Origin of the sequence: Pseudomonas asturiensis (assembly GCF_900143095.1) — a bacterium.
GTDB lineage: Bacteria > Pseudomonadota > Gammaproteobacteria > Pseudomonadales > Pseudomonadaceae > Aquipseudomonas > Aquipseudomonas asturiensis.
This window is the reverse complement of the sequence record NZ_FRDA01000007.1, coordinates 1-56,095: the sequence shown is the minus strand read 5'-3', so window position 1 is coordinate 56,095 and position 56,095 is coordinate 1. Positions and strand designations below refer to the sequence as shown.

The following is a 56,095-nucleotide window of genomic DNA, read 5'->3' as shown; positions in this document are numbered from 1 at the left end:
CTACCTGTGGCACTTCACCCGGCTTGACCGATGCAATGGCTTCTGTTTTCAGGGTGCTGTTGAGCTTGACCCGACCGACGCTGGCCGACAGACGCTGCGACAACGAACCCAGACGGGTGCCGACATCGCCCAGCCAGTTGTTCAGGTTGTCAGCGCGTGCGTAGAACAGCGCGCCTTTCTGGTTCGGGTCGGACAGGCGTGCCTGGTAGCGGCTCAGGGCATTGATACCCTCGGCGTATTGCGATTCGCTGGACGGCAATATCCAACTGCGGTTGTTGAAGTTGAACAGTGGCTCGGCACGGGCCAGATCGCCGTCTTCAGCCGATTGCGACTGTGAACGGGCGAAGTCCTTGCGCAGCGCACGGCTCAAGTCTCGCACCTGGACCAGCACGCCGTATTCCCAGCTCGGAATGTTGTCCAGCCAAAGGCCCGGCGGCATGCGGTCGTTGGAAAGGTAGCCTCCGCGCTTGTCCAGAAGGGTCTGGGTGACGCTTTTCAGGGTCTCGACGGTGGTGTAGCCGATGACCATCTGCTTGCCTTCGCGCTCGGCTGCCGCCTGGGCGTTTTGCTGCACGGGAAACAGTGCAGGCTCCTTGCTCCAGTACCAGCCGACCACCAGGCACACAATCAGGTAGATCAAGACCAAGGCACCCAGCGCGCGGCTGTAGAACAGGTTGCCCAGATAGCCGCGTCGTTTGACCGATGCAGTGTCAGCGGTACGCTCACCCGCGCTGCCTGCGCGGTTCTTCCAATCCAGCATGGTAGGGTCCTTTCGATCTTGAGTTGAATGCTTCACGAGGCGTTCGACCATAACCTTACCTCAAGGTGCAATGGACGAGCACATACGGGCGGTTTTTTACCGGGAACATAACGCCTGCGCGTCTCTGACACAGGGCGGGCGCACGGGAAATCCAGGATCGTGCAAGACGGATTGCCCGTAATAGCCTTTATTCTGTCCATTTCAGGCGCTGGAAAAGCCATCCCGTGGGTATGATATTTCCCGTAAAGTTAATTATTTCAACGGGTTACGAAATGATCAGGTGCGTGATAGCAATAAGCTATACATGCATAGTTATACGTAATGGCATAGCGCCATAGTTTTGTTGTCAAATAAGTGACTTACGGCACTCTGCTGTCGTATGGGAGGTGCTAGCATAGCGCCATTATTTGTACCGCTCAGCGACACTCACAGTAGCCTGAATATGACCGAGCCCGAAGATCCCAGCCGTGATCGCTTAAAGCAGCATTTTGCCCAACGGGTCATTCATCAAGCACGCCAGATACTGGAGACCTGGCAGCGGCTGCAAAAAGGCGAGTGGTCGGCCGGTGACATGGCGGAGCTGAAAGAGTCCACGCTGCGTCTGCTGCGCTTCGCGGAGCGGTTCGAGCAGGCCGAGCACGTTGCATTGGCGCAGGACATCGGTGAGGCACTGGAAGCTGTCGAGGCCAACCGGGGGCGGTTGAACAGCAGCGCCATCACTGAGCTCAACCGTCTGATGCAGCGCCTGTCCCGTACCGGCCTGCGTCAGGGTGACAGGCTGGAGCAGACCTCGCTGCCGCCGTTGCGCAAGCCTGTTTACATTGCGCTGCAGGACCATGAGCGTGCTGAGCGGCTGGCCAAGCAGCTGGAGTTTTTCGGGTTGTCGGCGATGTCCTTGCACAGCGTCCCGGAATTTCAGACGGCAATGACACAGCGTCATCCGGCCGCCATCGTCATGGATGTCGATTTCAGCGGACCGTCACAAGGGCTGAAACTCGCGTCTCAGGCGCAGGAAGGCCTTGAACAGAAGTTGCCGCTGTTGTTCTTCAGCCTTCACGAAACCGATACCCCGACCCGGCTGGCCGCGGTACGTGCCGGTGGGCAGGAGTTTCTGACCGGGACGCTGGAAGCCTCCAGCCTGCTGGAAAAAATCGAAGTGCTGACCTGTGTGGCGCAATACGAGCCTTACAAGGTACTGATCATCGACGACTCCCGCGCTCAGGCCACGCACACCGAACGGGTGCTCAATGCGGCCGGTATCGTCACGCGTACCTTGCTCGACCCGATTCAGGCGATGCCCGAGCTGGCTGAGTTCCAGCCTGATCTGATCATTCTCGACATGTACATGCCTGGCTGCACGGGAACCGAGCTTGCCAAGGTCATCCGCCACAATGATCGCTACGTCAGCGTGCCTATCATCTACCTGTCTGCCGAGGACGATCAGGACAAGCAACTGGACGCCATGAGCGAAGGCGGGGATGACTTCCTGACCAAGCCGATCAAGCCGCGCCACCTGATCACCACCGTACGCAACCGGGCCGCCAGGGCGCGCAACCTCAAGGCGCGCATGGTTCGCGACAGCCTGACCGGGCTGTACAACCACACGCATATTCTGCAGTTGCTGGAAGACTGCAGTTTTCGTTCGCGTCGCGAAGGCAAACCGTTGTGCTTTGCGATGCTCGATATTGACCATTTCAAGAAGGTCAACGACAGCCACGGGCATCCGATGGGCGACCGGGTGATCAAAAGCCTGGCGCTGTTTCTCAAGCAGCGGTTGCGCAAGACCGATTTCATCGGCCGTTACGGTGGCGAGGAATTTGCCATCGTGATGCCGGACACCGACATTCACAGCGCGCACAAGGTGCTGGAAGAAATCCGCCACCGCTTTGCAGAAATCCACTACCCCGCCCAGCCTGCGGATCTGTTCTGCACCTTCAGTGCGGGCGTGGTTTGTCTGGGCGCGCACGATGACAGCCTGACGCTGGCTTCCCAGGCCGATAACGCGCTGTACCGTGCCAAGCACGCGGGTCGTAATCAGGTGCATTCGGCGCTGGTCGAAGCGCCGTACCACGTCGTGCTGCCTGAAGTGCAGGTCTGACTTCAGTCCAGCGCTACGCGCTGCCTGGCGTGTTTGCCGGGTGAAAACGCCAGCGCCAGTTGCGTGCGGTTGTGCATGCGCGTCAGGCGCAGGACCTGCGAGACGTAAAGTTTGACGGTGTTTTCGGTGATGCCCAGTTCGCACGCGATCTGATAGTTGGTCTGCCCGGTGCTGACCAGCAACGCCACGTCGAGCTGGCGTGGAGAGAGCTTGGTGAAAGCGTCAGGCACCGGCTGATCCTTATCTGTTTCGACAGAGGCGCTTTGGTCGGGCGCTGCCGAGCCTCTTGCCTGATCCAGGTTCTGATACAGATCGTCGATGGACGCCGCCAGATACTGAAGCTTTTCGTTGAGCAGGCCCAGCTGTTGATGGTTCCTCTGCCGCTCGGCCAGCGCCTTGACCTGAGCCTGTACGCCTTCAAGCATCTCGTTCAGGTCGACAGGTTTCTGGTAGTAATCGGCGATGCCGGCTCGCAAGGCCTTGATCACGTCTTTCTTCTCGGCCTTGCCGGTCAGCATGATCGCTTCGAACAGGTGCTTCCTGCCCCCGAGGCGTTTCATCGTCTCGACCATCTCGATGCCGTCCATGCCAGGCATGTCCAGGTCGCACAGGACGATGCCGATGGCGTCATCCCGGGTGAAGTGTTCGATGGCTTCGCGGCTTGAGAAGCTGGGTATGCATGGGTATCCGCTGCTTTCAAGGAACTCGCTGAGTTCTTCGACGATGAGCGGCTGGTCATCGACGACCAGAATTTTTACCGGCGAAAAGGTATTCACGCGCAACTCCCTGTCAGTGGGCAATACGGTAAAGACGGAGGCCAGAGTCCATTCTCCAACTTCGAGGACACTGAGCGATGAGGGTTCAACTCATGTCGGCGCTGATATCGACTGTCGAAATTAAACGTAGTCGTACTTTGTGATTATGTACATGGCGCTAATGGCTTCTTCGATCAACGGATAAGTAAGCTCACCGTGGCGAGCCCGATAAACAGAAACGGCGAAAAAGGATATTTATTTGTCATTCCCGGGCGCATCAGCAAGTAACGGCGCGTAAGCCTCTGGTTTAAAAGCGACCATAGGTACTGGCCTGCCATTGCCCATGCGGCCAAGGCGATTGCGGCGCCGATAAACGTGCCTAGCAGGTACAGGGTGTCGCTTGCCAGCGCCAGCGCCAGCAGCAATTTCACGTCTGCAGCCCCCAGCTTTCGCAGCGCATGGCCCGGCAGGGTCAGGGCCAGTGCGATCACGGCAGCCAGTCCTGCGTCATTGGGATTCGCGCCGGTCCAGGTGTGCCCGGTGCACGCCAGAAACACCAATGCCAAGGCTGCAATCCCCACTGTCAGCCAGTTGGAAATTTCTTTCTTTCGAGCGTCCTGTTCAGCGCAGACGGCAAACCATGTGAGTAGGAAAAATAAATCCATCAGTTAAAAAACATCCTCATTCCTTGAAAGAAACTATGCTGACACTGAAGCAGTGACTGTCAGGGTAGACGTTGATATGGCAACAGCCCCGCCTCTTTCTTCGCCCCGCAGACAACGGGGCGCTGCCGCTATCGAGTTCGCGGCGGTATTCGTCATGTTCTTCGCCGTGTTCTACGGCGCTGTGAGTTACAGCCTGCCGCTGCTGATGCTGCAGTCGTTCAACGCCGCAGCGAGTGAAGCGGTGCGGCGCAGCGTGGCGCTGAGCCCCTCGGTGGCCAACTACAACCAGATGGTGGTGACTCAGGCCGAGACCGTGGTCATGAACCAGCTGTCCTGGATACCCGCATCGCTCGGGTTCAGCAGCGCTAATGTGCGTGTGACCTACACGGCCGGGGTGCTGACCGCCAACATCAGTTATCCCAAATCCCGACTGGCCCAGGTCCTGCCGTTTCTGACCTTGCCCGTTATCGGTGAAATACCGCGCCTGCCCACTCACCTCTCTGCCCAAGCGAGCCTGCAACTTGTCCCTTGATAAAAGCCGTTTGAGTCGCTGGCTGGGCCGTGCCGAAGCGCCCCCTGTTCAGCAGACCGTGTCCGTTGCAAAGGAACCAGACCCTATCGGTGCCGACCTGTACCTGCTTCTGGATGATGACGGGCGGGTTCAGAGCATCAGTCCTCACCTGGCTTTACGCCTTGGCATCGCGGCCCCGATGGTCGCCGCTCAGCGCTTGATGAGCCTGCTGTTACCCAACAGTGCGCTGGTGATCGAAGGCATTCCGCGTGACTGGTTGGGGCACATGCTCGATCTGGACTTCAAGAGTGCCGATGCTCATACCTTGCACGCGCGTGGCTGGGTGCAGGCGCGCGGCAAGGATTGGCTGCTGCAGTTGCTGGACATCAGCGATCTGATGGAGGAGGCCAGCGCAGCCCGTAGCCGTCAGCAGTGCCTGCGCGTGGCCGGGCAGATAGCCGAACGGGTGCGCGTGTGCCACGTCGATCGCCTCAAGGCCGTGGTGTCGGAACAGCTCGAAGAACTGGCGCAGCACTGGCGCATACCCTGTGTCGCGCTGGCCCTGCCTGCGCCCGGCGGTGTGGGCTGGCAGGTCTACTGCCAGTACAACGCTCACACGGCGCCGGAGTTGTGGCAGGCAGGTCAGCGTCTTGGCGCGGCGCTGGACACGCTCAACGCCAACACCACTCATCAACTGTCGTTCGGCTCGGGCTCGATGTCCGGGCCGTTGCAAAGCGCATTCGGCAACGCTGACGGTTTTCTGATGCCCCATAGCCGCGAAGGGGTAGCCAGGGCCTGGTTGCTGTTCGGTTTCTACGACGCTCGCCAGCATGCCCCTGACCTGGGGGAGCGGGAATGGCTGAACCTGTGTTCCGCGCTGGCGGGGCCAGTGCTGTTCAGGCTGTCGGAACAGCACAACCGTCACCATGTCGAGCGGCTGGCGGTGCTTCAGGATCTGCTCGGTACTGGCTGGTGGGAGCTGTTGCCTGGCAGTGACGAAATCCTGCTCGCGCCGCAACTGGCGCGCAGCCTGCGTCTGGCGGATCGGGTCGAGAGCCTGCCGCGACAGGACTGGCTGGCGTTGATCCATCCTGCCGACCGTCAGGAGCTGGCCAGTCGCCTGACGCAGTTGCGCGACAAAGGTACGCCGATGCTGTTCTGCGTGCGTCTGGCGCAGACCGATCCGGCGCAGGAAACGATCTGGTTCCGGATTCAGGGCCAGGCTCTGATCAGCGGTCAGGTGCAGCGCGTGCTGGGTTTCATGCTGGATGTCAGCGATATCAAGAATCAGGAAACGGATGCCGCCGCAGCGCATGCGCGGCTGGATAACCTGATCGCCAGCTCGCCTGCCGTGATCTATGTGCAGCGCTACGATCACGGCAATCTGGAGCCGACGTTTTTCAGTGACAGTCTTACGCCTTTGCTGGGCTGGACACTGGCTGAATGCGTCGAGGGCCAACTGGCTGAATACATTCACCCGCAGGACCGTGACATCTGGTTCGAGCGCAACCGGCAGTTGCTGCGCGAAGGCTTTGTCAGCCGCCGCTACCGACTGCGCGGCAAGGACGGCAGCTACCACTGGCTGCTTGATGAGGCCCGCCTGCTGCGCGACGACCTCGGCATGCCGGTGGAGGCCGTAGGTCTGTGGCTGGATGTGACCGAAGCCACGCTGGCGGCCGAGCAGGTGCGCAAGAGCGAGGAGCGCTACCGGATTCTGGTCGAGGATTCGCCGGCGATGATCTGCCGTTATACCCCGGACCTGGTGCTCAGCTTCGGCAATAAACCGCTGGCCAATTACATGGAGTGCACACCGGAGCAACTGACGGGCATCAATCTGGGCGACTGGCTATCGGATGAGCAACGTGACGCGTTCCTTCGCCGTATCAGCCAGCTCACACCCGAAGAACCGATGAGCACCGAAGAAATCTGCATCGAACTGCCCGGGCGCGAATACGCCTGGTGGGTCTGGGCAGACCGTGGCGTATTCGACGAACAGGGCACGCTGGTCGAGATCCAGGCGGTGGGCCGTGACAACACCGATGTGCGTCGCTCGCGGATGCAATTGAACCAGAGCGCTAAAATGGCGACGCTGGGCGAAATGTCGACCGGGTTGGCTCACGAGATCAATCAGCCGCTCAATGTCATGCGCATGGCGGTGGTCAATGTCCTCAAGCGGCTGGGCAGGGGCGATGTCGATATTGAATACCTCACCGAAAAGCTCAACCGCATCGACTCCCAGGTACAGCGTGCCGCGCGGGTGGTGGACCACATGCGGGTCTTCGGTCGTCGTTCCGAGATCGAGGAGCAACTGTTCAATCCGGCCCAGGCCGTGGAGGGCACGCTTTCGATGCTGTCCGAAGGCATGAGGGGCAAGGGTGTGCAACTGCGTATTGGCGAGATGGGCGAGCCGGTGCAGGTGCGCGGGCATATGGATCAGCTGGAACAAGTGCTGATCAACCTGATGGTCAACGCCCGCGATGCTCTTCTGTCACGCCGCGAGAAGGATCGCGATTTCGAGCCCTGGATTGGCGTCGAGGTCGAGCGTGACGAAAATATTATCCGCCTGAGTGTGCAGGACAACGGCGGCGGTATCGATCCACGTCTGCTGGAGCGGATTTTCGAGCCGTTTTTCACCACCAAGCCGATAGGCGTGGGCACCGGGCTGGGGTTGTCGGTCAGCTACGGCATCGTCGACCAGATGGGCGGTCAGTTGACGGTCAGCAACGTGGGTGAAGGCGCACGGTTTCGCATCGAACTGCCGATCTTCAACGCCAGCTAGATCACCAGGTGGGCCTGGCCGAAGTTGCAACTCAGATTGACCCCGACATCGGCGGGCGCCAGCGTAACGCCAAGGGCTGCCAGCAGAGGATCTACGACCGAGGTCAGCGCTTCTTTCAGAGTGCTCTCGACCACGGTGTCGAGTGCGTTGGTCAGCGTGGTCAGCAGCGTGGCCGTGCCCGTGATCAGGTTGCCCAGCGTTGTGCTGGTGGCGGGCTTGTAGACGTTGACCTTCACTGACGAAACGGTGTTGTTGAGCAGGCTGCCGGGCGTCACCGATGCGGTGCTTGCGAGGAAGTACGGCGCAGTGCTGATCTCCGGCAGGTTGGGCGAGCTGAACGTGGTGTTGGTCGCCGAGGCGCTGCCCAGCGGCGCCTGGCTGACGGTGTCGAACGTGAGGCCGATGCCGCCACCGCCGAAAGGTGTGCGGGGACCGCAACCATTCTGCAATGGCAGTCCCAGTAACCTTTTGCAGGTCTGAGTCCCTATATCAATGACAGGCAGCGGTACTGCTGTGACGGCCGATGGATCGGTGCTCGTCGGAAAGGCTGAGGCACCGGATATCTGTCCGAGTTTGGCAGTGACCAAGGCAGTCTCGGTGTGAACGCTTAGCGTCTTGTTGGTATTGCTCGCGCAGGTGTAGCCAGTGACATAGCTGTCGGCACTGGCCATTGACAGGCTGAGGTCGATTCTGGGGCCGGCCGTTGAAGAGTTATCCAGAAACCTGATGTCCGAGACTATACAGCCGGAAAGACCCAGCGCGCAGATCGATGAGTCCATGATTCCCGCCAGGTTCAGATTCAAGGCACTGTTGAGCAGCGGTGTCAGGCTGCCCACCACTGAACTTGCGGTGTTGACCAGTGACGTGATGGGCGCCAGTGCCGGCAGGTTGATCGACACCAGTGCGCGCATCTGTGCGGTACGCACGTAGATCCGGTTGGCACCGTTCCTGGGGTTGAGCGGATCGATTTTGCCGGGGTCTCCAATGGCTGACAGTTGAGGCGGCTCGATGACCTGGATGCGTGCCGTGACCTGCGCCAGGTTGCCGACATTGATTTGTGTCGCCGCCGAGACACCATTCTTGTAGTTGGCCAGTTGTGCCAGGCCCTGGATCAGGTCCGTCAGCCGCAACTGGGTGTTCAGTGCTGCGATGTCGGTACCGCCTTGCACGGCCAGCAGTTTCCCGAGCAGGACAGTGGTGGTGCCGGTGGCGGCCTTGATGGCTTGCAGACCCGCGAGGGTGGCGGTGCCGCTCAACGTGCCGTTGGCGTCCAGGACATTGATGGCGCTCTGGACCAGTTGGCTGACGGTTACCGTGGTGTTGAGCACTTCGGTGTACCCGACGGCAGTCAGGTTCAGATCGGTCTTCAGCCGGTTCAGATACGCCAGCAGGCTCAGGTCAGTGCTGGCCAGGGCCTGCCAGTTCGCAACGCTCAGGTTCAGCGTGCCGCCCAGCATTGTGCCCACGACGGGGTTGAGAATCGCGGCTTTGGCGCTGTCGATGGTGGTGGCTGAACTGCGGATGGTCAGCGCCGCCAATGGCGGTGTACCCGCTGCCACCGCTGTGGCGCTGAGCTCAATGGTGGGAGAAACCGGCCCGCTGCTGAAACGCGCGCCGATGCCCGCAGCCATGCTGCGCGGCACGGCGTGGGTGACCACCACCTGAATGACGTCGGATTGCGTAGCGTTGGCGGTGAAGACGCGTTGACTCTGGGGATTGGCAGCCAGCGTGCCGCAGCTTGCGACCAGCGTGCGTCCGTCCGTGCCCGGTGTGAAGCCGTTACGTATCGCGCTCTGATTGGCATAACTGCTGGCGCTCGCGCCTGCCGTGCAAGTGCCCTTGCGACCTGCGGCTTCCAGCGCGGCGATGTCGGCCACACGCTGCAAGGAGCGTTTTTCCAGGTACAGCCTGCCGCTGTCGATCACCACCAGCGCGAACAGCAATGCAAGACCAAGCGTCAGCGCAGCCATCAGTCCGATCGCACCGCGTTGCCGAGCCCGCTGGGCGGTGTAGTGAATCAGGGGAGACATCAGCACTCCTTCGGCATCGCCATCGCTTCCTCACCTGTTGTCCGGGAGTGTAGTCAAGGCGTTGGAGGTGTGCTGGTGTCGAGGGGCGCGATCAGGTGTGCATCATCGAGCTCAACGCGGCGGGTACTGCTCCAGGATTTTGGCCACTGTTGCGCGCATGGCGGTGTCCCGGTCGGCCGGGTTACCTGTGTTATCGCTGAGGATGCGCTCGGTGCTGCCGCGCCAGACCAGTTTGCCGTCCTTGCTGTCGAACAGGTCGATCTGCAGGGTCGACACCTTGTAGTCGACGCTGCGGGTTTCAGTGTTCATCGGAGCGCCCCAGTAACCGTAACCGCCCCACGGGCCCCAGCCGCCGCCATAGTTGGTGCTGACCAGTTGCTGGCGGTTTTCGACGATCAGCCAGGCCTGGACCCTCAGGTCGGCAGGCTTGCCGGCAGGTGCCATGCGCAGGCCGCGCTGATCCAGTTGATCGTTGATCGACTGGCGAATGCGCTGTTCGGTCAGGTCACTTTTAAGGCGCGGGTCATCAGGCTGATACTGCACGCCGGGCTCCTTCCAGCTCCAGGTGCGATAGCCGGCAAAGTCCCGCTGGGCGTCGAAGTCACGGTTGACCTGGCTGGTTTGACAGGCCGTGATCAGGAGCAGGCACGACAACAACACGAGGCGGCGGAACATGGCAGTTCTCCAAAAGAGTTACCGGGGAGGATAGGCGGTCAGCGCTTGTTGCACTGCCTGACGTAAAGCGTTGCTGCTGTCCGACTGATCGGTGCCGCTGCGAGTGTCGGCGCTGGCACTCCACACGGGTTGACCGGTACGGGCATCGAACAGGCTGATCTGCACCACCATGACTTTTTCCTGATAGGTCCGAACCACTGGCACGCTGGCATACCCGCCGTAGCCCGGACCGTAACCGCGCCCATAGCCGCCGTAACCCAGACCGCCGCCGTAATACGGCTCGTAGTCCTCGCGCACCTGGCGCAAGCGGGTTTCCTGCCGGGTTGCCGCGCTGACGTACAGGTCTGCTGGCTGATTGCGGGCAGGCCGCAGGCCTCGCTGGTCCAGTCCGTTGCTCACGGCTTCAGCGACCTGCGCCGCGTCCATCCAGGCTGTGCCGGGCGGCAGTTGGCCATTGAGCCACGCCCAGCTTCGATAACGCCCGTAATCCCGTGGCGGGGCGGGGTAGGCGCTCAGGTCCAGCGTCTGCGCTGCCTGAGGCGGTGCAGGCGCAATGGGCATCGAGCTGGCGACGTACGGATTGTTGCTCTGGCAGGCGCTGGTCGCCAGAAACAGAACGATCAAAGCGAGGCGGTGCTTCATGATGATCTCCGAAGGTGTCAAACCGGCCGGCAAATCCAGTGCAGGTACCGACCCAGGCCCGCAAAAGCCGGATGACGCCGGTGCGCCAACTCCATTTCCAGAAGGCCTGTCAGCTCGGCCCGGGCCTGGAACTCCACCGGCATGTAATCGTGGAACACGCGCACGCCGCTCTGGGTTTCGACTCGCCACTGTCCTTCAAGTTGCGTCGCCAGTTCCCGAGGGTCGAGTGGCTGTTGGGGCGTCAGGCTCTGCTTTTCACCGGCCATGTCGTTCTTGCGCATCTTGCGAAAGTGACCCTTGAGCAAGTTGCGATAGATCAGTGCGTCGCGGTTGTAAAACGCCAGCGACAGCCAGCCGTCGGGCTTGGTGAGCTGGTGCAGTACCGGCAGGATGGTGTGCGGTTCGGCCAGCCATTCCAGCACGGCATGACAGATCACCAGGTCGTAAGTATCGGTCAGCAGGTCGGGCAGCGCCTGCCAGGGGGCCTGAATGAAGGTCGCCGTCTGTCCGGCGTCGCCGAAGCGCTGGCGAGCGCCTTCCAGCATCGGTTCGGCGGGCTCGGCCAAGGTCACGTCATGGCCACGCTCGGCCAGCCACAACGACATGTGGCCCAGTCCCGCACCGATGTCCAGCACGCGCAGCGGTCGCTCAGGCAGCGCCTCTTCCAGATCGGCCTGCAGCACCGCGAGGCGAATCGCGCCCTTGGCGCCGCCGTAGATCTTTTCGGCGAAACGGGTGGCCAGTTGATCGAAATGGCGGTCGCTCACTTGGCGAATCTCCGTTCGCTGTCCGCCAGCTTGCTGCGCACGACTTCGTTCATGTCCAGCCCTAGTTCGCTGCACAACAGCAACAGATAGAGGACGATGTCACCCACTTCCTGCCCGGCATGGGCCAGTTGCTCAGGTGACAGCTCGCGGGACTGGTCTTCGCGCAGCCACTGGAAGATTTCCACCAGCTCCGACATCTCCACACTGGCGGCCATGGCCAGGTTCTTGGGGCTGTGAAATGGCTTCCAGTCATTCTGGTCGCGGATGCGATGCAGCCGCTGGGTCAATTCGTCGAGGTTCATCGTATTCTCCTGAAGGCGCATAGCTTCAGGGGGAACCGGTTGGCAGGCAAGCGGGCTTTTGGGTTTGTTCAGCTGCAATAAGGAATGGATGCTTCTCAGACACCCCGTGATCGACTCAAAGAGAGGCAAGCTCCGGGGTCTGTGCCAAGCCTCGTCACTCCACCGCAGGCTGCCAACTGCCGATCATGTGCATCAGGTCCGGCTGGCCGTCCAGCCGCAGCTGGCCGTGCGAGCCTGCTGCGCTGGCGAACAGTTTCACATCGCTGGGCAGGCGCACCGGCTTCTGGAACTGCACGGCGATCTCGACGTTGGACGCAGGCAGATGCTCATCCAGGGCGGCGAGCGTGCGTGCCTTGAGCCACATACCGTGGGCGATGGCGCGCGGGAAACCGAACAGTTTGGCGCTGGGTGCGCTCAGGTGAATGGGGTTGTAGTCGCCGGAGACGCGGGCATAGTCGCGTCCGATATGTGAGGTGGCTTGCCAGGTGGCGTGCTCGATGACTGGCAGACAGGCCGGTTCGAGGTGCTCGTCCCTATCGCCCTCCAGCCTTACGCCCTTGCACAGCATGGTGCTGTCTTCTTCCCACAAAACACCCACGCTGTCTTCGATGTGAGTCACCAGCGTGAAGGTCGCGCCTTTGGGATGTGGCCGCAGGTCAGTGGCTTGCACGCTGACGTACACCTGGCCGACGCCGCCGAGCGGGCGATGAATGCGGATGCGGTTGGCGACGTGTACCAGTCCCATCAACGGAAAGGGAAAGTCCTTTGAGGTCATCAGTTGCATCTGCAGCGGGAAGGCCAGAACGTGCGGATAGGTCGGTGGCAGCAGGCTGCTGTCCTGGAATCCGCACACTGTGCGGTACGCAGCGAGCTTGTCGGCATCCACCGACACCCAACTGCGCAAGCCCAGATCAGGCAGTTGCGTGCCCGTGACCTTGCGGCGCAGGGCGGCGTGGAAGAACAGGTTAGGCAGCGCAGGCACCGCATCCAGATAGAGCCAGTGAGCAGTCATCATCCTTCTCCTCGAACTCAATGCAGGGTCTTATGCCCCGATCACGCTTTGACCACAGACGCGCAGCACCTGGCCGCTGACCGAGCCCGTGCCCGGCTGGCTGAACCAGGCCACGGCTTCGGCGACGTCCTGAGGCGAGCCGCCCTGACCGAGCGAGCTCATGCGCCTGCCCGCTTCACGCAAGGCGAAGGGCATGTCGGCGGTCATTCTGGTTTCGATAAAGCCCGGAGCAATCGCATTGATGCTGATGCCACGCGATTGAAGGCCCGGAGCCATGGCGCGGGCGTAACCGATCAGACCGGCCTTGCTGGTGGTGTAGTTGGTCTGCCCACGATTACCGGCGATGCCGCTGATCGAGGCCATGAGCACTACGCGAGCGTTGTCGTTCAGCGCGCCGTGGTCCAGTAACGCCTGAGTCAGCACTTGCGGGGCGTTGAGGTTGACGGCCAGCACCGAGTCCCAGAAATCCTCCGGCATGTTGACCAGCGTCTTGTCGCGGGTGATACCTGCGTTGTGGACCAGAATGTCGATGCCGCCGTGCAGATGTTCCAGCAATTGGCCTGCAGCGTCCGGTGCGCAGATGTCCAGTGCCAGCGCCTGTCCGCCCAGGCGCGAGGCCAGGGCTTCAAGGTCCGAACGGGCTTGTGGCACGTCCAGCAGGATGACCTGAGCACCATCGCGGGTCAGGGTTTCGGCGATCGATGCGCCGATACCGCGCGCAGCACCCGTCACCAGGGCCTTGCGTCCGGCCAGTGGGCGACTCCAGTCCTGCACGTGCGACGTGCATGGAGTCAAATGCAGAAACTGCCCGGAGATAAACGCACTCTTGGGCGTCAGGAAGAATCGCAGTGCGCCTTCCAGCTGATCTTCGGCCCCTTCATCCACCTGCAAGAGTTTCACCGTGGCACCGTTGCGCAGTTCCTTGCCCAATGAACGGCTGAAGCCTTCTATCGCCTGCTGGGTGCTGGCCGCCAGAGGGTCGTCGAGGGTTTGTGGCGAACGAGTGAGGATCACCACATGGGCGCAGGTATCGAGGCAGCGCAGCAGCGGGTGAAAGAAATCACGCAACTGCCGCAAGTGTTCGGTCCTCAGGATCGTACTGGCGTCGAACACCACAGCCTTGAGCTTCGGGCTTTGGTTGGCAACCCAGGCCGTGGCGCCGGGCATGTCACTGCCGAAGCTGTACAGCGAGTCGGTCAGGCGCTGGGCGAACCCGCGAACCTGGTCAGCCAAAGGCCCCGCGCTGATCAGCAGCGTGCCCTCAACAGGGCGCAGACGCCCGGCCTGCCAACGCTCAAGGCGTGTCGGGGCCGGCAGACCGACGGCTTTCACCAGGCGACGGCCCACGTCGGAGTTGGCGAAATCGATATAGCGATCTGACGGCATGGAACACTCTCCTCGGGTCGGGGTTCAAAGAAGTGGACCACAGCCGGGCGAGGTTTGTTCTTGCTCATCTGCGCTGTTCATCTATCGGTTTGAAGAAAGGGAGTTTTCCATGACGCAGCCTCGCCGGGTCGCCATCGTAGGCGGTAACCGTATTCCGTTCGCCCGTTCCAATGGCCCGTATGCCACGGCCAGCAATCAGGACATGCTCACCGCCGCGCTTGAAGGGCTGATCGAGCGCTTCAACCTGCACGGGCTGCGCATGGGCGAAGTGGTGGCCGGTGCAGTGCTCAAGCATTCTCGCGACTTCAACCTGACCCGCGAATGCGTACTGGGCTCCCGACTGTCGGCGCAGACCCCGGCCTACGATATTCAGCAGGCCTGCGGTACGGGGCTGGAGGCGGCGTTGCTGGTGGCCAACAAGATCGCCCTGGGGCAGATCGAGTGCGGCATTGCCGGCGGGGTGGACACCACCTCCGACGCGCCCATCGGGGTCAACGAGGACCTGCGTGCCATCCTGCTGCAGGTCAACCGCAGCAAGAGTACGGGTGACAAGCTCAAGGCGCTGATGCAGTTGCGTCCGCATCACCTCAAGCCGGAGTTGCCGCGCAATGGCGAGCCGCGCACCGGCCTGTCGATGGGCCAGCACTGCGAATTGATGGCGCAGCACTGGGGCATCGAGCGCGCGCCTCAGGACCAGCTTGCACTGGAAAGCCACCAGAAGATGGCGGCGGCCTATGCCGAAGGCTGGCACGATGACCTGATGACGCCTTATCTGGGGCTCAATCGCGACAATAACCTGCGCCCGGATCTGACGCTGGAGAAGCTCGCGGGCCTCAAACCCGCCTTCGAGCGCAGCGCGAAGGGCACGTTGACGGCAGGCAACGCCACACCACTGACCGACGGCGCTTCGGTGGTGCTGCTGGCCAGCGAAGAGTGGGCGCGCGAGCGCGGTCTGCCGGTGCTGGCTTATTGGCGTGATGGCGAAGCGGCGGCTGTGGATTTTGTCAGGGGCGAGGAAGGCCTTTTGATGGCGCCGGTCTACGCTGTGCCGCGCCTGTTGGCACGCAACGGCTTGACGCTTCAGGACTTTGATTATTACGAAATCCATGAGGCCTTCGCTGCCCAGGTGTTGTGCACGCTCAAGGCCTGGGAAGACGCCGACTACTGCAAGACCCGATTGGGGCTGGACGCGCCGCTGGGCACTATTGATCGCAGCAAGATGAACGTCAAAGGCAGTTCGCTGGCCGCCGGTCATCCGTTTGCCGCGACCGGTGGCCGGATCGTCGCCAATCTTGCCAAGCTGCTGGAGGCGGCAGGCCGTGGTCGCGGGCTGATTTCCATCTGTGCGGCGGGCGGGCAGGGCGTGACGGCGATTCTGGAGCGCTGAGTACCTGTCGTCGCGCCGATAGCCATAGACCCGGGTCGTCGGCATAATCGACCGCTGCAGGGCGGGAGTACCCTGCGCTCGGTTGAAGCACAGACAGGTGAAGGATGGGACTCATTATTGGCGTGGCGGTGCTCCTGATTCTGGTGGGTGCCTTGCTTTACCTGTTCGACAAGGGATCAAAGTCCCGCTGGCTGCGCCCTTATATCGGCCTGATGCTGATCGGGCTGCTGATCGGCGGCATGGGGCTGTTGATCGGCCTGATTTCCGACGAGATCGAACGCTATTTCATTCTGGTCGCCAAGGTCGTCATTTCGCTGACCGGCGTGGCTTTCTGCCTGCGGTTGATCATGCTGATCGCCAAGCGGTTCATTGTCAGAAATTGAACGGGAGCGCCACGGTCAGGCGAAACAGGACAACGTGGACAATCATTTCAAGTTTCTGACGCTGCCCAGACCCTCGGGCAACGTGGCCAATATCTTCATCCACGGCTATTCGTCGGGGCATGACCTCAATGACCGACGCCTGCTGGCCAACAGCATTCCGGCCGCATTGCGCCAGAGCGTGAATATCCTGGCCTTCTGGCCGTCGAGCCACTTCACGCAAATGAACAATCGCTCCCGTGGCCTGTTGGTGGCGGCTGCCCGTATGCACCCGCTGGCCGGAGCGGCTGCGCTGGCGGGTGATCGTGCTTACCATTTTTCACGCATTCGCTCGCGTGCCGAAGCCATGGGCAAGGTGTTGCTGGCGCAACTGGACCGTTACCTGTTCGAACAGCACCCCGGCGTTACGCGGGTCAACCTGATCGGCCATTCGCTGGGTGGACGGCTGTTGGTCAGCGCGCTCAAAGGGCTGGACCGGCCCCCCGAGCATGGTCTGGTGATCGGCGATGTGCTGCTGATGGCTGCCGCAGTGCGCCTCTCGGCGGACGACGCCCGTGCGCTGAAACGCCGTATTTGCGGGAGGCTGATCAATGCGTACTCCAGCGAAGACCACGTGCTGTTGCTCAACCTGGGTGAAAAGAGCCTGGGGCGTGGGCCGGTCGAGCATTTTGAAAACGTCTACATGCAAGGCTATCGCCACCATCATTACTGGACGCGCTTGCAGGAAGTGCTGATCGCCACCCGCTTCAGCGGCTGCGAAGGCATGGACCTGGACGACGTAGCATTACAGAGGGCGAATCAGGACCCCGTGCTGCAGGACACGTATCTGCACAGCGTGCTGTCGCGTTCGCCGTACTATCTGCTGGAGGCGGCGATCCAGCACCTGCGCAGCAGCCGCTGGACGCAACTCAAGGATTCTGAGGAAGACCGGATTTACGCCTTCGTGCGCGAATTCCAGCTGGTCGCCGGGCACTGCGTGGTCAATGCCGCCCGTCGTCACGGCATCTCGTACACCCGCGTGCTCGGCATGCTCGCCCGGCAGTATGATCTGGGCGATGCGCTGCATCACTGTGCGACCGTGGTTGAAGTCGAAGAGTTGTTGCTCGGAACCTTCTTCCGCCACGCATTTACGGCGGCGCATCCCTTGGCGCAAATGCCGCGTGCCAGCGTCAAGGCCATGCCCTGGGACGTTTACGCCAGGCATGTCGATACGCTGGCCGAGCGCCTGACCGTGGGCTCGATTTTCAAGCCCGCGAGCAACGATGATGTGCCCATCGGCTCTGCGAGCCGCTCGGTCGCGACCCTTGAGCCGCCCGAGCGTCAGCCCGGTTCGCTCAAGGGCTTGTTGTCGGCGATTCGCCAGGCACCGGTTCAGCGTGTGCTGACGCGCTTCAGCACCGCGCTCAAGCCGGGATATTCCGCACTGATCCCCACCGTTGCCATTGTGTTCTATGCGCGCGTCACGCTCGACGACGATGCTTTGATGTAGCGCATCGTTGTCACGCGGCCTGCGCTTCCTCAAGCGCTGCTTTCGAGAGCTGCTGGCGATGGCGGTTGGCGTAGTTCTCGGCGATCACCGAGCAGACAATCAGCTGCATCGGGTGATAAATCATGATCGGCAGCAGAATCAGGCCCAGCCCCGGATGGGTGCCGAAAATCAGCGCCGCCATCGGCGCGCCGGCCGCCAGGGACTTCTTGCTCGCACAGAACACAGCGGCAACCTTGTCGGCGTGATCGAACTTCAATACGCGTGCCGTGCTGGTGGTCATCAGCAGAATGACTGCGAGCAGGAGGGCGGTGCCGATAAAGGCGGTCAGGATCACGCTGTTGCCCTGGCTCTGCCACATGCCCGAGATCATCGAGTTACAGAACGCGGCATATACCAGCAGCAGGATCACCAGTTTGTCGATGATGCCGGTGTACTTCTTGTGGCGCGAAAAGAACGTGCCCAGCAATGGCCGCAGCAACTGGCCCAGCACCAGTGGCAGCAACAGCATGAGGCTCAGTTTGAGCAGCGTATCGCTCAGATCGATCCCGCCTGCGCCGGTTCCGACGACAAGGCTAATGAGCCACGGCGTGATGAAAATGCCCAGCACGCTGGACATACTGGCGTTCAGAATGGCCGCAGGCACGTTGCCGCCTGCGCTGCCGGTCAGTGCCACAGACGAGGAGATCGTCGAGGGCAGGGCGCACAGGTAGAAAAAACCCAGCATCAGCAACGCCGGGACATGCGAGCCCAGCAGTTTGTCGCACGCCAGCCAGAGAACCGGAAATACCACGAAGGTGAACGCCTGGATCATCACGTGCAGGCGCCAGTTGCGCAGGCCTTTCTTGATCTGTTCGCTGGACAGGTTGACGCCATGCAGGAAGAACACCACGAACACGCCGATGTTGATGACGTACTCGGCATGCATGCCGCCGCCGGTCGCGCCGAAGCGCGGAAAGAAATACGCCAGGACAGTCGCCAGCACCATGCCCAGCAGGAACCAGTCGGTGGCGACGCGCTTGAAATGTTTGAGTGATTGCATGGAAGGCTCGGGCAATTTTGTAAACAGGGATGTACGCAGGCTACTCTGTTGAGCAATAGCCGTCTTGCGACATAAGGTCATACGATGCCGAGTAACGGACAGATCGACACGCGTCATCCCGAAGGGCAACGCCAGATCCCCGAACTGCCGGGGCTGCCGCGTCCCCTGTACGCTCGCGCCGAGAGCCTCAGCGCCGGCTCATGGACGCCGCCGCATCGTCATGAATGGGTGCAGTTTTCCTATGCCATCAGCGGCGTGCTGGGGGTACACACGGCCGAAGGCAGCTTTTTCGCGCCGCCGCAGTGGGGCGTATGGATCCCTGCCGGGCTGGAGCATGAGGTGGTGACGTCGATGCGCGCTGAAATGCGCAGCCTGTATATCCGCAGCGAAGATTCGCGCTGGGCGCCCGAGCGCTGCCGAGTGCTGGAGGTCACGCCGCTGGCGCGTGAACTGATCAAGAGCTTCTGCCTGCTGCCTGCCACCTACCCGGAACAGGAGAGTGCCGAATCGCGGCTGGTGCAAGTTCTGCTGGATCAACTGGCGCATCTGCCTGAAGTGGGTTTCTCCCTGCCGCTGCCGCGGCATCCGCGTCTGCTGGGCTTGTGCAACGAGTTAATCGAGGAGCCCTGCCAGTCAGTTTCCCTGCAGGACTGGGCCGAGCGTCTCGGGACCTCCGAGAAGACCTTGATGCGTCTGTTTCAGCGCGAAACCGGCCTGAGCTTTCGCGGCTGGCGACAGCGTGCGCGGTTATTGTCCTCGTTGAGCGCCCTGGAAGAAGGCAGCAGCGTTACCAGCGCCGCCCTTGCCTGCGGCTACGATTCGACGTCTGCGTTCATCGCTGCATTCAAAGGGTTGTTCGGCGTTACGCCTGGCGAGCTGTTCAAATAAACCGCGCGAATGTCAGCGGCGACATGTTTTGCTGCGCAATATCTTTGCAGCGCGACGCGGCACGAAAGGTGCTTGAAACCGGGGCATTGCGTGAATTTTCGATAAAAATCCATGCAACTCAAAAGACGCTCCCCCTACTCGCTGGCGGAGGATTGCCGTATAACGGCAACAATCGCGTATCTGGCCACAAAGGACCCACAATAAAAGCTGATGAAAACTCCTAAACGCATTGAACCCCTGATCGAAGACGGTCTGGTCGACGAGGTGCTGCGCCCGCTCATGAGTGGTAAAGAGGCAGCTGTTTATGTGGTGCGCTGCGGCAAAGAGCTGCGGTGTGCCAAGGTTTACAAGGAGGCGAACAAACGCAGTTTCCGCCAGGCGGCCGAGTATCAGGAAGGTCGCAAGGTACGCAACAGCCGACAGGCCCGGGCCATGGCCAAGGGTTCGAAGTTCGGCCGTAAAGAAACCGAAGACGCGTGGCAGAACGCTGAAGTGGCAGCGCTGTTCCGTCTGGCCAGCGCGGGCGTGCGAGTGCCCAAGCCGTATGACTTCCTGGAAGGCGTACTGCTGATGGAACTGGTGGCCGACGAGTATGGCGATGCCGCGCCGCGTCTGAACGACGTGGTACTGGAGCCGGATCAGGCGCGCGAATACCACGCGTTCCTGATCGAGCAGATCGTGCTGATGTTGTGTGCCGGTCTGGTGCACGGTGACCTTTCCGAGTTCAACGTGCTGCTGGCGCCGAGTGGTCCGGTCATCATCGACCTGCCGCAGGCGGTGGATGCGGCGGGCAACAACCACGCGTTCAGTATGCTGGAGCGTGACGTCGGCAACATGGCCTTGTACTTCGGCCGTTTTGCGCCGGAACTCAGAAAGACCAAATACGCCAAGGAAATGTGGTCGTATTACGAAGCCGGTACGTTATCGCCGACTACGGTGTTGACCGGTGAATTCGACGAGCCGGAGGACGAAGCCGATGTGGGCGGCGTGCTGCGTGAAATCGAAGCCGCCCGTCTGGACGAAGCCCGTCGTCAGGCCGCCCGCGCAGCCGACGATGCGCCACCGGGCAAGTCCACGGAAGAGCCGCCGCCGCCCTGGTTGCAGTGACCAGCCGCTCCGCGTCGCTAGGTTATGTACGAAAAGTGGCTGCGCTCGGTGATGCTGCGTTAAAAACAGGCTCGGAATGCTCATTTACAACACGTAGACTCCGCTTCCTCGCCTGTTTTTGCCTTGCCTGACCTTCGCTCGCCGACTTTTCGTACAAAACCTGACAGGCGGACGCGGAGCGCCCTGTCACGAACAACACCCTCCCGACGCCAGATCCTTGAGGATCGGGCAGTCAGGTCGGTCGTTGCCCTGGCAGTGCTCTACCAGATCCTGAAGCGTGTCGCGCAATCCGGCCAGTTCGTTGATCTTCTGGTTCAACGCGATGATGTGCTGGCGGGCGAGGGCTTTGACGTCGGCGCTGGCGCGCTGGCGGTCCTGCCACAGGGTCAGCAGCTTGCCGACTTCTTCCAGTGAAAACCCCAGGTCCCGTGAACGCTTGATAAAGGCCAGGGTGTGCAGGTCTTCCGGGCTATATAGCCGATACCCGCTTTCGCTGCGATGTGCCGCCTGCAGCAGGCCGATGGATTCGTAGTAACGGATCATCTTGGCGCTGAGGCCACTTTTCTTTGCCGCCTGACCGATGTTCATGGTGTGTCTCCCGGATCTTTGGGTTTCCAGGTCTTGAGCAGCAGGGCATTGCTCACCACGCTGACGCTGGACAATGCCATTGCCGCCCCGGCGAGCACCGGGTTGAGATAGCCGAACGCCGCCAAGGGAATACCGATCAGGTTGTAGACGAACGCCCAGAACAGGTTCTGGCGGATCTTGGCGTAGGTTCTGCGGCTGATGTCCAGTGCGGCTGGCACCAGGCGTGGATCGCCACGCATCAACGTGATGCCTGCCGCCTGCATGGCCACATCCGTGCCGCTGCCCATTGCAATGCCGATATCGGCGGCGGCCAGGGCGGGCGCATCGTTGATGCCGTCGCCGACCATGGCCACCACATTGTGGGTTTTCAGTTGCGTCACGGTCGCCGATTTGTCGGCGGGCAAGACTTCCGCATGCACATCGTGAATGCCCAGCGCCTTGGCCACCACCTGCGCGCTGCCGCGATTGTCGCCGGTCAGCAGGTGGCTGGTGATACCGCGGGCATTGAGCTCGCGTACCGCCTCATCGGTGCCCGGTTTGAGCGAATCCCCGAACGCGAGCAGGCCGATGACGTGCGGGTCGGGTCCCCGCTCGATCAGCCAGGAAAGCGTTCGCCCCTCGGCTTCCCAGATGCGCGCCGATTCGGCCAGATCGCCCATCGGCAGACCGCTTTCCTCCAGCAGGCGTCGGTTGCCCAGAACCAGTTCATGGCCTTGAACCGTGCCGGCAATGCCGCGTCCGCTCAGCGCGTGGCTGTGCTCGATCTCGTCCAGCGTCAGTTGCCACTCGCGACAGACGTCCAGCACCGCCCTGGCCAGTGGATGCTCGCTACCGCGCTGCAAGGCACCGGCCCGTTGCAGCAGTTGTTCTTCGTTGCCCTCCAGCGCAATCATGTTGGTGATGCGCGGGGTGCCGGACGTCAGCGTGCCGGTCTTGTCGAACACCACGGCCGTGACTTCATGGGCGCGCTCCAGGGCTTCGGCATCCTTGATCAGAATGCCGTAGCGCGCCGCAACCCCGGTGCCGGCCATGATCGCCGTGGGCGTGGCCAGCCCCAGCGCACAGGGGCAGGCAATCACCAGCACCGTGACCGCGTTGATCACGGCCACTTCCAGCGACGCGCCGACCAGCAGCCAGCCCGCCAGGGTGAAGAACGCAATCATCAGCACGACAGGCACGAACACCTGACTGACACGGTCCACCAGACGCTGGATGGGCGCTTTGCCGGTCTGGGCGTCCTCGACCAGACGAATGATGCGCGCCAGGACCGTTTCCGAGCCCAGCGCAGTCACTCTCACCAGCAGCCGGCCTTCGCCATTGATGGCACCGCCCGTGACCCGGTCGCCGGGTTCCTTGGTCACCGGCACGCTTTCGCCGGTAATCAGCGCCTCGTCGGCGTGGCTGTGACCTTCGATGACATCGCCGTCCACCGGAAAACGCTCGCCGGGTTTGACCCTTACCCGGTCATCCAGCTGCAGTTCGCTGATGGCGACTTCCTGTTCGACGCCGTCCGTCACGCGCAAGGCCCGGTCCGGTCGTAATGCCTCCAGCGCACGGATCGCACTGGCAGTCTGGCGCTTGGCGCGGCTTTCCAGGTATTTGCCCAGCAGCACCAGCGCGATGACCACGGCCGAGGCTTCGAAATACAGATGCGGCGTGGTGCCTGGTGCGGCATTGAGCCATTGATAGACGCTCAAGCCGTACCCGGCGCTGGTGCCGATGGCGACCAGCAAATCCATGTTGCCAGCCCCCGACCTCACGGCCTTCCAGGCCGCCACGTAAAACCGTGCACCCAGAATGAACTGCACAGGCGTGGCCAGCGCAGCCTGTACCCAGGCCGGCAACATCCAGTGCACGCCCAGCGGCGAGAGCATCATGGGCACGATCAACGGCACCGCCAGAACGATGGCCAGCAGCAACGCCCAGCGTTCACGGTGCAGGCTGCGTACCTTGCGATCGGTTTCGACGCGCTCGTCCCGTAGCAGCGTCGCGCCATACCCGGCGTGGCTGACGGCGCTGATCAGGGTGTCTGGATCGGTCTTGGGTTCGGCCTGCACATGGGCGCGTTCGTTGGCCAGGTTGACCGTCACGCTGTTTACCCCCGGCACCTTGGCCAGGGCACGCTCGACCCGGCCTGCGCAACTGGCGCAGGTCATGCCACTGATGGGCAGGTCGAAGGTGATAGTGTCTTGCATCTCGTTCACTCCCTGAGGCTGGATACCTGCAAGGATCAACCTTGCCATACGGGCAAGGTCAAGCGCGAATCAATAGTTGAGGTCGGCTTTCTTGAGGTACATGCCCTTGAGACTGGTGGCGATGCGGTATTTCAGGATGTCGCCAGCGTGCATCTGGATCGTGGTACTGCTGGGTGCTTCCATTCCCGGCTCGCAGCCGACGATTTTGCCCGGCAGCCGACGCAGACGCACCGAGACCGGCCCGGCCGGCAGATTGAAGGACACCGAGTCCTCCTGGAAGAGGCGTCCGGCCAGTTGATCCTGAATGTAGATGCCGATTTCACAGGAGGTCGCCACTTCCAGGCGCTCTCTGGAAATGATCAGAATGCCGTAATCCTGGGCGGCCTGAACGGCGGGGGCGGCGGCCACTAAACCGAGAATGCTGAAGAGGCTAACTGCTGACCAGCGCATCGCTGATCCTCCTGAGGTAAACGTCGATAACGGAGCTTGGCTCACGATAAGGCTGAATGCCAGCCCGGCAGCGCATACAAAAACTTGACCTTGTCACGATGGCAAGGTTGAAGATGCCGCTCATTCACTCTCAGAGGAGCATCCCATGCAGTTATTCCATGTTCAGGGCATGACCTGCGGTCATTGTGTACGGGCCGTGACGCAGGCCATCCAGCAGGACGACCCGGCCGCTGACGTGCAGGTCGAGTTGGCGAGCAAGGAAGTGACGGTGCAGAGCATGTTGAGTGCCGAGCACATCATTCGGCTGATCGGCGAGGAGGGATATCAGGCTCGGGCGATCTGAGCCGCTGCCATTTTCCAGGCCAACAGCGGCGTGGCCGATTCAGGGCGATTACCGAACACATCGGGTAGTCGCAGCCTTCAGAAAAGGACCTCACAGTCGTAACCATAGCTACGCCCATTTGTCTGGTAGTGCCCATGACCCTCCGCAGTCTGCGTTTTTCCACCCGCGCCTTTCTAAGCTTCGGCATCATCCTGTTGCTGCTTCTGGGGCTGGGGGTGTTCTCCATGATCCAGATCGCGAAAATGCGTGAGGTCGTGGTTTATACCGAGGAAGTCTCGCACGCAGGCACACGTGCCCTGGCGCGTATTCGGGATAACTCGCTGGGCATCCGTGTGATCAGCCTGCGCATGATGCTCAACCGCGATCCCAAACTCCTGACGCCATCGGTTGACCGGATGAATTTCCTGATCGGCGAACTCGACAAGTCCATGGCTGAGTACCGCGCCGTTGTACAGCCGGAGTCCGCCAAGGTGTTCACCGAGATGGAGAGTGTGATTGCCCGGTACAACCAGCAGTTGGTGACCTATCAGGGCCTGTCCCGACAGGACGACACGCCGGCCATGCTGCAATTGCTCAACGGCACCATTCAGGAGTTGTCGAACCAGACCGGGGACCTGTTCAACGCACTGGTCAAGATCAATGCCCAGAGCGCTGCGCTTTTTACCGCTGATGCGAAACTGCGTTACGAGTCGGCGATACAAACCAGTGTGATCGTGCTGGTCATCGCATTCGCCCTGACGCTGCTGCTGGCGTGGGTACTGATTCGAAGCATCACGGCACCGTTGCGTCAGTCCGTTGCCTTTGCGCGCAGCATTGCCGCTTGCGACCTCACCACCCGAATCGTGATCGATGGAAAAGACGAAGTGTCCGACCTGCAGCAGGCGCTCGTCGCCATGCAGGGTAGCCTGATCGACACCTTGCGCCTGATCGGCGACTCGTCCACGCAGATGGCGACTGCAGCGGAGGAAATGACGTCGATCACCAACCAGACGTCGATGGACCTGAACAGCCAGAACGCCGAAATTCAACAGGCCGCGACGGCGGTCAACGAGATGACCGCCGCAGTCGAAGAGGTTGCCCGCAATGCGGTTTCCACCGCCGATGCGTCCAGTACCTCAAGTGCCACGGCCCATGACGGGCGTGAGCGTGTCAGCCTGACGATCCAGTCCATTCAGGCCATGAACGCGCGAGTCGATGACGCCTCTCATTCGGTCCAGGAGCTGGCGGTTCACTCCCAGGACATCGGCAAAATCCTCGACGTGATCCGTGGTGTCGCCGAGCAGACCAATCTGCTGGCACTCAATGCCGCCATCGAGGCCGCGCGCGCCGGTGAGGCCGGAAGAGGCTTTGCGGTGGTGGCCGATGAGGTGCGTGCGCTGGCAGGTCGTACCCAGAGTTCGACGCTGGACATCGAAAAGGTCGTGGGTGCGATTCACGCCGGTACCTCAAAGGTTGTAAGCACCATGCAGGCCAACAACGAACATGCGCTGCATACGCTTGAGACCGCCAGACACGCGGGTGCGGCGCTGGATGAGATCACCGGCGCCATTTCGTTGATCCATGAGCGAAACCTGGTCATTGCCAGTGCTTCGGAAGAGCAGGCGCAGGTGGCGCGGGAAATTGACCGCAACCTGGTCAACATCCGGGACCTGTCGCTTCAGACGTCTGAGGGCGCCGGGCAGATCGACTCGGCCAGTCAGTCGTTATCGACGCTGTCCCACCAGTTGAAATCCATGGTTGATCGATTCCGTTTGTGAAGGCATCAGGCGATCAGGCTGGCAACCTGATCGCCTTTTTGTCCTGAAAAATCTTGAATTAATTTCTCCAGGTTTCGTCCTCTGCAACTCAAGCCGGTTAGACTAACCCGCTGCCCTGCATCGCTTACGGACGCCCGATGAACTTACGCACCATCCTTATTCTTGGCTCGCTCAGCGCCTTCGGTCCCTTGGCCATCGATTTCTATCTGCCTGGTTTTCCTGCCATGGCCCTGTATTTCGCCACCGATGAAAAGCATGTCCAGTTGACCCTGGCGGCGTATTTCCTCGGTCTGTCGCTGGGGCAACTGGCCTACGGGCCGGTGGCTGACCGGTTCGGGCGGCGCATTCCGATGCTGGTGGGCGTCAGCCTGTTCACGCTGGCGTCGGTGGCCTGTGCCTTCGCGCCGAGCCTTGAGTGGCTGATTGGCGCGCGCTTCGTTCAGGCGCTTGGCGGCTGTGCGGGCATGGTGTTGTCACGGGCGATTGTCAGCGACAAATGCAACGCCGTGGAATCGGCCAAGGTGTTCTCGCAACTGATGCTGGTCATGGGCCTGGCACCGATTCTGGCGCCGATGCTGGGCGGAGTATTGGTAGGCGCGTATGGCTGGCAGTCGATCTTCATTTGCCTGACCTTGTTCAGTGCGCTGTGCCTGACCGCTGTTGCGCTGGGTTTGCCGGAAAGTATGCCCGACAGCACGCCGCGTCAGCCGCTCAGCGGCGCACTGCGTCAGTACGGGCGGCTGCTGACCGACCGCGTCTTTATCGGCCATGCGCTCACGGGCGGTATCGCCATGGCGGGCATGTTCGCTTACGTGGCGGGGTCGCCGTTCGTGTTCATCAAGCTGTATGGCGTGCCGGCCGAGCACTATGGCTGGCTGTTCGGGATGAATGCAGCGGGCTTCATTCTGGTCGCGCAGATCAATGCACGCATTCTGCGCAAAGCCGGTCCGGCCTTTCTGCTGACGCGCACGGTATGGGTTTATCTCGCAGCGGGTCTGGTGTTGCTCGGCATTACCGCGTTGCGCACTGAAGCGCTCTGGCCGCTGCTGGTGCCGCTGTTTATCTGTGTGGCCAGTCTGGGCTGCATCATCCCCAACGCCTCGGCTTGCGCCATGAACGGTCAGTGGGCACGTGCGGGCAGTGCCTCTGCCTTGCTGGGCTGTCTGCAGTTCAGTGTGGCGGCGGCTGCGGCGAGCCTTGTGGGCGTGCTGCACGACGGCACTGCAACGCCCATGGCGCTGGTCATCAGCCTGTGTGGCGTGCTGTCGGTCAGTGCGTCGGTGTACACGCGTCGTCTGCAGGCCCGACGTGACGCTCAGGTCGCGCCAGCCTGATCGAGAAAGGCGTCGTGGCAGTCAAGGGCGACTGACACAACGCCAACGCGGGCGGGTCAGAACCCTTCAAGCACGATCTTGCCCTTGGCCTTGCCGCTTTCCAGCAGCGCGTGAGCACGACGCAGGTTCTCGGCGTTGATACGGCCGAAGTGTTCGCCGAAGGTGGTTTTCAGCGTGCCGGCGTCCACCAGTTCGGCCACACGATTGAGCAGGTTGTGCTGCTCGATGATGTCATCGGTCTCGAACATCGAGCGGGTGTACATGAACTCCCAATGCAGTGACAGGCTCTTGCGCTTGAGCTTGGAAACATCCAGCGACTTGGGATCGTCGATCAGGCCCAGCTTGCCCTGAGGCTTGAGGGCTTCGACCAGTTGATCCAGGTGTTGCTCGGTCTGGGTCAGGCTGGCCACGTGGGTGACAGCGGCGATGCCGACGCGCTTGAGCTCTTCGCTCAGCGGCTTGCTGTGGTCCAGCACCTCATGGGCGCCCAGTTCGCGCACCCAGCTTTCGGTCTCTGCGCGTGACGCAGTGCCGATGACGTTCAGCGCGGTCAACTGACGCGCCAGTTGCGTGAGGATCGAACCGACGCCGCCTGCGGCACCGACGATCAACAGGCTTTGCCCGCTTTCACCTTTGCCCTGTGCGATCTGCAGACGCTCGAACAACAGCTCCCACGCGGTAATGGCCGTCAGCGGCAGCGCGGCTGCATGGGCAAAGCTCAGCGATTTGGGCATGTGGCCGACAATGCGCTCATCCACCACGTGCAGTTCGCTGTTGGCGCCCGGGCGTATCAATGAGCCTGCGTAGTAGACCTTGTCGCCTGGTTTGAACAGCGTGACGTCGCTGCCGACGGCTTTCACCACGCCGGCCACGTCCCAGCCCAGCACTTTGGCTGCGCCCTCTTCAGGCTGGACGTTCTGCCGGATCTTGGTGTCCACCGGGTTCACGGAAATGGCCTTGACCTCGACCAGCAGGTCGCGCGCACCGGCAACCGGTTCTGGCAGCTCGATGTCCTGCAAGGCCTCGGGGTTGCTGGCGGGCAGGGATTGGTAATAAGCAACAGCCTTCATGAACAGGTCCTCGCGAGAAAAATAGGTTGAGCGGATCATTAGGTATTTCCTGCCAAGATAAAACCCGCTAAAACGGCAGGCTCTTTCAATATTATTTTGATAATCCGAGGTGGCCATGCTGCGTTTTGATGACCTGCACGTGTTCGTGAGGGCGGCGGATCTGGGTAGCCTGTCCGCTGCCGCGCGGGTCATGGACATGTCGGCGGCCGTGGCGAGTGCGGCGCTCAAACGGGTCGAGTTGCAGGTCGGCGCGCGTCTACTTGCGCGCTCGACACGCAGTTTGCGCCTGACCGCCGAGGGTGAGGGCTTTCTGGAATACGCCCGCGCTGCGCTCGGCAGTCTTGAAGAGGGGCAGCGTCTGCTGGCCAGCAGCCAGGACCGCTGCGAGGGCGTACTGCAACTCTCGGCACCCTCGGACCTGGGCCGAAATGTGTTGCTTCCCTGGCTGGACGCGTTTCAGCAGCAACACCCGCAACTCTCCGTACGCCTGTTGCTGGGCGACCGGATAGCCGATCTGTTCCGCCAGCCGGTGGACGTTGCGCTGCGTTACGGGGAGCCGGAAGACTCGACGCTGGTAGCGCTGCCGGTCCTGCCGGGCAACCGGCGGGTCCTGTGCGCGGCGCCCGGCTACCTGGAGCGTTGCGGCGAGCCGCAGCATATCGAGCAGTTGGCGCAGCACAATTGCCTGCTGTTCATGCTGGGTGAGCGTGTTCATGACCGTTGGACGTTCGAGGACGGCAAGCGCGAAATGAGCCTGACGGTCGAAGGCAATCGGTTCAGCGACGACGCCGATGTGGTCCGTCGCTGGGCCGTGGCTGGCGAAGGGATCGCGTACAAATCCTGGCTGGATGTTGCCTCGGATGTCCGGGCGGGGCGGCTGAAGGTGCTCATGCCTCATGTGCTGGGTGAGCGTGCACCCTTGAACTTGCTGTGTGCCCATCGCGCTCAACTCAGTAAGCCCGTCAACTTGCTTCTGGAAATGTTACGTACGCGTTGTGAGCAACACGGTGTAAGCCAATGAGTACTTCAATAGTTTCAATGGCTACAAAAACAGAAGAATTAGCCTACGGACACTTCGGAAAATATAGTATTTAAATGCATTTCATTCATGCAAAGTTCGGTCTTCAACGTGAGGGCGAATCTTTAACGGGATGAACTGTTTTGGCGTTTTTGTCGTAGGTTTCTTCTTCGCTATTCTCTGCCGATAACGGTTGATCAGCTGTAAGCCTTGATTCAGAGCGTTCTGCTCGTATCTCTTTAGTTGTGGCAACAATGGCCGGTGCGTCATCAATGCGCGATTTATGCCGTTGCTGATCGTGCGTGCTGCGGCAAAAGTTTTTACCCAATCGGAGGGCGTGGCATAGAGTTTATACTTGTCATTTCAAGTTGGATCCGCGTTCAACTTTACTGAGGCGTGAATGCTGTCAATATGTCATCGCACTAGATGACTGTTTCAACAGGGAGTGAACACATGGAATATGCACCTTGCATCAGCCAGATTGCGACATTGCTGGCCGACCCCAAGCGCAGCGCGATGATTTGGGCATTGATGGATGGTACTGCTCGTCCCGCCGATGAGTTGGCACTGTTGGCCGGCCTCTCGACGTCTTCTGCAGGTGCGCATCTGTCGCGGCTGGCCAGCGGAGGGCTGCTGAAGCAGGAGGCGCGGGGTCGCAAGCGTTTTTTCCGCCTGGCGGCACCTGAGGTCGGCGCAGCAGTGGAGGCGCTGGCTAATGCCTCGCTGGCCAGCGCCGATCAGATCAGCCGCAGCGTTGCCCAGCCCATGCCTCCCTTGCCATTGCGTCGCGCGCGTATCTGCTGCGACCACCTGGGGGGCGAAATGGCTGCCGAGCTTTATCAGCGCCTGCTGGGTGCCGGGTGGATAGAGCAGCAGGACAAGCGCATCGAGGTGACGAGCAAGGGCATGGTCAGGTTTGCTGAACGCGGCATCTACATACCGGCGCTCGCCCAGCGCAAACGTGAAACCGTCTGCGCCTGCGCCAACTGGAGCGAACGCAGCCCGCATCTGGGCGGCGCGTTGGGCGCAGGGCTTTTGCAGTTGTTCATTCAGATGGGCTGGCTGCGCACGACTGAAGAATCCAGCACCTTGCAGGTGTCGTCGAGCGGGCAACGGGAGATCAGCAAGATTGCGTCAGCGGCGTGAAACGTCCCGGGCAGCATGCCGACGCACAGCATCGGCACGATCACGATGCGATCCGGCTTAAGGTTTCACCAGCCGCGCATCCAGGCTGTTCTGCGCCAGGCGTCTGGCCTGGTCTTCGGTCATGCCCAGGTGGGTGTGCAGGGCGTGGAAGTTCTCGGTCACGTAGCCGCCGAAGTAGGCCGGGTCGTCCGAGTTCACCGTGACCTTCACTCCGCGCTCGAGCATGTCGAGGATGTTGTGCTGGGCCATGTCGTCGAACACGCAGAGTTTGGTGTTGGACAGCGGGCAGACGGTCAGCGGGATCTGTTCGTCGATGATGCGCTGCATCAGTCGTTCGTCTTCGATGGCGCGCACGCCATGGTCGATGCGTTCGATTTTCAGCAGGTCCAGCGCTTCCCAGATGTATTGCGGCGGGCCTTCTTCACCTGCGTGGGCAACAGTCAGGAAGCCTTCGTTGCGGGCGCGGTCAAACACGCGCTGGAACTTGCTCGGCGGATGACCCATCTCCGAGCTGTCCAGGCCGACGGCCACGAACGCATCACGGAACGGCAGTGCCTGGGTGAGGGTTTTCTCGGCTTCTTCTTCGCTCAGGTGGCGCAGAAAGCTGAGGATCAGGCCGCTGTCGACGCCCAGTTGCGATTTGCCGTCTTTCAGCGCACCGGTAATGCCGGCCAGCACCACTTCGAACGGGATGCCACGGTCGGTGTGGGTCTGCGGATCGAAGAACGGTTCGGTGTGAATCACGTTCTGCGCCTTGCAGCGTTGCAGGTAGGCCCAGGTCAGGTCGTAGAAGTCCTGCTCGGTGCGCAGCACGTCCGCGCCCTGGTAATACAGGTCGAGGAATTCCTGCAGGTTGTTGAAGGCATAAGCCTTGCGCAGCGCTTCGACGTCGTTCCACGGCAGGGCAATCCTGTTGCGCTCGGCCAGGGCAAACAGCAACTCGGGTTCGAGCGAACCTTCAAGGTGCAAGTGCAATTCTGCCTTGGGCAGGGCGTTCAACCAGTCATACATGTGCTTTTCTCATCAGGTGCAGATCGCGGGCATTCTACAGATGCACGTCGCCGCGTAGGGTAAAACCTGACCGGCCGTTCAACTAAGACGCCTTTTCCTGCTCTCGACGATAGGCATACGTGTCAGAAAAGCGTGACAGCAGAAACTCGGCACAGGTCGTGACAGGATAGCGGGCCGGCTGGCTTTCGCTCTGACAGCCCGGCAGGCATTCGATACGGGTATCGGGATGAGGCTCGGCGAAGAACGGCATCGAGTAGCGGTCGACTCCCAGCGGGCTGATGACCCGGTGTGGCGTGGACAGATAACGGTCGTTGCTCCAGCGCGCCATCATGTCGCCGAGGTTGACCACGAACGTGCCTTCGATCGGCGGTGCGTCGATCCATTGGCCGCGGACATCACGAACCTGCAAACCTCCCGCAGCGTCTTGATACAGCAGGGTAATGCAGCCGTAATCAGTGTGGGCACCGGCGCCTTGCTGCTCGCTGGATGTAGCGGTGTGGCGCGGCGGGTAATGAATCATGCGTAGCACGCTGACCGGGTCCTTGAAGCGCTGGTCGAAGAAGTCCCGCTCGATGCCCAGCGCCAGGGTCATGGCGCGCAGCAGGGTTTGCGCCAGTGCCTGCATATCCAGGTAATGCTGCTCCATCAGCGCTTCCCAGCCCGGCAGGTCAGGGTGTCGGTTCGGCCCACGCAATGGTTTGCCCGCCAGCACGTCGGGATGCCCGGCGTCCATGTGCAGCCCCATGTCGAAGGTTTCCTTCAGATCGCTCGGCAGACTGGGGTCCAGTTGCTCGGTGGCGATGGCGCCGTAGCCGCGATGGTGGGTGCTTTGGGTGATGTCGATGCTGAGTTTTTCGGCTGTCGGTCGGGCAAAGAAACGTTTGGCGGCCGATTGCACCTGCTCGATTCGCTGCGGCGTGATCGGGTGGCCGGTGATGTAGAAAAAGCCCCATTCGCGGCAGGCGCTGTCGATCTGACTGGCGACGGTCTGCCAGGCCTGAGTGTCCGGGCCGTAGAGCGGGGCGATATCGATGATGGGAAGCTGGTCCATGAAGCGGTCCTGGGAATCGGGTGGTCGTCAGAGCGATCGCGCCCTATGGGTATGGACGCGATCCCTCAGGCAGATTACTTCGGCAATTCGGCCGTGATGCCTTCGACGTAGTAGTTCATCGACGCCAGCTCGGCATTGGTCGCGACCACGCCGGCAGGGATTTTCACGGTGCCGGTCTGGTCCTTGATCGGGCCGGTGAACGGATGAAATTCGCCGCTTTCGATGCTGGCGATGATCGTCTGCGCTTCAGCCTTCACGTCGGCGGGCACGATGTCGCTGATCGGCAGTTCAACCGTGCCTTCCTTCAGACCACCCCAGTAATCCTGCGGCTTCCAGGTGCCTGCAAGCACGCCTTCGGCAGCCTGAATGTAATGCGGCCCCCAGTTGTTGACGATGGACGTGAGCACCGCCTTGGGGCCGAAGTGGGCCATGTCCGAGGCGTAGCCGACGGCGTAAACGCCACGACGCTCGGCGGTCTGAATCGGCGCCGGGCTGTCGGTGTGCTGGAACACCACGTCCACGCCCTGATCGATCAGCGCGTTGGCCGCATCGGCTTCCTTGCCCGGATCGAACCAGGAGTTGACCCACACCACCTTGATCTCGGTGCCGGGGTTGTACTTGTTCAGTGCCAGCTGAATGGCGTCGATGTCGCGCAGCACTTCCGGGATCGGGAACGACGCGACGTAGCCGATCTTCTTGGTCTTGGTCATCTTCGCGGCCAGGAAACCACCGACGTAACGGCCTTCGTAGGTGCGGGCCAGGTAGGTGCCCATGTTCTTGTCCTGCTTGTAACCCGTGGCGTGTTCAAACTTCACCTTGGGAAACTGCTTGGCGACTTTCAGGGTCGGGTTCATGTAGCCAAACGACGTGCTGAAGATCAGGTCATAGCCGCCCTTGGCCATGTTGCGGATGACACGTTCGGCATCCGCGCCTTCAGGCACGTTTTCCACGTAGCTGCTGCTGACCTTGTCGCCCAGGGCTGCGACCATCGCCTTGCGGCCCTGCTCGTGCTGATAGGTCCAGCCGTGGTCGCCGATAGGGCCGATGTAGACGAAGCCGACTTTCAGCGGATCGGCTGCCGAGGCGAGCAGGCTTGCACCCAGACCGACGACAGCAGTCATGGCGCACAGCAGTTTTTTCAGGGGACGGCGTGGGGTGGTCAGGTGCATCGGGTCTTGCTCCTTGCAGTCTTGTTGGAGTGGATACTCCGCCAATGCAAAAAACTGACCATAAAGACAAGTTATAGCGCAGACGTGCTGCGGGCTGTTTAACCCAACGATCCATGCAGCGCGACGGTGCAGGAAACAGGCACTTCGCCGCTAACTGGTGCAGCGCGTGCTGCGCTCGACGATGCACATGGGCGTGCCTGCTACCGGCTCACGCATGATCTGCACCTGGACATCGAACACGCGGCACACCAGTTCGGCATCCAGCACGTCGCCGGGTGCGCCGCTGGCGACCAGTTGCCCGGCCTGCATGACCGCCAGATGGTCGGCATAACGGCAGGCCTGGTTGATGTCATGCAGCACGGTGATGACCGTCTTGCCCTCGGCGCTGAGGGCACGCATCAGGTCCAGCAGCTCGACCTGATGGCTGATGTCCAGATACGTGGTCGGCTCGTCGAGCAGCACGATGGCGGCATCCTGCGCCAGAATCATCGCAAGCCATGCGCGCTGGCGTTGCCCGCCGGACAGGTCGGACAGCGGCCGGTCGGCGAGGGTGTCCAGCTCCATGCGTCGCAGGGCCTGCTCGACACTGTGCTGATCCGTGCCGCTCAACCGACCCCACAAACTGTTGTGCGGGCTGCGGCCGTAGGCAACCAGCTGGCGCACGCTGACGCCTTCGGGAATGGGCAGCACCTGGGGCAAAAAGGCTACTTTGCGCGCCAGATCCCGCGCCGACAGATCACGGTAGGACGTGCCATCCAGACTCAGGCTACCCGACTGCGGCGTGAGAATGCGTGCGAACGCCTTGAGCAAGGTGGATTTGCCACATCCGTTGGGGCCGATCAGCGCCGTGACCTTGCCGGGTGGCGGGCTGAACGACAGGTTCTGCACGATGCGCGTTGAGCCGTAGCCGATGTCGAGTTGCTGTGCCTGAAGAATGCTCATGGGATCAACCTTTGAATCGGGCCAGCAGCCACAGGAAATAGGGTGCGCCGATCACCGCCGTGAGAATCCCGGCCGGGATCTCGCTGGGCGCGATCAGCGTCCGGCCGAGGGTGTCGGCCAGCACCAGCAGCAGTGCGCCCAGCACCATGGAGGCGGGCAACAGGTATTGATGATGACCGCCCACCAGTCGGCGGGCCATGTGCGGTGCGACCAGCCCGACGAAACTGATCGGGCCGATGATCCCGACGCCCAGACTGGTCAGCAGTACCGCGCTGCCCATCGCCAGCCAGCGCGTGCGCTTGAGCCCCGTGCCCAGGCTTTGCGCCGCTTCATCCCCCAGGCCGATCAGGTTCAGCGGCTTGGCCAGCAACAATGTGACAGGGATCAGTATCAGCAACGGCGAGGCCAGCAGCACGTGATGCCAGTTACGGCTCCACAGGCTGCCGGTCAGCGCGAGTAATGCGGTGTTGATGTCCAGCGGGTTGGACAGAATCAGAAACTCGGTGATGCTCGATAACGTGACCGCGATGGCCACCCCCGACAGCGCGAAACGCACCCCGGAAAATTGCACGCCGGTGTTGTACAGCGCGAGCAACAGCGCGCCACCCGCACCGCCCAGGCACGCCACGAATGGCAGCGCAGACACCGGCAAGTGCGGGAAACCGATGATCGCGATGGTCAGCGCAAGTCCCGCGCCTTGCGTCACGCCGAGGATTTCCGGTGAGGCCAGCGGGTTGCGGATCACGCCCTGTACGATGGCGCCAGCAAGACCGAATGCACAGCCAGTCACCACCGCGATCAGGCCGCGTGGCAATCGGTGATTCCAGACTTCGAAGTCTTTGCTGTCGTGGGCGATCAAATGGTCGAGCACCGCGCCGGGTGTCAGCCAGACCGTACCCGCGCTCAGGCTCAGCAGCAGCGCCAGCAGCAACAGGCCGATCAGAATCAGCAGTCTTGAGCGCGGCCGACTCATAACGCGCGCCTCGCCATAAACAGAAAGAAAGGCGCGCCGATCAATGCCGTCACCACGCCTGCCGGCGTCTCGACCGGGAACGCCACGGCGCGGCTGATCAGGTCGGATGCCAGCACAATTGCGGCACCCAGTCCGGCACTGACCGGGATCAGCCAGCGGTAATCGTTGCCCAGCCATTGGCGGGCGATGTTCGGCGCGATCAGGCCGACAAAGCCGATGGGGCCGACGGCGCAGACACTGGCTCCGACCAGCACCAGGCTGACCACGAACACCAGCAGACGCAGCGCGCCGATACGCACGCCCAGCGAACGGGCGGCGTCTTCGCCGAGGTTGATCAGGTTCAGACGTGGCGCACAGGCAATCGCCAGCACGACGCCGATCAGCGTGCAGGGCCATAGCAGTTGCAGTTGTTCGGTGCCGACGTTGGCCAGCGAGCCGGCCAGCCAGTTCAGAACACTTTGCGCCTGCGCTTCAACGAGAATCACCGTCAGCCGGGTCAGCGCCGCGCACAGTGCAGCCACCGCCACGCCGGCCAGCACCAGTCGCCCCTGGGACGTCGCCGGTGACCACGCCCCACCGAGGCTGAACACGGTAATCCAGGCCAGCGCGCCACCCAGGCACGTCATCAACAGTGCGCCGCCGGGAAAGGGCAGGGCAATCAAACCTGTCGAGAACAGTGCCAGGCCCAGCGCCGCGCCAGCGGTCACACCGAACAGAGAAGGCGAGGCCAGTCGATTGCGGGTGATGCCTTGCATCAATGCCCCGGCCACGCCCAGGCAGGCACCGACCAGCGCCGCGCACAACGCACGCGGCACGCGCAGTTGCGCGACGATGTAGGCGATGTTGCCGCCCTCGCGACCCAGCGTGAACAGCCCGTTCCAGGCGTCGATCTGCCGGATGGTGAAGGGCGACAGGGCGAACAGCGACATCCAGAACAGGCCCAGGCAACTCGCGGCGATCACGCTCGCCATCAGCCAGCGGCGCATTTACGGATTGATCACGGCCTTGCCGCCCTTGAGCACGGCAAGCGCGTCATCGGCAATCTGCTCGGACGCCATGATCCCGCGATTGCGCGCCCAACTGTCGCCATCCACTTCGGCTACGTGCTGGTTACGCACGGCACTCAATACCTGCCACAGCGGCTGCTTGCTCCAGCTGTCTACCAGGCTTGGGCGACGATAGTGGCCGACGAGCAGCCAGTCCGGGTCCAGCGCCAGCAACTGTTCAAGACTGACGAACTCGGTTGGCGCTGCGTTCTTGCGCACTTCAGGCACCTGCAAGCCGATGGCCTTCAATACGCTGCCCGCGTAAGCGTGCGGGCCGTGTACCGAGAAGCTGTCTTCACGGGCAACACCGAACAGCACTTTTGTATCGGCCGGGATTTGCGCGGCGACGGCTTTCAGGTGCTCACGGTTTTCAGCGATACGCGCCTGCATCTGCGGGCCTTTACCCAGCGCCGTGCCGATCAGTTCGGCGGATTTCAGGCTGCCTTCGTAGTCTTCGCCACGCGACGGCAACATCAGCGTGGGCGCCAGGCTGGCCAGATCGTTGTAGAGCGCCTGATGTCGACCCAGGTCGGCAATGATCAGGTCCGGCTTGAGGCGGGCGATGACCTCGATATTGGGCTGTGAGCGCAGGCCCACCGACTGCCACTCCCCCACGGCCTTGCGCGCCTTGGGCAGTACGCGGTTGGCGTCGCCATCGTCAGCAGCGCCCACAGGCGTCACGCCGACCGAGGCCAGACTGTCGAGGAAGGAAAACTCCAGCACCACCACGCGCTTGGGCGTGTCAGGCAAATGAACCGTGTGCTGGCCGTCATTGATGTCGATGGGCGCAGCCTGGGTTGCGCAGGCCAGCGCCGCTAAAAGGCTACCGGCCAGCAGGTGAGAGAGTCGAAAAGCACGCATGGCGAATGTCCTTTGTGACTGAAACAAAATCGCGAAAACAGACGCGCCAGAAAGGTCGCGAAGAAAACGGCGGGCACTATTTCACATCGTGACGGCGGGATCAAAAGTCATTTACACGTGGGTGCCATTCTCATTCGGGTCTTTTTTTGAAACCTTTTGTCACACCCTGCACTCTGAACGGCTTCAATGACAGACACCTTCACATACATCCGCGGCGATGTGTCGCAAGGGTTTGGGGAACAAAATGGGCGCGCTGCTCAAGCAAGAAAAGTTTTTACTGTTGGCGATCATCGCCACCTTCATCGCCTATCCACTGGAGCACACGCTGCTGGGCAATGGCCAGACGGTCGCCCTGGTGGCCGGTCTGGCGCTGGTCGGCTTCATCGTCTGCGCATCGTTGCGTGTGGCGCATCACGCTGAACTGCTCGCCGAGAAAGTCGGCGATCCTTACGGCACGATGATTCTCACGTTGTCGGCAGTGCTGGTCGAAGTGGTGATCCTGGCGATCATGATGAGCAACGAGCCGTCACCGACGCTGGTACGCGACACCATCTATTCCGCCGTAATGCTCGACATCAACGGCATTCTCGGACTGGCCGCGTTGATGGGCGGCATCAAGCACGGCGAGCAGTCGTACAACGATGACTCGGCGCGCACTTATAGCGTGATGATCATGACCGCCATGGGCGTGTCCATGGTGGTGCCCGAGTTCATTCCCGAGGCGAACTGGAAGCTGTATTCGGCGTTCACCATTGGCGCGATGGTCCTGCTCTATACCGTGTTCCTGCGCATGCAGGTCGGGCCACACAGCTATTTTTTCAGCTACAGCTACCCGGACAAGAAGAAGCGCAAGGATCAGCCTGAAGAAACCGCAGAGCCCATCAACCTGACGCGCTCCATCGCCACGCTGGTGGTGGGGGTTGTGGTGATCGGTGCGCTTGCGGAGGTCATGTCCAAGACCGTCGACCTGGGCCTTGAAGGTACGGGTGCACCGCCGGTGATGACCGCGATTCTGGTCGCGGCGATTTCCGCCTCGCCCGAAATCCTCACCGCATTACGTGCGGCGCTGGCCAACCGCATGCAGTCGGTGGTCAACATCGCCCTGGGTGCATCGCTGTCGACGGTGATCCTGACCGTCCCGGTGATGGAAGCCATGGCACTCTACAGCGGCCAGCCTTTCCAGATGGCCATGACGCCGGTGCAGACCGTGATGATCCTGATCACCCTGCTGGTCAGCGCGATCAATCTGAACGACGGCGAAACCAACGCCATTGAAGGCATGACCCACTTCGTGCTGTTCGCGACGTTCATCATGTTGTCGTGCCTGGGGCTTTGAGGGATCGGGGCTCCTTCGACTGAACACACCGACTCCTTCGCGGACAAGTCCGCTCCTACTGGCCGAAACCGATTTTAACCTGTGGGAGTGAGCTTGCTCACGAAGACTGACTTTCAGACACAACCCGTCGACTGAACACGCAGTGGCGTTTTTTCCAGCGCTCGCCACAAGGGGGCCTCGGCTTCCTGCCCCGGCATCAGCCAGATGCCGTCCTGCTCGACCAACGCCACCGCCGGTAGCTTTAGCAAGCTGGCCAGGCTCGTCGAGCTGACGCGGCCTTTGTCCGTATAAACCTCCGAATCCCAGTCCCGCTCGAACGCTCGCATCTTGAGCTTCCCGTTGTCGAAGCTTTCGAACTGCGGCCGGTTGCCCGGTGAGTAGGGAGAAGTGCGCAACGTGCGTTGTTGCACATCCAGCAGCAACAGCTCCCAGCGGCTTTGCGGATCGACGTGCAAGCGGGTGAGGGCCAGGTAACGCGCGTCGGGTGACCAGATCATGGACGGTGCGAGGTCCTTGATGGCACAACCTGACGCCGTCAACAGATGACCGCCCAGGCGAGCTGTACCGATGCGCATCCAGCTGTCGGCGTACTCGGTCTCGCTGCCGAATAGCCAGGCCGCGTCATGGTTGTCCGGTGCGGGTTGAAGGAAATCTCCATCCGCCGTGGCGGCCTGAGGTGTGTGTACTGTCCGCCATTGCGGCAGCATGTGCAGGGCTTCGCTGCCGATTTTCAGTTCGACTGTCTGGTAGTACGGGCGAGAGCCTTCGCGGTTATCGCAAAACCCTGCCGCTTGCCCGACGGGGGGCGCAGGTTGGTCATAACGCTGCAAGGCCGTGCTTTCGCAGGTATCCGTCAGCCGGCCGGACACTGTGACGACCGAGAGTGTGCCTTCGCGCAGGTCCATCAGGTGAACCACCTCCATAGGAGGGCCTTCGAGGCGACGGCGCTTGAGTACATCGATGACCACCACGTTACCTGCGCTGGCCGGGTATTCGGTGAACGGGATCAGCGCCAGATAACGTTTACAGTCCGAAACCCGGTGATCAAGCAGCCACAGCCCCGGCAGTTCCCACTCCGCAATCTGGCAGTGGTAGCCGCCCTGATCGGTTTTGTTATCCATCTGCCAGGTCAGCCGGGCGCGCTGATCATCCAGCAACAGCCCGGACTCGATACGGCTTGCGCCGCGTTCGCCATTGCCAGTCAGTGGAACGACCAGACGAATACCGGTCAGCTCTCGTTGCCCGCTTCGCAAACGGCCCTGAGCGTCGTGCCCGGTCTGTATTTCCGTGTCGCTGTGAATGCAACGCAGGCTGTAGCCATAGCGGCCACGATCAGGGCACTCAAAAGCCAGATAGCCTTCGATGCGCAGGTGCTGCTCGTCCAGCGCCAGCGGTCGGTTCCAGTTGAGCGAGATTTCCCGGTTGCTGATCACCCAAGGCTCGGGCAGTGCGTGCCAGCCGGTTTTGCTTTCCCAGCACCAGTATTTCGTCTGCTCGTCACTGGCCTGTTGCGCCATGACACACAGCGCCTTGCCGTCCGCACGCCAGATGATCGAGGCGTCCGCGTAGAAAAACAGATCAGTTTCCCGGCCGTCGAGGCTCAATTGATAAGCCGGGTAGCGCAGGGCGTCCAGTGGTTGTTCCAGATCGCGCAGACTGGCGGGCATTCGCAAATGGCCTTCTATGCGATGTCGGTCGTGCGGCCCGTTGCGTTCTATCCGCTCGGCGGCGGCGTCCTGAGGCAATGCCGAGGGCTCGATCCAGATATCCACGATCGACATCATGTCCACGACTCGGGCTGTCTTGAGTAATTCCTGCAGGTTGATTGTGGAGGCCCGGTTGTCTACCAGCGGACTGATGCGCCCGCTCAGATCGGTCTCGCTGAACGCGTCCAGTTCCCAGAACACGTCGTTGTCACAGTGATACACCCGGCGCATCTGACGGTCGAGAATGACCAGGCCCCATTGCTGCCTGGACGGCACGGTGGCGGCGAAGTAGCGACCGTCGCTGGAAAACCGGGCCGAAGAACCGAGCCCTTGCAGCAACACGCCGTCGGGAAACAGATAGTCCACGTAGACCGGCCCGCCCATGGCGATTTCGCCCATGTTGAAGACGCGAATCGGTTCGCCTTCGGGCGTGCGTTCCGGCTCCTGGCCTCCCCAGGCGCTGCTGCTCGTTTCATGGCTGCGCTGACGAGGGGGTGATGGCGTGTTCGCACCTGCCTTTTCGCCGTCGGATGGCTCGGCAATGCCCAGTTTGCGTTCCCATTTCTGAAGCAGGTTCAGGCCGAACACGACGGTGAACAGGGCGATGGGCACATTCCAGTAATTGGGCAGCACGCGGCCCAGACTCAGCCCCAGACCGATCATGGCGCTGGCACCCAAGGGAGTGATCTGGTTGGCTGCGCCTTTCCAGCCAGCCCATACACACAGCCCGCTCAGCGCGGCCAGACTGAGCACGATAAGAAAACCCTGCCAGGGCGGCAACATCGTGACCAGCGCGGCTGGCCCGATTAACAGCAAGAGCTGCCAGGCCAGACCCAGCAGCAGGACCAACAGACTCTTTTCATCTTCGGGAGGGATCGCAGGCTGAGGTGTGGTGGACACGGCGTTTCGCCTGGCAGCTGGAGGAGGCGACACTCTAGCGGATCGACACCGCTGAATGTGTCGATCCGTTCACAGCTTTACGGGCCCGGGATTCAACCCTGAATCAGTTCGCGTGCCGCCTGACGATGGTCGGCGATCAACTGTTGCAGATCCAGCCCCTGGACCTGACCGTCGATCACCCGCCACTGTCCGGCGATCATCACCCGGTCCGCACGGTCTGCGCCGCACAGCAGCAGCGCGGACAGCGGGTCGTGGCTGCCGGAAAAGCGCAATTCGTCGAGTTTGAACAACGCCAGATCGGCCTGCTTACCGACCGCCAGCTCGCCGATGTCGGTACGCCCCAGCAGCTGCGCCGAGCCTTTCGTCGCCCAGCCCAGCACGCGCTGCGGGGTGATTGTTTCCGCGCCGTAGCGCAGCCGTTGCAAGTAGAGCGCCTGACGGGCTTCCAGGATCATGTTTGACGCATCGTTGGAGGCCGAACCGTCAACGCCAAGCCCCAGCGGCGCGCCTGCGGCGGTGAGGTCCAGCGTTGGACAGATGCCAGAGGCCAGACGCATGTTGGAGCTCGGGCAATGACAGATGCCGGTGCCCGCAGCGCCCAGGCGCGCGATCTCGTCGGGGTTGAAATGAATGCCGTGAGCCAGCCAGGTGCGTGGCCCGAGCCAGCCGACACTGTCCAGATAATCCACTGTGCGCAGGCCGAAGCGTTGTAGGCAGAAATCTTCTTCGTCGAGGGTTTCTGCGAGATGGGTGTGCAGGCGCACATCGAGTTTTTCAGCCAGCTCCGCGCTTTCAGCCATGATCTGCGGCGTGACGGAAAACGGCGAGCACGGCGCGAGGGCGATCTGGATCTGCGCACCGTCGCCGCGCTCGTGGTAGGTCTCAATCAGGCGCTGGCTGTCGGCCAGAATCACCTCGCCCTGCTGCACGGTCTGTTGGGGCGGCAGCCCGCCATCCGCTTCGCCCAGGCTCATGGATCCGCGAGTGAGCATGGCGCGCATACCCAGTTCACGAACGCTCTGTACCTGCACGTCGATAGCCTGTTCCAGCCCGTCCGGAAACAGATAGTGGTGGTCGGCGGCGGTCGTGCAGCCAGACAGCAGCAGTTCGGTCAGCGCGACCTTGCTGGCGACGGCCAGCTTCTCAGGCGTCAGTCGTGCCCATACCGGATACAAGGTTTTGAGCCATGGAAACAGCGGCTGATTGACCACCGGTGCCCAGGCGCGGGTCAGGGTTTGATAGAAATGGTGATGCGTGTTGATCAGGCCGGGTAGCAGCACATGCTCGCGGGCATCGAACACCTGCGCGCAGGGCAGGGCAGGTGGCTGACCGGCCGCCAGTACTTGAGTGATGACACCGCCTTCGATCACCAGCCCGCCGCGGGCGTCCAGGTCATTGGCGGTAAAGACGGCGAGGGGATTTTTCAACCAGATACGGATCGCGGACATGGGCCGGCTCCTCTGAAAATGGGTTCAGGGTTAGCCAGCTCAGTGTTGCCCTGTCTGCTGATCCAGGGTTGCCCAAGACAGACAGCGCCTTGGCAAGGTCGGGGATTTTACGGGGGTGGTCAGTTTTTAATCAAGTCGCACTTGGCGGGTGAGGTGCCGAGCGCTCTGAGCGGCAACGCCGCACAGGACGCTCGGCGTTCCTCTCGATGACCTACCAGGCAATCGTCTCGCCCTTGTAGTTGATGAAGTGATGCCCACCCTTGCCCGCATAGGCATTGAGTTGCTCCACGAGCCCGGTGGTGCTGGTCAGCACGTCGATGGCTGCGTTCTCGCCGCCCATGTCGGTTTTGACCCAGCCCGGATGCAACGACAGCACGGTCGGACGTGGCTCTGGCAGTTGGACCACAAAGCTGTTGGTCATCGAGTTAAGTGCGGCCTTGCTGGCTTTATACAGCGTCATGGTTTCGCCTTCAGGGCAGGCAACACTGCCCAGCACCGAACTCATGAACGCCAATACGCCGGTTTCAGGACGAATATGATCGACGAAGCGTTCGGCAAGGCGGATCGGCGCAATCGCATTGGTCAGAAACAGCTGACCCAGTTCGGCTGCCGTGGCCTGGGCCGCACTCTGATGCTTGGGACCCATGATCCCGGCGTTGACGAACAGCACGTCGAACACTTCGCCTTTGAGCTTCTGCACCAGCACTTCCAGCGAAGCAGTATCGTCGAGGTCCATCGCTTCGATTCGCACGCCTTCGATGGCTCTGAGCGCGTCGGCATTGTGCGGATCACGCACCGTTGCGGTGACCTTCCATCCCTGCTCGGTGAGGCGCTGAACCAGGCCGAGACCCAGGCCACGCGAGGCGCCGATGATCAGTGCGGTTTTGGTGGTCATAAAAACTCCTTGGCAGATTGAAAGATGGACTCAAGGGCTCAACGGGCATTGCTGGCCCAGACGCTGATGCAGTTCGCCGCGCAGCGCGGTGAGCGCTGCGATACGGGTATCGATCAGCGCCAGTTTTTCCCGGAGCAGTGCTGCAATTGCAGTATCCGGATCGGGCGCCTTCCACAGTTCGGCAACATTGCTGCCGACTTCGTTCAGACTGAAACCCAGCCGTTGCGCCACTTTGATGAATTGCACCAGTTGCACAGTCTCTACAGGGTAGTGTCGATAACCGTTGGCGCTGCGCTGCGCGACGATCAGTCCGCGCTGTTCATAGAAACGCAGTGTGTCGCGACTGACGGCGGTCGCTTCTGCCAGTTCACCGATACGCATCAATAAAACGTCCCTGAAGTGCTTGACCCTGGAGCCTACTCCAGCCTTTAGCCTGTTGGAATCTTAATCAACAGGAAGCCGTCTCATGTGGACAACCCGGCAATACCGTCACGTGATCAAAGCCAGTGCCTGGTACGACCTGATCATCACGGCGGCCTTCGTCACTCCGTGGAGTTTCGTCGCCCTTCATGGGGTATTGAGGGCGTTGAGTCAGTTCTGGAACCTGCCAGGTGATTTGCCGGATTTCGCGCCCATGCACATGCTGATGGCCAACCTGCTGGGTTCGATTGTCTGCGTGTGGGCAGTGCTGAGGATTCGCCATCCGCAACCGCTATTCGGGCGCTATGACGCGGCGGGTCGCGTGCTGTTCGCAACATGGCAAGCCTATGCCCTGAGTCAGGGAGCCAGCAGCCTGTTAATCGGCATCCTGGCAGCTGAACTGTTCTGGGCGGCGTTGCAGGTGTGGCCGGTGCGACGTGAGGCGCTGTCAGAGCCGCCGTCTTCGTGAGCAAGCGCCCACCGACTCACTGAGTAAAGCAATGCCACGTGGGGGAAGGCTTGCCGGCGATGCGTACGGCACCGCCGTTAATCCTCAATGCCCTGCCCGCCAAGGCTGCCCCAGCGAAACCGGGGCGTACAACCGGGTGCGCAATGCGTCGCGCGACAGCAGTACCAGCACGATGATGGTCGCGACATAAGGCAGCATCGCCAGCAGGTTGGAAGGGATTGCCAGACCAATGCCCTGGGCGACCAGGTGCAGGATGCTGGCCAGACCGAACAGGTAAGCGCCCAGCAGCAGACGCCAGACGCGCCAGCTGGCGAACACTACCAGCGCCAGGGCAATCCAGCCGCGCCCGGCGCTCATGTTTTCGGCCCACATCGGCGTGTAGGCGAGCGACAGATAGGCCCCGGCCAGTCCGGCCATCGCCCCGCCGAACAACACGGCAAGCGTACGCACCCGCAACACGGGCAGGCCCATTGCGCTGGCCGCGTCAGGGTTTTCGCCGACGGCTTGAATGATCAGCCCGATGCGACTTTTCAGCAGCGCCCAGGCCACCAGCGCAAACAGGGCGAAAGACAGGTAGACCAACAGATCCTGCGCGAACAGCATGCGGCCGATCAGCGGAATGTCGCTCAGAAACGGAATCGCAACCGGCTCGAAACCGCTGAGTGGTTTGCCGACCCACGCCGCCCCGACAAAACTCGACAGCCCGACGCCGAAGATGGTCAGCGCCAGACCGGTGGCCACCTGATTGGCGTTGAACACCAGCGCAACCAGCGCGAACAGTGCCGACAGCAGCATGCCGGCCGCCATCGCCAGCAGCACGCCCAGCCACAGGTTGCCGGTGCTCAGGGCAATAATGAAGCCGATTACGGCACCGAACAGCATCATGCCTTCCTGGCCGAGGTTGATCACGCCACTCTTTTCACAAATCAGCTCACCCAGGGCGACCAGCAGCAGCGGCGTACCGCAGCGCACCATGGCGTAGAAAATATTGCTCAGCAGATCGATATCCATCACACGGCTCCCACGGCAGGCGTCATCTGACGCTTGGCCCAGCGCATCTTCAGGCGCGGGCGGTAAAGAATCAGTACGTCGCAGGCCAGCAGGAAGAACAGCATCATTCCCTGAAACAATTGGGTGATGGCGGGCGGCAGGTTCAAGGTCATCTGTGCGCTTTCCCCGCCCAGGTAAAGGAGGGCGATCAACAGACTGGAAAACAGAATGCCGATGGGATTGAGACGGCCCAGGAACGCCACGGTAATCGCCGCGTAGCCGTAGCCCGGCGACACCTGTGGCACCAATTGCCCGATGGGCCCAGTGACTTCCGACACTCCCGCGAGCCCGGCCAGTGCGCCGCTGATCAACAAGGCCAGCCACACCAGACGCTTTTCACGAAAGCCGACAAACCCGGCGGCGCGTTTGTCCAGGCCCAGCACCTTGATCTGGAAACCGACGAAGCTGCGCTGCAGCAAGACCCACACCACGACCAGCGCCAGTAGCGCGAAGTACACGCCGACATGCGCGCGGCCGTCTTCCATCAACAGCGGCAGGCGGCTGGCATCGCCAAAGGTCGCGGACTCCGGGAAGTTCATGCCCGCCGGGTCCTTGAGCGGGCCATGCACGAAGTACAGCAACAGGTTCAGGGCGATGTAATTGAGCATGATGCTGGTAAGGATTTCGTTGGCGTTGAAGTGCGTGCGCAACCAGGCCGTCACCCCGGCCCAGGCTGCACCGGCCAGCGTGCCCGCCAGTAACACCATCACCAGCGCCCAGCGGCTTTCCATCTCGATGATATTGACGGCCACCGCGCTGCCCGCCAGGGCACCGAGCAACAGTTGGCCTTCGGCCCCGATGTTCCAGATGCGCGCCTGATAGGCGACTGCCAGACCCAGCGCACACAGCAGAATCGGCAAGGTCTTGACCATCAGCTCTGACAGCCCGTAAAGGTCGCTGACCGGCGCAATCAGCAACGTGTGCAACGTCACCCAGGGATCAAGCCCCAGAGCGATGAACAGAAGCGACCCGCACACCAGCGTCAGCACGGCGGCCAGCAGCGGCGAGCACCACAACATGGCGCGCGATTGCTGGCCGCGCGGTTCCAGAGAAAGCAGCATGTTTTGCTCCGTTAACCCGGCGTATGGGCCTGAGTGTGAGAATGATCGAACTGTCCCGCCATCCAGCCGCCGATCTGCACGGTGCTGGTCTGTCCGGTCGGGATCAGGTCAGAAAGGTGTCCGCCGCTCAGGGCTGCGAGGCGATCGCTGATCTGGAACAGCTCGTCCAGGTCTTCGGAAATCACCAGAATGGCCGCGCCCGCATCGCGCAATGCGATCAGCGCACGATGAATGGCCGCTGCTGCGCCCACGTCCACGCCCCAGGTCGGGTGCGCGGCGACCAGCAGTTTCGGGTTCTGCATGATCTCGCGGCCCAGAATGAATTTCTGCAGGTTGCCGCCCGACAGGCTGCGCGCAGCGGTCTGGGCGTCCGGTGTCTTCACCGCAAAGCGACGGATGATCTCATCGGCCAGTGCCCGAACCTTACCGCGCTGAATCAGACCATGACTGACCAGACCTTGTTGAAAGGCGGTGAGCAGCGCGTTGTCCGCCAGGCTCAGGTCCGGCACGGCACCGTGACCCAACCGCTCGGCCGGGACAAAGGCCAGACCGCGCTTGCGCCTGGCATCAGGCCGCAGATGACCGACCGGTGTGTCGGCGAAGCGCAGCGTGGTCGCTTGTGCGCTGGGCAGTACCTGTTCACCGCTGAGCAGGGCCAGTAATTCGTCCTGCCCATTGCCTGCCACGCCCGCGATGCCGACAATTTCGCCGCTGCGCACTTCCAGACTGACGTCCTTCAGGGAGCAGCCAAACGGATCGGGGTTGTGCCAGGACAAGCGCTCAACCCGCAGAAACGGCGCGGCTCCGCTGACTTTTTCATACTGCGCGGTCAGCCCTTCGGCATCACCGACCATCAGCCGCGCCAGTTCCAGATCCGAGCACTCTGCCGGGATGCAATGCCCGGAAACCTTGCCGTTTCGTAACACGGTTGCGCTGTGGCACAGGGCGCGAACTTCGCCCAGCTTATGGCTGATGAACAGAATGCTGCAGCCTTCGGCGGCCAGATGCCTCAAGGTGACGAACAGCTCCTCGGCTTCCAGTGGGGTGAGCACCGAGGTAGGTTCGTCGAGAATCAGCAGGCGAATGTCCTGCATCAGGCAGCGAATGATCTCTACTTTCTGGCGCTCGCCAATCGACAGGCTATGCACCAGCCGCTGTGGCTCCAGCGCCATGCCGTAGCGCTGCGAAACCTCGCGGATGCGCGGCTCCAGTTGGCCGGGTGTGCCTGCGGCTGCGCCCATGGCCAGCGCAATGTTCTGCGCCACGCTCAAGGTTTCGAACAGCGAGAAATGCTGAAACACCATGCCGATACCCAGGCTTCTGGCTTGCGCCGGATTGCGCATGATCTGCGTCTGGCCTTGCCAGACGATGGAGCCTGAATCCGGTTGTGTCACGCCGTAGATGATCTTCATCAGCGTGCTCTTGCCCGCGCCGTTTTCCCCCAGCAAGGCATGGATTTCTCCGGGCTGGATGGTCAGATCGACGGCGTCGTTGGCCAGACAGCCGGGATACTGTTTGGTGATGTGGCGCAACTGGAGACGCGCAGGTGTCGCGTGGTTTGGCATGTCGGGCTCTGATGCAGGAGTGGGTCGCTCGTGGGTAAAGCAAAATCCTGGCCAGGGAGTCAGCTTTTGTTGCGCGGCCCTGAATAGGGCCTGCCAGGACTGCAGAAGCAAGGCTGCAATTGCCGAGTGAGCGCGTTCAGCACCAGATCAGGGCAGGCGCGAGGCAGCAGGGAGCCAATATGGCTCATTGATGTGAGCAAAAAACATACAGCTTCATGCGAGAGCGGTGCGCTCGGCGACTGCGCGACCCTTGCACCTGTTATCCACAGGTTGGTCCACAGTTACTGTGCGAAAGTCCGCGACCCCTGAATAACGCCGTATTGCTTAGTAGCCGATGGTGCTAAGCCACTTTAAATGGCTGTTTTATCGATGTTTTTACAGGTTGCTGTGTGATCTGTACAAAAAACGATCAATTGCCTGCGACGCTTGCCCGGCAAGGCTTGCAGCGGGGTATGCTCAGCTTATCCACAGTCGGATGCACAGTAGGTGTGGGCAAGTACGCATAGGCGCATGACGCCTTCATTACAGCGTCGACGCTGCATGCAGAATGATTCTGCCCCGACTCAGGTCCGCCAGTTGGCGCTGGAAGGTCTCGACGTGCTCCGGGCCGATGGCAATCGACATTTCCACGCCATTGGCGGTAAAGTTTTCGGCTTCCACCTGCCCGTTCGATTCCGTCAGGCGGATCTTGACCAGTGCCAGTTCGCTGAAGCTGCATTCAAGGTTGAAGGACAGCCGGTTAACCAGTTCCACACGCGCCGCCTGTTGCAGGCATTTGTTGGCGCCGCCACCGTACGCGCGGGCCAGGCCGCCGGTTCCCAGTTGGATGCCGCCGTACCAGCGAATCACCAGCACCACCACCTGATCAAACCCCTGCGCCTCAATGGCGGCCAGGATCGGCCGGCCAGCGGTGCCTCCAGGTTCTCCGTCATCGTTACTGCGGTATTGATCGCTCAGTTTCCAGGCCCAGCAGTTGTGGGTCGCATCCAGATAACTGTTGTGCTCGATAAACGCCAGCGCGTCAGCAGGGCTGGCAATCGGGGCAGCGAGGGTGATGAAACGGCTTTTGCGAATCTCTTCACGAAACTCGCAAGGGCCAAGAAGGGTAAAAGGCATGCGTCTGTCCAGCTGGCAACAAGGTGCGGATTCTACAAGGCTGGCGGCATGAGCCCACAACCTTTGAGGATGATCCTGATCAGGTTTTCGCTGGCGTCGTCCATGTCCTGCTTGGTCAGACGGGTGCGTCCGGTGACGCGACAGATCTGCGTGGCGAAGTCGGCGTAGTGCTGGGTGCTGCCCCACAGCAGGAATATCAGGTGCACCGGATCGACTGCGTCCATCTTGCCGGCGTCGATCCAGGCCTGGAAAACCGCTGCCCGTCCCTGGAACCATAGGCGGTAGTCCTGACTGAAGTACTCGCTCATGCACTCGCCGCCGCTGATGATTTCCATGGCGAAAATGCGCGATGCCTGAGGCTGGCGACGCGAAAACTCCATCTTGGCGCGGATGTATCCGGTGAGCGCCTGTGCGGGATCGTCTTCCACACTCAAGGTATTGAAGGTGCTGTCCCACAGCTCGATGATGTTGCTCAACACCGCAACATAAAGCCCCAGTTTGTTGGTGAAGTAGTAGTGCAGGTTGGCCTTGGGCAACCCGGCCTTCAGTGCAATGGTGTTCATGCTGGTGCCCTTGAAGCCGTGACGTGCAAATTCGTCTTCAGCGGCCTTGATGATTGCCTCTTCGTTCTTCTGGCGAATGCGGCTTGCAGGCTTTGCGACGTGGACGCTGTGAGCATGGACTTCAAGGGTCATGGGGCGATTCCGGGCAGGTCAGGGGGCGCAACGAACGACAGATAACCCACCTGCGACCAACTCGCAAGCGGGCACAGGAAATTATCGTTGATGCTCAAAGGGTTCAGGGTGCTGGACGGTGTCTGGCTCAGACGCGACGACTTTACTTTCGGGTATCAACAGGCACATCACAATCGCGGTCAGGCCACCGCTGGTGATGGCCGAATCGAACAGGTTCTGCACCAGTTTTGGCATGTGGTGCAGCAGTGCCGGTTGGGAGGCAATGCCCAGACCTACGCCGAACGAGGTGGCGATGATCAGCATGCTGCGCCGATCCAGCGGCGACTGAGCGAGGATCCGTACGCCTGCCGCCGCGACACTGCCAAACATCACCAGCGTCGCGCCGCCCAGCACCGGTTTGGGAATCTGCTGAACGATGGCACCGATGTGCGGAAACAGCCCCAGTACGAACAGCACAGCACCGATGTACAGACCCACGTAACGACTGGCCACGCCTGTCAACTGGATCACGCCATTGTTCTGGGCGAAGGTGGTATTCGGGAATGCGCTGAAGGTAGCGGCCAGCATGCAGCTCACCCCATCGCCCAGCACGCCGCCTTTGAGCCTGGCCACATAGCTGGGCCCGCTGATGGGTTGTCGGGCCAGCATGCAGTTGGCGGTCAGGTCGCCGACGGTTTCGATGCTGCTGATCAGATAAATCAGCGCAACCGGCAGGAAGGCGCTCCAGTCAAAACTGAAACCGAAGCGAAACGGCATTGGAACGCTGATCAGCGGCAGGTCATGAATAGGCTGCGGTACGAGCTTGCCGCTGAACCAGGCCGCCATACTGCCAACCGCCAGGCCGATGATGATGCCCGACAGCCGAACCCACGGTGTGTTGGAGCGATTCAGTGCAATGATCACCACCAGCACGAACACGCCCAGCGCCAGGTTAAGGGGCGAGCCGAAGTCAGGTGCATTGAAACCGCCGCCCAGATCGGTCACGCCGACCTTGATGAGGCTCACACCGATCAGCGTGATCACGATCCCGGTCACCAGCGGCGTGATCACGCGGCGCAGTTGCCCGATGCAGCGACTGAGCACGATCTGCACCAGCGCGCCGAAAAAGCACACGCCAAAGATCATCGCCATGATGTCTTCCGGGCTGCCGCCACGCTGCTTGACCAGAAAGCCCGCCGACAGCACCGCGCCGAGAAACGCGAAGCTGGTGCCCTGCAGACAGATCATCCCGGCGCCGATGCCGAACGGGCGGCGCGCCTGAATGAACGTACCGACGCCTGAGACCATCAGCGCCATGCTGATCAGGTAGGGCAGATAATCGCCAAGCCCCAGTGTCGAGCCAATAATCAGGGGCGGAGTGATGATGCCTACGAAGCTGGCCAGTACATGTTGCAGTGCTGCCAGTATGGCCGTCAGTGGTTTTGGCCGGTCATCGAGGCCATAGATCAGGTCGTTATTGTCGGACGGGTCAGGCTGCATGGCAGGCTCTCGCGGTTACGCGCTCTCTGGATGGAATGCGCCATGGGCTGGCGTTTGGTTATCCAGACGCTCTGCAAAAAGCTGTCCACTTGCTCAGGTTATGCCGCATGAGCGTTGATATACCCTGCGGGATCAATGATATCTGCTGGTTTCAGGCCTCGCGGCGCTGCGTCATCTGTCGACGCCGCGCCAACGAAATGGGTCATCGGGTAGCAGCCAGCCTTTCCAGAAAACTTTCCAGCACCAAATGAGGGCGTCGTCCTTTACGCGTCACGGTCACCAGGCTCAGGTCATAAAATCTTGAATCGGGCTTGAGGGCGCGCAGTCTGCCTTCCTTTACCCAAGCGCTGGCGTAATGGTCTGGCAGATAGCCAATGTAACGTCCGGTCAATATGAGAAACGCCATGCCTTCGCGGTCCGACGCGCTGGCGGTGCACCTGAGAGCCTGATAGTGGGCCTGAAGCTCGGTCGGCAGCCGAAAGGTCGGCGCAATGGCTTCCTGCGTTGCAAGGCGCTCGCTGTCCAGCGCGGCATCTTCTGCATAGAACAGTGGATGGCCGACGGCGCAATAAAGCAGCGAGCGCTCGCTGTACAACGGTTGGTAGTCCAGCCCCGGCAGTGCGCTGACCTGGGGGACGACGCCGACATGCAGCCCACCTTCAAGCACGCCTTGCTCCACTTCGGCCGGTGCGATCATGCGGATGTTGATGTGCACATCCGGCCCTAGCTCCTTGAGCTGCGACAGCGCATGGGTGATGCGCATGTGGGGCATGGTGACCAGGTTGTCGGTCAGGCCGATATTCAGCTCGCCCCGCAAGTGTTGATGCAGGCCGTTGACCTCGGTTCGAAAGCTTTCCAGTGCGCTCAGCAATTGCAGCGCCGACTGATAGACCTCTTTGCCTTCATCAGTGACCGAGAAACCTGCCCGGCCACGCTGGCAGAGACGCAGGCCCAGACGTTGCTCAAGGTCGCTCATCTGCTGACTGATTGCCGATCGGCCGATTCCGAGCGCGCTTTCGGCCGCCGAGAAGCCGCCAGCCTCGACTACGCTCTTGAACAGGCGCAGCAGGCGGATATCGAAGTCACTGACTTGCGCAAGGGGATCGGTGCGGCGGGTGCTCATTGTTTAGTCTCTATCAAACTAAAGATCGTAAAAGTCAGATTTTCCGGACCTGGGCTCCATGGCACCTTAACTGAAATAACTGCTTGCTCAAGCACACACGAGGTTCGTTCCAATGAATATGCTCGAGTCGTCCGATCTTTCTGTCTCCAGTCAGCTGAAGCTTGATGCCCACTGGATGCCTTACACGGCCAATCGCAACTTCCAGCGCGACCCGCGCATGATCGTTGCGGCGCAGGGCAGTTACCTGACAGACGACAAGGGCCGCAAGATCTATGACGCGCTTTCGGGTCTGTGGACCTGCGGTGCCGGGCATACCCGCAAGGAAATCCAGGAAGCCGTCTACAAGCAACTGGGTGTGCTGGATTATTCACCCGGTTTTCAGTTCGGCCATCCATTGTCGTTTCAACTGGCAGAGAAAATCACCGATCTGACACCGGGCAATCTCAATCACGTGTTCTATACCAACTCCGGGTCCGAATGTGCAGACACGGCGGTGAAGATGGTGCGCGCCTACTGGCGTCTGAAGGGCCAGGCGACCAAGACCAAGATGATCGGTCGAGCGCGCGGTTACCACGGTGTGAACGTGGCGGGCACCAGCCTTGGCGGCGTGAACGGTAACCGCAAGATGTTCGGTCAATTGATGGACGTCGATCATCTGCCGCACACGCTGCTGGCCAGCAACGCGTATTCGAAGGGCATGCCGGAAGCGGGCGGTATCGCACTCGCTGACGAGATGCTCAAGCTGATCGAGCTGCACGATGCGTCGAACATCGCTGCGGTGATCGTCGAGCCCATGGCCGGTTCGGCGGGTGTGATTGTGCCGCCGCAGGGTTACCTCAAGCGTTTGCGTAAAATTTGCGATCAGCACAACATCCTGTTGATCTTCGACGAGGTCATCACCGGCTTCGGTCGCACCGGTTCCATGTTCGGTTCGGACAGCTTCGGCGTGACCCCTGATTTGATGTGCATCGCCAAGCAGATCACCAATGGTGCGATCCCGATGGGCGCGGTGATTGCGAGCAGCGAGATTTATCAAACGTTCATGAACCAGCCGACGCCGGAATACGCCGTCGAATTCCCTCATGGCTACACGTATTCGGCACACCCGGTCGCCTGTGCCGCAGGCCTGGCTGCGCTGGAACTGTTGCAGCGCGAGAACCTGGTGCAGCAGGCCGCAGAAATCGCCCCTCATTTCGAGCGTGCCTTGCACGGTATCAAAGGCACCAGGAACGTCGTGGACATCCGCAACTACGGCCTGGCGGGAGCGATTCAGATCGCACCGCGTGATGGCGATATGATCGTGCGGCCGTTCGAGGCCGGTATGAAATTGTGGAAAGCCGGCTTCTATGTACGGTTTGGCGGCGACACGCTGCAGTTCGGACCGACCTTCAACAGCAAGGCGCAGGACCTGGACCGCTTGTTTGACGCTGTCGGTGAAGCGCTGAACCAGGTCGATTGATCGCCTCCGCTCACATCCTTCTTATATAAGCGGCAGGCGCCTTGAGATTCGCGCCTGCCGGGAACCCTTTTGGAGTTTTTCATGAGCAGCATTCAACACCTGATTCACGGGGAGTTCGTTTCCGGCGAAGGGCGCACGGCCGATGTGTTCAACCCGTCGACCGGGCAAGCCGTTCACAAGGTTGCGCTGGCCAGTCGCGAAACCGTTCAGCAGGCTATCGACTCTGCAAAATCAGCCTTTCCGGCCTGGCGTAATACACCGCCTGCGAAGCGGGCTCAGGTGATGTTTCGTTTCAAGCAATTGCTGGAACAGAACGAGGGGCGCATCGCTCAATTGATCAGCGAAGAACATGGCAAGACGCTGGAAGATGCTGCGGGTGAACTGAAGCGCGGTATCGAGAACGTCGAATACGCCTGCGCTGCGCCCGAAGTGCTCAAGGGTGAATACAGCCGTAACGTCGGTCCTAACATTGATGCCTGGTCAGACTTCCAGCCGCTGGGCATCGTGGCGGGCATCACCCCGTTCAACTTTCCGGCGATGGTGCCGCTGTGGATGTATCCGCTGGCGATCGTCTGTGGCAACTGCTTCATTCTCAAACCTTCCGAGCGTGATCCCAGCTCCACTTTGCTGATTGCCGAGTTGCTGCATGAGGCAGGTTTGCCCAAAGGCGTGCTCAATGTGGTTCACGGCGACAAGGTGGCGGTGGATGCGCTGATCGAAGCGCCGGAAGTCAAAGCGTTGAGTTTTGTCGGTTCGACACCTATCGCCGAGTACATCTATAAAGAAGGCGCTGCACGCGGCAAGCGCGTTCAGGCACTGGGCGGCGCGAAGAATCATGCAGTGCTGATGCCGGACGCAGACCTGGATAACGCGGTGAGTGCCTTGATGGGCGCAGCCTACGGTTCGTGCGGCGAACGTTGCATGGCGATCTCCGTTGCGGTCTGCGTGGGTGATCAGATCGCCGATGCACTCGTGGCGAAACTGGTGCCGCAGATCCAGAGCCTGAAAATCGGTGCAGGTACGACCTGTGGTCTGGACATGGGACCGCTGGTGACGGGGCAGCATCGCGACAAGGTCAGCGGCTATATAGAAGACGGCGTGCAGTCAGGTGCGACACTGGTTGTGGATGGGCGCGGTCTTCAGGTCGCCGGTCATGAACATGGCTTCTTCATGGGCGGATGCCTGTTTGATCGCGTGACCCCGCAGATGCGTATCTATAAAGAAGAGATCTTCGGACCCGTGCTGTGCATCGTACGTGTGGACAGCCTGGAGGCGGCCATGCAACTGATCAACGATCACGAGTACGGCAACGGCACATGCATCTTCACGCGAGATGGCGAAGCGGCGCGCCTGTTCTGTGACGAAATTGAAGTGGGCATGGTCGGCGTCAACGTGCCTTTGCCGGTGCCGGTTGCTTATCACAGCTTTGGTGGGTGGAAGCGTTCGCTGTTCGGCGACCTGCATGCGTATGGCCCGGATGGCGTGCGCTTCTATACGCGCCGCAAGGCAATCACGCAGCGTTGGCCGCAGCGTGCGAGTCATGAAGCGTCGCAGTTTGCGTTTCCCAGTCTGTAAGACAGGCGTGTGGAGTGGGGCTGCTGGATAGATATATCCCGTATTCATTAGGGATCATTGGAGAGATGACAGTTTTTTGAAATTAGCTGTTGACGCGCTCTGTGATGTGTCTATAATTCGCCCCACTTCCGGCGCAGACGGAAACGAAAAAGCCTTGAGATTCAATGAGTTA

49 protein-coding genes and 3 pseudogenes (1 of these 52 cut by a window edge) are annotated in these 56,095 nt (G+C 61.2%); 18 read left to right on the top strand and 34 right to left on the bottom strand.

Features of this window, described 5'->3' with window-relative positions; translation table 11 throughout:
- On the bottom strand, nucleotides 1–760 hold the 5' portion of the coding sequence (locus BUB69_RS14150; RefSeq protein ID WP_073167816.1) for a DUF2333 family protein. The gene continues 320 nt to the left of window position 1, outside the view; only the first 760 of its 1,080 coding nucleotides appear in the window; its start codon is at nucleotides 758–760; its stop codon lies beyond the left edge, outside the window.
- Between the two features lie 442 nt (nucleotides 761–1,202).
- Between BUB69_RS14150 and BUB69_RS14145 the strand changes: the two genes are divergently transcribed.
- Complete coding sequence (locus BUB69_RS14145; protein ID WP_073167814.1) at nucleotides 1,203–2,858, top strand: response regulator; 1,656 nt, start codon at nucleotides 1,203–1,205, stop codon at nucleotides 2,856–2,858.
- Between the two features lie 2 nt (nucleotides 2,859–2,860).
- Here BUB69_RS14145 and BUB69_RS29615 read toward each other — a convergent pair.
- The 3 genes and pseudogenes from BUB69_RS29615 to BUB69_RS14135 all read right to left on the bottom strand — a co-directional run.
- Nucleotides 2,861–3,079, bottom strand: a pseudogene (locus BUB69_RS29615) (response regulator transcription factor); the annotation flags it as partial.
- 68 nt (nucleotides 3,080–3,147) lie between these two features.
- Nucleotides 3,148–3,634: pseudogene (locus BUB69_RS29610) on the bottom strand (response regulator); the annotation flags it as partial.
- Between the two features lie 173 nt (nucleotides 3,635–3,807).
- Entirely contained in the window at nucleotides 3,808–4,278 is a 471-nt protein-coding gene (locus BUB69_RS14135; RefSeq protein ID WP_073167810.1) for a prepilin peptidase, read from the bottom strand.
- 76 nt (nucleotides 4,279–4,354) lie between these two features.
- Here BUB69_RS14135 and BUB69_RS14130 point away from each other — a divergent pair, with 76 nt between their 5' ends.
- Together BUB69_RS14130 and BUB69_RS14125 are read left to right on the top strand one after the other, a co-directional pair.
- Nucleotides 4,355–4,810: a TadE/TadG family type IV pilus assembly protein gene (locus BUB69_RS14130; RefSeq protein WP_073167808.1), complete on the top strand. Its 456-nt coding sequence runs from the start codon at nucleotides 4,355–4,357 to the stop codon at nucleotides 4,808–4,810.
- Nucleotides 4,800–7,568 carry a PAS domain-containing sensor histidine kinase gene (locus BUB69_RS14125; protein ID WP_175561737.1) on the top strand — a complete coding sequence of 923 codons (2,769 nt, stop codon included), beginning with the start codon at nucleotides 4,800–4,802 and terminating at the stop codon, nucleotides 7,566–7,568. Before BUB69_RS14130 ends, BUB69_RS14125 begins: the two co-directional genes overlap by 11 nt.
- Here BUB69_RS14125 and BUB69_RS14120 read toward each other — a convergent pair.
- The 7 genes from BUB69_RS14120 to BUB69_RS14090 all read right to left on the bottom strand — a co-directional run bounded on the left by BUB69_RS14120 (nucleotide 7,565) and on the right by BUB69_RS14090 (nucleotide 14,382).
- The gene (locus BUB69_RS14120; protein WP_073167806.1) at nucleotides 7,565–9,598 is read right to left on the bottom strand and encodes a pilus assembly protein TadG-related protein; all 2,034 of its coding nucleotides are present in this window, start codon (nucleotides 9,596–9,598) and stop codon (nucleotides 7,565–7,567) included. The two genes, BUB69_RS14125 and BUB69_RS14120, sit on opposite strands and share 4 nt — an antisense overlap.
- A 111-nt stretch (nucleotides 9,599–9,709) precedes the next feature.
- Entirely contained in the window at nucleotides 9,710–10,273 is a 564-nt protein-coding gene (locus BUB69_RS14115; RefSeq protein WP_073167804.1) for a DUF4136 domain-containing protein, read from the bottom strand.
- An 18-nt stretch (nucleotides 10,274–10,291) separates the two neighbouring features.
- Nucleotides 10,292–10,915, bottom strand: a complete 624-nt coding sequence (locus BUB69_RS14110) for a DUF4136 domain-containing protein (RefSeq protein ID WP_073168147.1) — start codon at nucleotides 10,913–10,915, stop codon at nucleotides 10,292–10,294.
- A gap of 17 nt (nucleotides 10,916–10,932) precedes the next feature.
- Nucleotides 10,933–11,682, bottom strand: a complete 750-nt coding sequence (locus BUB69_RS14105; RefSeq protein WP_073167802.1) for a methyltransferase domain-containing protein — start codon at nucleotides 11,680–11,682, stop codon at nucleotides 10,933–10,935.
- Complete coding sequence (locus BUB69_RS14100; RefSeq protein ID WP_073167800.1) at nucleotides 11,679–11,984, bottom strand: MazG-like family protein; 306 nt, start codon at nucleotides 11,982–11,984, stop codon at nucleotides 11,679–11,681. The genes BUB69_RS14105 and BUB69_RS14100 overlap by 4 nt, the downstream gene beginning before the upstream one ends.
- A 154-nt stretch (nucleotides 11,985–12,138) precedes the next feature.
- Nucleotides 12,139–12,996: a MaoC family dehydratase gene (locus BUB69_RS14095; protein WP_084537104.1), complete on the bottom strand. Its 858-nt coding sequence runs from the start codon at nucleotides 12,994–12,996 to the stop codon at nucleotides 12,139–12,141.
- A gap of 30 nt (nucleotides 12,997–13,026) precedes the next feature.
- On the bottom strand, nucleotides 13,027–14,382 hold the full coding sequence (locus tag BUB69_RS14090; RefSeq protein WP_073167797.1) for a 3-oxoacyl-ACP reductase: 1,356 nt from the start codon (nucleotides 14,380–14,382) through the stop codon (nucleotides 13,027–13,029).
- Nucleotides 14,383–14,491: 109 nt separating this feature from the next.
- On the opposite strand from BUB69_RS14090, the gene BUB69_RS14085 reads away from it, so the two are divergent.
- The 3 genes from BUB69_RS14085 to BUB69_RS14075 all read left to right on the top strand — a co-directional run bounded on the left by BUB69_RS14085 (nucleotide 14,492) and on the right by BUB69_RS14075 (nucleotide 17,638).
- Complete coding sequence (locus BUB69_RS14085) at nucleotides 14,492–15,769, top strand: acetyl-CoA C-acetyltransferase (RefSeq protein ID WP_073167795.1); 1,278 nt, start codon at nucleotides 14,492–14,494, stop codon at nucleotides 15,767–15,769.
- Between the two features lie 104 nt (nucleotides 15,770–15,873).
- Nucleotides 15,874–16,152, top strand: a complete 279-nt coding sequence (locus tag BUB69_RS14080) for a hypothetical protein (protein ID WP_073167793.1) — start codon at nucleotides 15,874–15,876, stop codon at nucleotides 16,150–16,152.
- A gap of 34 nt (nucleotides 16,153–16,186) precedes the next feature.
- Nucleotides 16,187–17,638 carry a DUF726 domain-containing protein gene (locus BUB69_RS14075; protein ID WP_073168145.1) on the top strand — a complete coding sequence of 484 codons (1,452 nt, stop codon included), beginning with the start codon at nucleotides 16,187–16,189 and terminating at the stop codon, nucleotides 17,636–17,638.
- Nucleotides 17,639–17,648: 10 nt separating this feature from the next.
- Here the strand turns inward: BUB69_RS14075 and BUB69_RS14070 are convergent, their stop codons facing one another.
- The gene (locus BUB69_RS14070) at nucleotides 17,649–18,677 is read right to left on the bottom strand and encodes a bile acid:sodium symporter family protein (protein ID WP_073167791.1); all 1,029 of its coding nucleotides are present in this window, start codon (nucleotides 18,675–18,677) and stop codon (nucleotides 17,649–17,651) included.
- 84 nt (nucleotides 18,678–18,761) lie between these two features.
- Between BUB69_RS14070 and BUB69_RS14065 the strand changes: the two genes are divergently transcribed.
- Both BUB69_RS14065 and BUB69_RS14060 read left to right on the top strand, forming a co-directional pair.
- Nucleotides 18,762–19,565 carry an AraC family transcriptional regulator gene (locus BUB69_RS14065; RefSeq protein ID WP_073167788.1) on the top strand — a complete coding sequence of 268 codons (804 nt, stop codon included), beginning with the start codon at nucleotides 18,762–18,764 and terminating at the stop codon, nucleotides 19,563–19,565.
- A gap of 210 nt (nucleotides 19,566–19,775) precedes the next feature.
- Nucleotides 19,776–20,672, top strand: a complete 897-nt coding sequence (locus tag BUB69_RS14060) for a PA4780 family RIO1-like protein kinase (protein WP_024685380.1) — start codon at nucleotides 19,776–19,778, stop codon at nucleotides 20,670–20,672.
- A 186-nt stretch (nucleotides 20,673–20,858) separates the two neighbouring features.
- Here the strand turns inward: BUB69_RS14060 and cueR are convergent, their stop codons facing one another.
- From cueR to BUB69_RS14045, 3 genes are all read right to left on the bottom strand, one after another.
- The gene (gene cueR / locus BUB69_RS14055) at nucleotides 20,859–21,260 is read right to left on the bottom strand and encodes a Cu(I)-responsive transcriptional regulator (protein WP_073167785.1); all 402 of its coding nucleotides are present in this window, start codon (nucleotides 21,258–21,260) and stop codon (nucleotides 20,859–20,861) included.
- Nucleotides 21,257–23,455 (bottom strand): heavy metal translocating P-type ATPase, encoded by a 2,199-nt coding sequence (locus tag BUB69_RS14050; protein ID WP_073167781.1) that lies wholly within the window; start codon nucleotides 23,453–23,455, stop codon nucleotides 21,257–21,259. Before BUB69_RS14050 ends, cueR begins: the two co-directional genes overlap by 4 nt.
- A 69-nt stretch (nucleotides 23,456–23,524) precedes the next feature.
- Nucleotides 23,525–23,905, bottom strand: a complete 381-nt coding sequence (locus BUB69_RS14045; protein WP_073167777.1) for a hypothetical protein — start codon at nucleotides 23,903–23,905, stop codon at nucleotides 23,525–23,527.
- Nucleotides 23,906–24,050: 145 nt separating this feature from the next.
- On the opposite strand from BUB69_RS14045, the gene BUB69_RS14040 reads away from it, so the two are divergent.
- The 4 genes and pseudogenes from BUB69_RS14040 to BUB69_RS14030 all read left to right on the top strand — a co-directional run bounded on the left by BUB69_RS14040 (nucleotide 24,051) and on the right by BUB69_RS14030 (nucleotide 27,339).
- Nucleotides 24,051–24,248 (top strand): heavy-metal-associated domain-containing protein, encoded by a 198-nt coding sequence (locus tag BUB69_RS14040; protein ID WP_073167774.1) that lies wholly within the window; start codon nucleotides 24,051–24,053, stop codon nucleotides 24,246–24,248.
- 134 nt (nucleotides 24,249–24,382) lie between these two features.
- Nucleotides 24,383–25,147 (top strand): annotated as a pseudogene (locus tag BUB69_RS29605) (MCP four helix bundle domain-containing protein); the annotation flags it as partial.
- The gene (locus tag BUB69_RS29600) at nucleotides 25,142–26,005 is read left to right on the top strand and encodes a methyl-accepting chemotaxis protein (RefSeq protein ID WP_425439370.1); all 864 of its coding nucleotides are present in this window, start codon (nucleotides 25,142–25,144) and stop codon (nucleotides 26,003–26,005) included. The pseudogene BUB69_RS29605 and the gene BUB69_RS29600, both read left to right, overlap by 6 nt.
- A gap of 137 nt (nucleotides 26,006–26,142) precedes the next feature.
- Entirely contained in the window at nucleotides 26,143–27,339 is a 1,197-nt protein-coding gene (locus tag BUB69_RS14030; RefSeq protein WP_073167767.1) for a multidrug effflux MFS transporter, read from the top strand.
- A gap of 56 nt (nucleotides 27,340–27,395) precedes the next feature.
- Here the strand turns inward: BUB69_RS14030 and BUB69_RS14025 are convergent, their stop codons facing one another.
- Nucleotides 27,396–28,409, bottom strand: a complete 1,014-nt coding sequence (locus tag BUB69_RS14025; protein ID WP_073168143.1) for a zinc-binding alcohol dehydrogenase family protein — start codon at nucleotides 28,407–28,409, stop codon at nucleotides 27,396–27,398.
- 115 nt (nucleotides 28,410–28,524) lie between these two features.
- Between BUB69_RS14025 and BUB69_RS14020 the strand changes: the two genes are divergently transcribed.
- On the top strand, nucleotides 28,525–29,430 hold the full coding sequence (locus BUB69_RS14020) for a LysR family transcriptional regulator (RefSeq protein WP_073167764.1): 906 nt from the start codon (nucleotides 28,525–28,527) through the stop codon (nucleotides 29,428–29,430).
- A gap of 450 nt (nucleotides 29,431–29,880) precedes the next feature.
- Nucleotides 29,881–30,573 carry an ArsR/SmtB family transcription factor gene (locus tag BUB69_RS14015; protein ID WP_073167761.1) on the top strand — a complete coding sequence of 231 codons (693 nt, stop codon included), beginning with the start codon at nucleotides 29,881–29,883 and terminating at the stop codon, nucleotides 30,571–30,573.
- A gap of 57 nt (nucleotides 30,574–30,630) precedes the next feature.
- Here BUB69_RS14015 and BUB69_RS14010 read toward each other — a convergent pair whose 3' ends face one another.
- From BUB69_RS14010 to BUB69_RS13980, 7 genes are all read right to left on the bottom strand, one after another.
- Complete coding sequence (locus tag BUB69_RS14010; RefSeq protein ID WP_073167758.1) at nucleotides 30,631–31,584, bottom strand: adenosine deaminase; 954 nt, start codon at nucleotides 31,582–31,584, stop codon at nucleotides 30,631–30,633.
- A gap of 82 nt (nucleotides 31,585–31,666) precedes the next feature.
- Nucleotides 31,667–32,635: a 2-oxoglutarate and iron-dependent oxygenase domain-containing protein gene (locus BUB69_RS14005; RefSeq protein ID WP_073167755.1), complete on the bottom strand. Its 969-nt coding sequence runs from the start codon at nucleotides 32,633–32,635 to the stop codon at nucleotides 31,667–31,669.
- Nucleotides 32,636–32,709: 74 nt separating this feature from the next.
- On the bottom strand, nucleotides 32,710–33,804 hold the full coding sequence (locus BUB69_RS14000; RefSeq protein WP_073167751.1) for a BMP family ABC transporter substrate-binding protein: 1,095 nt from the start codon (nucleotides 33,802–33,804) through the stop codon (nucleotides 32,710–32,712).
- Nucleotides 33,805–33,954: 150 nt separating this feature from the next.
- A complete protein-coding gene (gene fecE, locus BUB69_RS13995; protein ID WP_073167748.1) occupies nucleotides 33,955–34,746 on the bottom strand; it encodes a Fe(3+) dicitrate ABC transporter ATP-binding protein FecE in 792 nt (263 codons plus the stop codon).
- Nucleotides 34,747–34,750: 4 nt separating this feature from the next.
- Complete coding sequence (locus BUB69_RS13990; protein WP_073167744.1) at nucleotides 34,751–35,719, bottom strand: iron chelate uptake ABC transporter family permease subunit; 969 nt, start codon at nucleotides 35,717–35,719, stop codon at nucleotides 34,751–34,753.
- Nucleotides 35,716–36,705 carry an iron-dicitrate ABC transporter permease FecC gene (gene fecC / locus BUB69_RS13985; protein WP_175561735.1) on the bottom strand — a complete coding sequence of 330 codons (990 nt, stop codon included), beginning with the start codon at nucleotides 36,703–36,705 and terminating at the stop codon, nucleotides 35,716–35,718. Before fecC ends, BUB69_RS13990 begins: the two co-directional genes overlap by 4 nt.
- Complete coding sequence (locus BUB69_RS13980) at nucleotides 36,706–37,626, bottom strand: Fe(3+) dicitrate ABC transporter substrate-binding protein (protein ID WP_073167741.1); 921 nt, start codon at nucleotides 37,624–37,626, stop codon at nucleotides 36,706–36,708.
- Nucleotides 37,627–37,870: 244 nt separating this feature from the next.
- Here BUB69_RS13980 and BUB69_RS13975 point away from each other — a divergent pair, with 244 nt between their 5' ends.
- Entirely contained in the window at nucleotides 37,871–38,962 is a 1,092-nt protein-coding gene (locus BUB69_RS13975; RefSeq protein WP_073168139.1) for a calcium:cation antiporter, read from the top strand.
- Nucleotides 38,963–39,075: 113 nt separating this feature from the next.
- Here BUB69_RS13975 and BUB69_RS13970 read toward each other — a convergent pair whose 3' ends face one another.
- From BUB69_RS13970 to BUB69_RS13955, 4 genes are all read right to left on the bottom strand, one after another.
- Nucleotides 39,076–41,568, bottom strand: a complete 2,493-nt coding sequence (locus BUB69_RS13970) for a hypothetical protein (protein ID WP_073167737.1) — start codon at nucleotides 41,566–41,568, stop codon at nucleotides 39,076–39,078.
- A gap of 92 nt (nucleotides 41,569–41,660) precedes the next feature.
- Complete coding sequence (locus BUB69_RS13965; protein ID WP_073167734.1) at nucleotides 41,661–43,016, bottom strand: 8-oxoguanine deaminase; 1,356 nt, start codon at nucleotides 43,014–43,016, stop codon at nucleotides 41,661–41,663.
- Between the two features lie 211 nt (nucleotides 43,017–43,227).
- Nucleotides 43,228–43,911: an SDR family oxidoreductase gene (locus BUB69_RS13960; protein ID WP_024684746.1), complete on the bottom strand. Its 684-nt coding sequence runs from the start codon at nucleotides 43,909–43,911 to the stop codon at nucleotides 43,228–43,230.
- A 30-nt stretch (nucleotides 43,912–43,941) separates the two neighbouring features.
- Nucleotides 43,942–44,292 carry a MerR family transcriptional regulator gene (locus tag BUB69_RS13955; RefSeq protein ID WP_024684747.1) on the bottom strand — a complete coding sequence of 117 codons (351 nt, stop codon included), beginning with the start codon at nucleotides 44,290–44,292 and terminating at the stop codon, nucleotides 43,942–43,944.
- A gap of 85 nt (nucleotides 44,293–44,377) precedes the next feature.
- On the opposite strand from BUB69_RS13955, the gene BUB69_RS13950 reads away from it, so the two are divergent.
- Complete coding sequence (locus BUB69_RS13950) at nucleotides 44,378–44,800, top strand: hypothetical protein (RefSeq protein WP_073167731.1); 423 nt, start codon at nucleotides 44,378–44,380, stop codon at nucleotides 44,798–44,800.
- An 84-nt stretch (nucleotides 44,801–44,884) separates the two neighbouring features.
- Here BUB69_RS13950 and BUB69_RS13945 read toward each other — a convergent pair whose 3' ends face one another.
- The 7 genes from BUB69_RS13945 to BUB69_RS13915 all read right to left on the bottom strand — a co-directional run bounded on the left by BUB69_RS13945 (nucleotide 44,885) and on the right by BUB69_RS13915 (nucleotide 52,889).
- Nucleotides 44,885–45,811, bottom strand: coding sequence for an ABC transporter permease (locus BUB69_RS13945; protein WP_024684749.1), 927 nt, complete (start codon nucleotides 45,809–45,811; stop codon nucleotides 44,885–44,887).
- On the bottom strand, nucleotides 45,811–46,911 hold the full coding sequence (locus tag BUB69_RS13940) for an ABC transporter permease (protein ID WP_073167728.1): 1,101 nt from the start codon (nucleotides 46,909–46,911) through the stop codon (nucleotides 45,811–45,813). The genes BUB69_RS13945 and BUB69_RS13940 overlap by 1 nt, the downstream gene beginning before the upstream one ends.
- 11 nt (nucleotides 46,912–46,922) lie before the next feature.
- Entirely contained in the window at nucleotides 46,923–48,476 is a 1,554-nt protein-coding gene (locus tag BUB69_RS13935; protein WP_073167725.1) for an ABC transporter ATP-binding protein, read from the bottom strand.
- A 522-nt stretch (nucleotides 48,477–48,998) separates the two neighbouring features.
- Nucleotides 48,999–49,592 (bottom strand): IMPACT family protein, encoded by a 594-nt coding sequence (locus tag BUB69_RS13930; protein WP_073167721.1) that lies wholly within the window; start codon nucleotides 49,590–49,592, stop codon nucleotides 48,999–49,001.
- A 32-nt stretch (nucleotides 49,593–49,624) separates the two neighbouring features.
- Nucleotides 49,625–50,287 carry a TetR/AcrR family transcriptional regulator gene (locus BUB69_RS13925; protein WP_073167718.1) on the bottom strand — a complete coding sequence of 221 codons (663 nt, stop codon included), beginning with the start codon at nucleotides 50,285–50,287 and terminating at the stop codon, nucleotides 49,625–49,627.
- Between the two features lie 81 nt (nucleotides 50,288–50,368).
- Entirely contained in the window at nucleotides 50,369–51,766 is a 1,398-nt protein-coding gene (locus BUB69_RS13920; protein WP_073167714.1) for a uracil-xanthine permease family protein, read from the bottom strand.
- Nucleotides 51,767–51,968: 202 nt separating this feature from the next.
- Nucleotides 51,969–52,889 (bottom strand): LysR family transcriptional regulator, encoded by a 921-nt coding sequence (locus BUB69_RS13915; RefSeq protein ID WP_073167710.1) that lies wholly within the window; start codon nucleotides 52,887–52,889, stop codon nucleotides 51,969–51,971.
- A gap of 112 nt (nucleotides 52,890–53,001) precedes the next feature.
- Here BUB69_RS13915 and aptA point away from each other — a divergent pair, with 112 nt between their 5' ends.
- Nucleotides 53,002–54,348, top strand: a complete 1,347-nt coding sequence (gene aptA / locus BUB69_RS13910) for an omega-aminotransferase AptA (protein ID WP_073167705.1) — start codon at nucleotides 53,002–53,004, stop codon at nucleotides 54,346–54,348.
- A gap of 81 nt (nucleotides 54,349–54,429) precedes the next feature.
- The gene (locus BUB69_RS13905) at nucleotides 54,430–55,923 is read left to right on the top strand and encodes a CoA-acylating methylmalonate-semialdehyde dehydrogenase (RefSeq protein ID WP_073167702.1); all 1,494 of its coding nucleotides are present in this window, start codon (nucleotides 54,430–54,432) and stop codon (nucleotides 55,921–55,923) included.
- Nucleotides 55,924–56,095 lie beyond the last annotated feature (172 nt).

Excerpts from the sequence above, each read along its gene's own strand:
- BUB69_RS14145 (WP_073167814.1), top strand. The coding sequence starts at position 1,203 with ATGACCGAGCCCGAAGATCCCAGCCGTGATCGCTTAAAGCAGCATTTT.
- BUB69_RS14135 (WP_073167810.1), bottom strand. The coding sequence starts at position 4,278 with ATGGATTTATTTTTCCTACTCACATGGTTTGCCGTCTGCGCTGAACAG.
- BUB69_RS14130 (WP_073167808.1), top strand. The coding sequence starts at position 4,355 with ATGGCAACAGCCCCGCCTCTTTCTTCGCCCCGCAGACAACGGGGCGCT.
- BUB69_RS14120 (WP_073167806.1), bottom strand. The coding sequence starts at position 9,598 with ATGTCTCCCCTGATTCACTACACCGCCCAGCGGGCTCGGCAACGCGGT.
- BUB69_RS14115 (WP_073167804.1), bottom strand. The coding sequence starts at position 10,273 with ATGTTCCGCCGCCTCGTGTTGTTGTCGTGCCTGCTCCTGATCACGGCC.
- BUB69_RS14110 (WP_073168147.1), bottom strand. The coding sequence starts at position 10,915 with ATGAAGCACCGCCTCGCTTTGATCGTTCTGTTTCTGGCGACCAGCGCC.
- BUB69_RS14100 (WP_073167800.1), bottom strand. The coding sequence starts at position 11,984 with ATGAACCTCGACGAATTGACCCAGCGGCTGCATCGCATCCGCGACCAG.
- BUB69_RS14095 (WP_084537104.1), bottom strand. The coding sequence starts at position 12,996 with ATGACTGCTCACTGGCTCTATCTGGATGCGGTGCCTGCGCTGCCTAAC.
- BUB69_RS14090 (WP_073167797.1), bottom strand. The coding sequence starts at position 14,382 with ATGCCGTCAGATCGCTATATCGATTTCGCCAACTCCGACGTGGGCCGT.
- BUB69_RS14085 (WP_073167795.1), top strand. The coding sequence starts at position 14,492 with ATGACGCAGCCTCGCCGGGTCGCCATCGTAGGCGGTAACCGTATTCCG.
- BUB69_RS14080 (WP_073167793.1), top strand. The coding sequence starts at position 15,874 with ATGGGACTCATTATTGGCGTGGCGGTGCTCCTGATTCTGGTGGGTGCC.
- BUB69_RS14070 (WP_073167791.1), bottom strand. The coding sequence starts at position 18,677 with ATGCAATCACTCAAACATTTCAAGCGCGTCGCCACCGACTGGTTCCTG.
- BUB69_RS14065 (WP_073167788.1), top strand. The coding sequence starts at position 18,762 with ATGCCGAGTAACGGACAGATCGACACGCGTCATCCCGAAGGGCAACGC.
- BUB69_RS14060 (WP_024685380.1), top strand. The coding sequence starts at position 19,776 with ATGAAAACTCCTAAACGCATTGAACCCCTGATCGAAGACGGTCTGGTC.
- cueR (WP_073167785.1), bottom strand. The coding sequence starts at position 21,260 with ATGAACATCGGTCAGGCGGCAAAGAAAAGTGGCCTCAGCGCCAAGATG.
- BUB69_RS14050 (WP_073167781.1), bottom strand. The coding sequence starts at position 23,455 with ATGCAAGACACTATCACCTTCGACCTGCCCATCAGTGGCATGACCTGC.
- BUB69_RS14045 (WP_073167777.1), bottom strand. The coding sequence starts at position 23,905 with ATGCGCTGGTCAGCAGTTAGCCTCTTCAGCATTCTCGGTTTAGTGGCC.
- BUB69_RS14040 (WP_073167774.1), top strand. The coding sequence starts at position 24,051 with ATGCAGTTATTCCATGTTCAGGGCATGACCTGCGGTCATTGTGTACGG.
- BUB69_RS29600 (WP_425439370.1), top strand. The coding sequence starts at position 25,142 with ATGCAGGGTAGCCTGATCGACACCTTGCGCCTGATCGGCGACTCGTCC.
- BUB69_RS14030 (WP_073167767.1), top strand. The coding sequence starts at position 26,143 with ATGAACTTACGCACCATCCTTATTCTTGGCTCGCTCAGCGCCTTCGGT.
- BUB69_RS14025 (WP_073168143.1), bottom strand. The coding sequence starts at position 28,409 with ATGAAGGCTGTTGCTTATTACCAATCCCTGCCCGCCAGCAACCCCGAG.
- BUB69_RS14020 (WP_073167764.1), top strand. The coding sequence starts at position 28,525 with ATGCTGCGTTTTGATGACCTGCACGTGTTCGTGAGGGCGGCGGATCTG.
- BUB69_RS14015 (WP_073167761.1), top strand. The coding sequence starts at position 29,881 with ATGGAATATGCACCTTGCATCAGCCAGATTGCGACATTGCTGGCCGAC.
- BUB69_RS14010 (WP_073167758.1), bottom strand. The coding sequence starts at position 31,584 with ATGTATGACTGGTTGAACGCCCTGCCCAAGGCAGAATTGCACTTGCAC.
- BUB69_RS14005 (WP_073167755.1), bottom strand. The coding sequence starts at position 32,635 with ATGGACCAGCTTCCCATCATCGATATCGCCCCGCTCTACGGCCCGGAC.
- BUB69_RS14000 (WP_073167751.1), bottom strand. The coding sequence starts at position 33,804 with ATGCACCTGACCACCCCACGCCGTCCCCTGAAAAAACTGCTGTGCGCC.
- fecE (WP_073167748.1), bottom strand. The coding sequence starts at position 34,746 with ATGAGCATTCTTCAGGCACAGCAACTCGACATCGGCTACGGCTCAACG.
- BUB69_RS13990 (WP_073167744.1), bottom strand. The coding sequence starts at position 35,719 with ATGAGTCGGCCGCGCTCAAGACTGCTGATTCTGATCGGCCTGTTGCTG.
- fecC (WP_175561735.1), bottom strand. The coding sequence starts at position 36,705 with ATGCGCCGCTGGCTGATGGCGAGCGTGATCGCCGCGAGTTGCCTGGGC.
- BUB69_RS13980 (WP_073167741.1), bottom strand. The coding sequence starts at position 37,626 with ATGCGTGCTTTTCGACTCTCTCACCTGCTGGCCGGTAGCCTTTTAGCG.
- BUB69_RS13975 (WP_073168139.1), top strand. The coding sequence starts at position 37,871 with ATGGGCGCGCTGCTCAAGCAAGAAAAGTTTTTACTGTTGGCGATCATC.
- BUB69_RS13965 (WP_073167734.1), bottom strand. The coding sequence starts at position 43,016 with ATGTCCGCGATCCGTATCTGGTTGAAAAATCCCCTCGCCGTCTTTACC.
- BUB69_RS13960 (WP_024684746.1), bottom strand. The coding sequence starts at position 43,911 with ATGACCACCAAAACCGCACTGATCATCGGCGCCTCGCGTGGCCTGGGT.
- BUB69_RS13955 (WP_024684747.1), bottom strand. The coding sequence starts at position 44,292 with ATGCGTATCGGTGAACTGGCAGAAGCGACCGCCGTCAGTCGCGACACA.
- BUB69_RS13950 (WP_073167731.1), top strand. The coding sequence starts at position 44,378 with ATGTGGACAACCCGGCAATACCGTCACGTGATCAAAGCCAGTGCCTGG.
- BUB69_RS13945 (WP_024684749.1), bottom strand. The coding sequence starts at position 45,811 with ATGGATATCGATCTGCTGAGCAATATTTTCTACGCCATGGTGCGCTGC.
- BUB69_RS13940 (WP_073167728.1), bottom strand. The coding sequence starts at position 46,911 with ATGCTGCTTTCTCTGGAACCGCGCGGCCAGCAATCGCGCGCCATGTTG.
- BUB69_RS13935 (WP_073167725.1), bottom strand. The coding sequence starts at position 48,476 with ATGCCAAACCACGCGACACCTGCGCGTCTCCAGTTGCGCCACATCACC.
- BUB69_RS13930 (WP_073167721.1), bottom strand. The coding sequence starts at position 49,592 with ATGCCTTTTACCCTTCTTGGCCCTTGCGAGTTTCGTGAAGAGATTCGC.
- BUB69_RS13925 (WP_073167718.1), bottom strand. The coding sequence starts at position 50,287 with ATGACCCTTGAAGTCCATGCTCACAGCGTCCACGTCGCAAAGCCTGCA.
- BUB69_RS13920 (WP_073167714.1), bottom strand. The coding sequence starts at position 51,766 with ATGCAGCCTGACCCGTCCGACAATAACGACCTGATCTATGGCCTCGAT.
- BUB69_RS13915 (WP_073167710.1), bottom strand. The coding sequence starts at position 52,889 with ATGAGCACCCGCCGCACCGATCCCCTTGCGCAAGTCAGTGACTTCGAT.
- aptA (WP_073167705.1), top strand. The coding sequence starts at position 53,002 with ATGAATATGCTCGAGTCGTCCGATCTTTCTGTCTCCAGTCAGCTGAAG.
- BUB69_RS13905 (WP_073167702.1), top strand. The coding sequence starts at position 54,430 with ATGAGCAGCATTCAACACCTGATTCACGGGGAGTTCGTTTCCGGCGAA.